Annotated in this window: 41 protein-coding genes, 1 tRNA gene and 1 pseudogene (1 of these 43 cut by a window edge); 28 read left to right on the forward strand and 15 right to left on the reverse strand. The window is 64.0% G+C overall.

Annotated elements, in window-relative coordinates; all coding sequences use genetic code 11:
• Nucleotides 1–161: 161 nt before the first annotated feature.
• Nucleotides 162–238: transfer RNA gene (locus E8E91_RS24770), tRNA-Asp, on the forward strand.
• Nucleotides 239–490: 252 nt separating this feature from the next.
• Here E8E91_RS24770 and E8E91_RS24775 read toward each other — a convergent pair.
• A complete protein-coding gene (locus tag E8E91_RS24775; RefSeq protein WP_280379628.1) occupies nt 491–1,528 on the reverse strand; it encodes an AraC family transcriptional regulator in 1,038 nt (345 codons plus the stop codon).
• Entirely contained in the window at nt 1,525–2,457 is a 933-nt protein-coding gene (locus E8E91_RS24780) for a hydrolase (protein WP_280379630.1), read from the reverse strand. Before E8E91_RS24780 ends, E8E91_RS24775 begins: the two co-directional genes overlap by 4 nt.
• 205 nt (nt 2,458–2,662) lie before the next feature.
• Between E8E91_RS24780 and E8E91_RS24785 the strand changes: the two genes are divergently transcribed.
• The 6 genes from E8E91_RS24785 to E8E91_RS24810 all read left to right on the forward strand — a co-directional run bounded on the left by E8E91_RS24785 (nt 2,663) and on the right by E8E91_RS24810 (nt 12,555).
• Nucleotides 2,663–4,699 carry an NADPH-dependent 2,4-dienoyl-CoA reductase gene (locus E8E91_RS24785; RefSeq protein ID WP_280379632.1) on the forward strand — a complete coding sequence of 679 codons (2,037 nt, stop codon included), beginning with the start codon at nt 2,663–2,665 and terminating at the stop codon, nt 4,697–4,699.
• A gap of 259 nt (nt 4,700–4,958) precedes the next feature.
• Nucleotides 4,959–6,329, forward strand: coding sequence for a chromosome partitioning protein ParA (locus tag E8E91_RS24790; RefSeq protein ID WP_280379634.1), 1,371 nt, complete (start codon nt 4,959–4,961; stop codon nt 6,327–6,329).
• A gap of 70 nt (nt 6,330–6,399) precedes the next feature.
• Nucleotides 6,400–7,365 carry a pyridoxal-phosphate dependent enzyme gene (locus E8E91_RS24795; protein ID WP_280379673.1) on the forward strand — a complete coding sequence of 322 codons (966 nt, stop codon included), beginning with the start codon at nt 6,400–6,402 and terminating at the stop codon, nt 7,363–7,365.
• A gap of 4 nt (nt 7,366–7,369) precedes the next feature.
• A complete protein-coding gene (locus tag E8E91_RS24800; protein WP_280379635.1) occupies nt 7,370–8,476 on the forward strand; it encodes a cyclic nucleotide-binding domain-containing protein in 1,107 nt (368 codons plus the stop codon).
• Between the two features lie 486 nt (nt 8,477–8,962).
• Nucleotides 8,963–10,261 (forward strand): hypothetical protein, encoded by a 1,299-nt coding sequence (locus E8E91_RS24805; RefSeq protein WP_280379637.1) that lies wholly within the window; start codon nt 8,963–8,965, stop codon nt 10,259–10,261.
• A gap of 26 nt (nt 10,262–10,287) precedes the next feature.
• Entirely contained in the window at nt 10,288–12,555 is a 2,268-nt protein-coding gene (locus E8E91_RS24810) for an Ig-like domain-containing protein (protein ID WP_280379638.1), read from the forward strand.
• A gap of 87 nt (nt 12,556–12,642) precedes the next feature.
• On the opposite strand, the gene E8E91_RS24815 is transcribed toward E8E91_RS24810, so the two are convergent.
• A complete protein-coding gene (locus E8E91_RS24815; RefSeq protein WP_280379675.1) occupies nt 12,643–13,587 on the reverse strand; it encodes a DUF1853 family protein in 945 nt (314 codons plus the stop codon).
• Between the two features lie 94 nt (nt 13,588–13,681).
• On the opposite strand from E8E91_RS24815, the gene E8E91_RS24820 reads away from it, so the two are divergent.
• The 10 genes from E8E91_RS24820 (at nt 13,682) to E8E91_RS24865 (ending at nt 28,017) form a co-directional block, all read left to right on the forward strand.
• Nucleotides 13,682–14,569: an NAD(+) kinase gene (locus tag E8E91_RS24820; RefSeq protein WP_044875010.1), complete on the forward strand. Its 888-nt coding sequence runs from the start codon at nt 13,682–13,684 to the stop codon at nt 14,567–14,569.
• The gene (locus E8E91_RS24825; RefSeq protein ID WP_280379640.1) at nt 14,569–15,543 is read left to right on the forward strand and encodes a metallophosphoesterase; all 975 of its coding nucleotides are present in this window, start codon (nt 14,569–14,571) and stop codon (nt 15,541–15,543) included. The genes E8E91_RS24820 and E8E91_RS24825 overlap by 1 nt, the downstream gene beginning before the upstream one ends.
• On the forward strand, nt 15,540–16,406 hold the full coding sequence (locus E8E91_RS24830) for a rhomboid family intramembrane serine protease (protein WP_280379642.1): 867 nt from the start codon (nt 15,540–15,542) through the stop codon (nt 16,404–16,406). Before E8E91_RS24825 ends, E8E91_RS24830 begins: the two co-directional genes overlap by 4 nt.
• A gap of 39 nt (nt 16,407–16,445) precedes the next feature.
• Nucleotides 16,446–16,706 (forward strand): DUF1315 family protein, encoded by a 261-nt coding sequence (locus tag E8E91_RS24835; protein ID WP_190828545.1) that lies wholly within the window; start codon nt 16,446–16,448, stop codon nt 16,704–16,706.
• Nucleotides 16,706–17,536, forward strand: coding sequence for a DUF2797 domain-containing protein (locus E8E91_RS24840; protein ID WP_280379644.1), 831 nt, complete (start codon nt 16,706–16,708; stop codon nt 17,534–17,536). The genes E8E91_RS24835 and E8E91_RS24840 overlap by 1 nt, the downstream gene beginning before the upstream one ends.
• Before the next feature lie 155 nt (nt 17,537–17,691).
• Nucleotides 17,692–20,349: an aminopeptidase N gene (gene pepN, locus E8E91_RS24845; RefSeq protein WP_280379645.1), complete on the forward strand. Its 2,658-nt coding sequence runs from the start codon at nt 17,692–17,694 to the stop codon at nt 20,347–20,349.
• 520 nt (nt 20,350–20,869) lie between these two features.
• Nucleotides 20,870–22,903, forward strand: coding sequence for a DUF1302 domain-containing protein (locus E8E91_RS24850; RefSeq protein ID WP_280379647.1), 2,034 nt, complete (start codon nt 20,870–20,872; stop codon nt 22,901–22,903).
• 61 nt (nt 22,904–22,964) lie between these two features.
• Complete coding sequence (locus tag E8E91_RS24855) at nt 22,965–24,332, forward strand: DUF1329 domain-containing protein (RefSeq protein WP_280379649.1); 1,368 nt, start codon at nt 22,965–22,967, stop codon at nt 24,330–24,332.
• Between the two features lie 216 nt (nt 24,333–24,548).
• Nucleotides 24,549–25,622 carry a YCF48-related protein gene (locus E8E91_RS24860; protein ID WP_280379677.1) on the forward strand — a complete coding sequence of 358 codons (1,074 nt, stop codon included), beginning with the start codon at nt 24,549–24,551 and terminating at the stop codon, nt 25,620–25,622.
• 19 nt (nt 25,623–25,641) lie between these two features.
• Complete coding sequence (locus tag E8E91_RS24865; RefSeq protein ID WP_280379650.1) at nt 25,642–28,017, forward strand: RND family transporter; 2,376 nt, start codon at nt 25,642–25,644, stop codon at nt 28,015–28,017.
• Nucleotides 28,018–28,617: 600 nt separating this feature from the next.
• Here E8E91_RS24865 and E8E91_RS24870 read toward each other — a convergent pair.
• The 6 genes from E8E91_RS24870 to E8E91_RS24895 all read right to left on the reverse strand — a co-directional run bounded on the left by E8E91_RS24870 (nt 28,618) and on the right by E8E91_RS24895 (nt 35,442).
• Nucleotides 28,618–30,267 carry a BatD family protein gene (locus E8E91_RS24870; protein WP_280379652.1) on the reverse strand — a complete coding sequence of 550 codons (1,650 nt, stop codon included), beginning with the start codon at nt 30,265–30,267 and terminating at the stop codon, nt 28,618–28,620.
• Nucleotides 30,267–31,988 carry a VWA domain-containing protein gene (locus E8E91_RS24875; protein ID WP_280379654.1) on the reverse strand — a complete coding sequence of 574 codons (1,722 nt, stop codon included), beginning with the start codon at nt 31,986–31,988 and terminating at the stop codon, nt 30,267–30,269. Before E8E91_RS24875 ends, E8E91_RS24870 begins: the two co-directional genes overlap by 1 nt.
• On the reverse strand, nt 31,985–33,004 hold the full coding sequence (locus E8E91_RS24880; protein ID WP_280379656.1) for a VWA domain-containing protein: 1,020 nt from the start codon (nt 33,002–33,004) through the stop codon (nt 31,985–31,987). The genes E8E91_RS24875 and E8E91_RS24880 overlap by 4 nt, the downstream gene beginning before the upstream one ends.
• On the reverse strand, nt 32,997–33,488 hold the full coding sequence (locus E8E91_RS24885) for a DUF4381 domain-containing protein (RefSeq protein ID WP_280379657.1): 492 nt from the start codon (nt 33,486–33,488) through the stop codon (nt 32,997–32,999). Before E8E91_RS24885 ends, E8E91_RS24880 begins: the two co-directional genes overlap by 8 nt.
• Entirely contained in the window at nt 33,485–34,360 is an 876-nt protein-coding gene (locus E8E91_RS24890) for a DUF58 domain-containing protein (RefSeq protein ID WP_280379678.1), read from the reverse strand. The genes E8E91_RS24885 and E8E91_RS24890 overlap by 4 nt, the downstream gene beginning before the upstream one ends.
• A 122-nt stretch (nt 34,361–34,482) precedes the next feature.
• Complete coding sequence (locus E8E91_RS24895; protein WP_280372127.1) at nt 34,483–35,442, reverse strand: MoxR family ATPase; 960 nt, start codon at nt 35,440–35,442, stop codon at nt 34,483–34,485.
• 408 nt (nt 35,443–35,850) lie between these two features.
• Here E8E91_RS24895 and E8E91_RS24900 point away from each other — a divergent pair, with 408 nt between their 5' ends.
• Nucleotides 35,851–40,713 carry an NAD-glutamate dehydrogenase gene (locus E8E91_RS24900; protein ID WP_280379659.1) on the forward strand — a complete coding sequence of 1,621 codons (4,863 nt, stop codon included), beginning with the start codon at nt 35,851–35,853 and terminating at the stop codon, nt 40,711–40,713.
• A gap of 182 nt (nt 40,714–40,895) precedes the next feature.
• Here E8E91_RS24900 and E8E91_RS24905 read toward each other — a convergent pair whose 3' ends face one another.
• Entirely contained in the window at nt 40,896–41,765 is an 870-nt protein-coding gene (locus E8E91_RS24905) for a DUF6685 family protein (protein WP_280379661.1), read from the reverse strand.
• A 147-nt stretch (nt 41,766–41,912) separates the two neighbouring features.
• Between E8E91_RS24905 and E8E91_RS24910 the strand changes: the two genes are divergently transcribed.
• Nucleotides 41,913–42,134: a DUF2835 domain-containing protein gene (locus E8E91_RS24910; RefSeq protein ID WP_280372124.1), complete on the forward strand. Its 222-nt coding sequence runs from the start codon at nt 41,913–41,915 to the stop codon at nt 42,132–42,134.
• Nucleotides 42,135–42,191: 57 nt separating this feature from the next.
• Nucleotides 42,192–43,214: a quinone-dependent dihydroorotate dehydrogenase gene (locus E8E91_RS24915; RefSeq protein WP_280379663.1), complete on the forward strand. Its 1,023-nt coding sequence runs from the start codon at nt 42,192–42,194 to the stop codon at nt 43,212–43,214.
• Nucleotides 43,215–43,313: 99 nt separating this feature from the next.
• Here the strand turns inward: E8E91_RS24915 and E8E91_RS24920 are convergent, their stop codons facing one another.
• Entirely contained in the window at nt 43,314–43,529 is a 216-nt protein-coding gene (locus E8E91_RS24920; protein ID WP_151132935.1) for a ribosome modulation factor, read from the reverse strand.
• 432 nt (nt 43,530–43,961) lie between these two features.
• Here E8E91_RS24920 and rlmKL point away from each other — a divergent pair, with 432 nt between their 5' ends.
• Nucleotides 43,962–46,139 carry a bifunctional 23S rRNA (guanine(2069)-N(7))-methyltransferase RlmK/23S rRNA (guanine(2445)-N(2))-methyltransferase RlmL gene (gene rlmKL, locus E8E91_RS24925; protein WP_280379665.1) on the forward strand — a complete coding sequence of 726 codons (2,178 nt, stop codon included), beginning with the start codon at nt 43,962–43,964 and terminating at the stop codon, nt 46,137–46,139.
• Between the two features lie 173 nt (nt 46,140–46,312).
• Nucleotides 46,313–49,090: a diguanylate cyclase gene (locus tag E8E91_RS24930; protein WP_280379667.1), complete on the forward strand. Its 2,778-nt coding sequence runs from the start codon at nt 46,313–46,315 to the stop codon at nt 49,088–49,090.
• A gap of 33 nt (nt 49,091–49,123) precedes the next feature.
• Here the strand turns inward: E8E91_RS24930 and dacB are convergent, their stop codons facing one another.
• Complete coding sequence (gene dacB, locus E8E91_RS24935) at nt 49,124–50,581, reverse strand: D-alanyl-D-alanine carboxypeptidase/D-alanyl-D-alanine-endopeptidase (RefSeq protein ID WP_280379668.1); 1,458 nt, start codon at nt 50,579–50,581, stop codon at nt 49,124–49,126.
• A 224-nt stretch (nt 50,582–50,805) separates the two neighbouring features.
• Between dacB and E8E91_RS24940 the strand changes: the two are divergent.
• Nucleotides 50,806–50,868: pseudogene (locus E8E91_RS24940) on the forward strand (hypothetical protein); the annotation flags it as partial.
• Between the two features lie 397 nt (nt 50,869–51,265).
• Here E8E91_RS24940 and E8E91_RS24945 read toward each other — a convergent pair.
• The gene (locus E8E91_RS24945) at nt 51,266–51,610 is read right to left on the reverse strand and encodes a YggL family protein (RefSeq protein WP_179057922.1); all 345 of its coding nucleotides are present in this window, start codon (nt 51,608–51,610) and stop codon (nt 51,266–51,268) included.
• A 303-nt stretch (nt 51,611–51,913) separates the two neighbouring features.
• On the opposite strand from E8E91_RS24945, the gene E8E91_RS24950 reads away from it, so the two are divergent.
• From E8E91_RS24950 to E8E91_RS24965, 4 genes are all read left to right on the forward strand, one after another.
• Nucleotides 51,914–52,513, forward strand: coding sequence for a DUF6088 family protein (locus tag E8E91_RS24950; protein WP_179057923.1), 600 nt, complete (start codon nt 51,914–51,916; stop codon nt 52,511–52,513).
• A gap of 840 nt (nt 52,514–53,353) precedes the next feature.
• Nucleotides 53,354–53,560, forward strand: coding sequence for an antitoxin Xre/MbcA/ParS toxin-binding domain-containing protein (locus tag E8E91_RS24955; protein ID WP_179057924.1), 207 nt, complete (start codon nt 53,354–53,356; stop codon nt 53,558–53,560).
• 81 nt (nt 53,561–53,641) lie between these two features.
• On the forward strand, nt 53,642–54,499 hold the full coding sequence (locus E8E91_RS24960) for an inositol monophosphatase family protein (RefSeq protein WP_179057925.1): 858 nt from the start codon (nt 53,642–53,644) through the stop codon (nt 54,497–54,499).
• Between the two features lie 179 nt (nt 54,500–54,678).
• On the forward strand, nt 54,679–54,993 hold the full coding sequence (locus E8E91_RS24965) for a hypothetical protein (protein WP_179057926.1): 315 nt from the start codon (nt 54,679–54,681) through the stop codon (nt 54,991–54,993).
• 231 nt (nt 54,994–55,224) lie between these two features.
• Here the strand turns inward: E8E91_RS24965 and E8E91_RS24970 are convergent, their stop codons facing one another.
• Nucleotides 55,225–55,581 (reverse strand): histone-like nucleoid-structuring protein, MvaT/MvaU family, encoded by a 357-nt coding sequence (locus E8E91_RS24970; protein WP_179057927.1) that lies wholly within the window; start codon nt 55,579–55,581, stop codon nt 55,225–55,227.
• Nucleotides 55,582–55,779: 198 nt separating this feature from the next.
• Nucleotides 55,780–56,676 (reverse strand): LysR family transcriptional regulator, encoded by an 897-nt coding sequence (locus E8E91_RS24975; protein WP_179057928.1) that lies wholly within the window; start codon nt 56,674–56,676, stop codon nt 55,780–55,782.
• A 672-nt stretch (nt 56,677–57,348) separates the two neighbouring features.
• Here E8E91_RS24975 and E8E91_RS24980 point away from each other — a divergent pair.
• Nucleotides 57,349–57,671, forward strand: partial view of a DUF1302 domain-containing protein gene (locus E8E91_RS24980; RefSeq protein ID WP_348530032.1) — the 5' portion only. It continues 1,321 nt past the right edge of the window; 323 of the gene's 1,644 nt are visible here — the first part of the coding sequence; the start codon lies at nt 57,349–57,351; the stop codon falls past the right edge of the window.

Genomic DNA, 57,671 nt, shown 5'->3' on the forward strand with positions numbered 1-57,671 from the left:
GTTAGAATACCGGCCTGTCACGCCGGGGGTCGCGGGTTCGAGTCCCGTCCGCTGCGCCATATTTCCCATGTTCGAGTTGCTCGGGCATGAGGTGGCAAGGTCCACAGGGCCAGGTCGCCAGACGATGCAAAGGTTTCATCGGACGCAAGTCCAACCGACACGCAGCGGTAGTTCAGTCGGTTAGAATACCGGCCTGTCACGCCGGGGGTCGCGGGTTCGAGTCCCGTCCGCTGCGCCATATAGAGAAGCCCTCAGGTAGCAATACCTGGGGGCTTTTTCTTTTCTCGCTTCCACATTTTTCGATTCTGCTCCGCAGGGGTAATTTTCCGGTCACCTGCAATCGTTACATTCCTGGCACGGGTTTTGTTTCCATGACCTCTGTCGAAACCAGGAGGAGCACGTGATGGACGACTACCAGGAAGAGATTCTCGACTTTCACGCTGGCGAGCAGGACCCGGTAGAACCGGCGGACGACGCCACCGAAATGTGATCAGCCTGCCTGGCGCTGGGCGCGGCGGAACTCGCCTGGAGTGCTGCCGCTCCAGCGCTTGAACGCGCGCTGGAAGGCTTCCGCCGAGGCGAAGCCGAGCAGGTAGGCGATTTCGCCGAAGGCCAGTTCGGTGTCGCGGATGTAGGCCATGGCCAGGTCGCGGCGGGTTTCATTGAGGATGGCACGGTATTGGGTGCCTTCCTCCGCCAGCTTGCGGCGCAAGGTCCAGCTGGGCATCTGCAGGCGCGCCGCCACTTCTTCCAGATCCGGTTCCCGTCCGTGCAGCAGCGGCCCCAGCAACTGGGTGATGCGCTCGCGCAGGCTGCGGGTGCGGGTCAGCTGCAGCAGCTCCCTCTCGCAGATATCCAGCAATTGCCGCCAGGTGCTCGGGCAGTGTTCGCTGCCGCGCAGCGCCAGGGTGTCCTGGGACAGTCGCAGCTGGTTGGCGCTGGCCTCGAACTCCACCGGGCAGCCGAAATGTTCGCTATAGCGCTCGGCGTAGTCAGGTGCCGGGAACTCGATCTCCACCTTCTCGATGCGGATCCCCGCTCCTGCCAGTTGGCTCAGGTGGCTTTGCCAGCCCGCCAATACCGAATCCACGACGAAGCGGTTGTAGGCGTTGTAGGGGCTGATGGAATAGAAGCGCAGCCACGCGCCCTTGGCGTCCTCGTGGAAGCTCGACTGCCCGCGATAGTTACTGGCGTAGAGCAGTTCGTAACGGGCCAGGGCGCGGGCTGCTTCCCGCAGGTTGGGGGCCTGTTCGGCGCAGACGCCCGCGAGCCCGAGCTGGCTGAGGCGGCTGAGGCGGCCCATGGCCAGGCCGAGTGCGGGGTCGCCACAAAGCTGGATGGCGGCATGGCCGAGGCGCATGAAGCGTGGGATCGACAAGCGCCCATGGGGCTCGGCGAAGCGCGCGGCATCCAGACCGAAGCGCTCCAGCAGGTCCGTCGCGCAGTGACCGGCCTGTTCAAGCGCCGCTGCCATGCTGAGTACGGAACTCACGGAGAGGTCGCCCAGCTTCACCCGTTGCGTTTTCACCGGGCACCCAGCCAGGCATTCAGCAGGTGGCTACCCGGCGCCTTGCTGGCCTGCGGGGCGCCGATGGGGGTCAGCACACTGCCGGCCGGTGCATCGTGCAGGGGCCAGAGCCGGCCGCGGAGGAAGAGTGCTTCGCTGGCGCTGGTCTGGCCGTCGCTGAGGGTGACCTCGCTCTGCGGATAGCCCGAAGCCCAACTGCGCGTAATGGTCACCTGGCCGCTGACGGTCTGCAGTTGCTGGCGTGATTCGTTGCGAGTGCTCTCTCGCCAGGGCTGGCTGAAGGGTTCGCCGAGCAGGTCGCCGTCCGGGGAGAAGGCCAGGGCCAGGTTGTAGAGGTCGCCATGGCCGCTGCGCAACTTGCCTTCCTTGAGGTAGGGCGAGGGCAGGAGGATGGAGCCGGCGAGGACGGTGACCCGGTATTCGCCAGCCAGGCGGCTGAACAGCTTCTGGTAATCCCGTGCCATGCGCCGGGCCTTGGCGCGCAGCAGGGCTTCCTCCAGGTCCTGGCCCTGGAGGTACAGGCGGCCCAGCAGGGTCGGGTGACTGAGGGTGAGCAGGCGGCTGCCCTCGGTGAAGGTGCGGGCCTGGTAGAGGTTGTGTTTCTCGTCCCGCAGCAGCAGCCAGGTCCCGATGTGGTCGGGCAGGGCAACCACGGTCCTTTCATTGAGCAGGCCCTGGGCGCGGGCCTGGTCGAGGGCCGCCACGAGCTTCATGCGCAGCAGGTCGGGGTCGCGGTAGTCGCTGGGGTAGAGCTCCGGGCGGATCGCCAGCAGGTTGCCGCTCGCGCTGGCCGCTCCGACGTCGCTGGCCAGGCTTGCGCGCAGATCGGACAGGTAGTGGACGCGCGGGCGTTCGCCGGTCCATACCGCATAGGCGGTCAGGCAGCTCACCAGGATGGCGGCGATCAGGGGCGTCAGCAGTTTGCGCATGGAATGTCCGGGGCTGGGGAATGCCGATCAGGGTAGGGGACGCGCTGCCGGTTGCCAAGGGTCGCTGTCATTTTCGATCAGTAACTTGTCAGTTCCGATCATTGAGCGGGCAGTGGCGGCTCTTTATCGTCTGCCCCACAACCGACTCCGGCCCTCCGAGGCCAGGGGCACTTTCGTGAATAGCACCGCCTGTTGTGGAGGAACCATGACCGCCACCCGTTACCCGCATCTGCTCGCCCCCCTGGACCTGGGCTTCACCACCCTGCGCAACCGCACCCTGATGGGCTCCATGCACACCGGCCTGGAAGAAAAGCCCCATGGCTTCGAGCGCATGGCTGCCTACTTCGCCGAGCGCGCCCGTGGTGGCGTCGGCTTGATGGTGACCGGCGGCATCGGTCCGAACGCTGAAGGTGGCGTCTATGCCGGCGCGGCCAAGCTGACCACCGAGGAAGAGGCCGAGAAGCACAAGATCGTCACCCGCGCGGTGCACGAGGCGGGCGGCAAGATCTGCATGCAGATCCTCCACGCTGGCCGTTACGCCTATAACCCCAAGCAGGTCGCGCCGTCGGCCATCCAGGCGCCGATCAACCCCTTCAAGCCGAACGAGCTGGATGAAGCGGGCATCGAGAAGCAGATCCAGGATTTCGTCACCTGCTCCGTGCTGGCGCAGAAGGCCGAGTACGACGGCGTCGAGATCATGGGTTCCGAGGGTTACTTCATCAATCAGTTCCTCGCCGCTCACACCAATCAGCGTACCGACCGCTGGGGTGGCAGCTACGAGAACCGCATGCGCCTGGCGGTAGAGATCGTCCGCCGCGTGCGTGAGGCCGTTGGCCCGAACTTCATCATCATCTTCCGCCTGTCCATGCTCGACCTGGTGGAAGGCGGCAGCACCTGGGACGAGATCGTCACCCTGGCCAAGGCCATCGAAGCCGCGGGCGCGACCATCATCAACACCGGCATCGGCTGGCACGAAGCGCGCATCCCGACCATCGCCACCAAGGTTCCGCGTGCGGCCTTCACCAAGGTCACCGCCAAGCTCAAGGGCGCGGTGAAGATTCCGCTGATCACTACCAACCGCATCAATACCCCGGAAGTGGCCGAGCAGGTCCTGGCTGAAGGCGACGCCGACATGGTGTCCATGGCCCGTCCGTTCCTCGCCGACCCGGACTTCGTCAACAAGGCTGCTGAAGGCCGCGCCGACGAGATCAACACCTGCATCGGTTGCAACCAGGCCTGCCTGGACCACACCTTCGGCGGCAAGTTGACCAGCTGCCTGGTCAACCCGCGCGCCTGCCATGAAACCGAGCTGAACTACATTCCGGTCACCCAGGCGAAGAAGATCGCCGTGGTCGGCGCTGGCCCGGCCGGCCTGTCCGCTGCCACCGTCGCTGCCGAGCGTGGCCACAGCGTGACCCTTTTCGACGCGGCCGGCGAAATCGGTGGCCAGTTCAACGTGGCCAAGCGCGTGCCGGGCAAGGAAGAGTTCTTCGAAACCCTGCGCTACTTCAAGCGCAAGCTGGAAACCACCGGCGTCGACCTGCGTCTGAACACCCGTGTCTCGGTCGATGACCTGGCCCAGGGCGGCTTCGACGAAATCATCCTCGCCACCGGTATCAGCCCGCGCACTCCGGAAATCCCCGGCATCGAGCATTCGAAGGTGATCAGCTACCTGGACGCCATCCTCGAGCGCAAGCCGGTCGGGCAGAAGGTGGCGGTGATCGGTGCCGGCGGTATCGGCTTCGACGTATCCGAATTCATCACCCACAAGGGTGAATCCACCAGCCTGAGCCGCGAAGCCTTCTGGAAGGAGTGGGGCATCGACGGCGCCCTGGAAGCCCGTGGCGGTATCGCCGGGATCAAGGCCCAGCCCCATGCGCCGGCACGTCAGGTGTTCCTGCTGCAGCGCAAGAAGAGCAAGGTGGGCGACGGCCTCGGCAAGACCACCGGCTGGATCCATCGCACCGGCCTGAAGAACAAGCAGGTGCAGATGCTCAATGCGGTGGAGTACCTCAAGGTAGACGACGCCGGCCTGCACATCCGCGTGGCCGAGGGTGAAGCCCAGGTGCTGCCGGTGGACACCGTGATCGTCTGCGCCGGCCAGGACCCGCTGCGCGAGCTGCACGAAGGCCTGGTGGCAGCCGGCCAGAGCGTGCACCTGATCGGTGGCGCCGATGTGGCCGCCGAACTGGACGCCAAGCGTGCCATCAACCAAGGCTCGCGCCTCGCCGCAGAGCTCTGAGTCGCGCCTCCGGCCCCCAGCCGCCCGGCTTTTTGCCGGGCGGTTTCATTTCCAGTTCCAACCACGTCACACTTTTGCTTTGCCGCTGGTCCGACAGGTTGCGGCGGTAGGGCTCTGCCAACCCAGTCACATTGCTCGACGACTAATATCCCCTAGACTTTTCTAAAGTCCGGATCAGTGTGTGCGGACGAAAGAACCGTGCCACCAAGCCCCCATCAATGTCCGCCGTGATTCACCGCGCAGAGCCAGAGGTAGAGCGATGAGCATGCTGAAGAAACCGCAAACGGTGGAAGCCGTCGTGTTCTTCAACGACCGCGGCATCTGCAAGCAGATGCTCTACTCGGAATTCGAAGCCATCCTCGACGGGGTGGTCGGCCTGCCGGAGTTCGCCGACTGCCAGATGCAACTGGCCTACCTGATGATCAGCCCGCGCCTGCAGGTTCGGGCGGCGGTCTTCTTCTACCTCGACTTCGACGAAGAGGGTCGTGCCGATACCGGCTGGAACCTGCCGCTGCGGCAATTGGCCGAGCGCGCTGGCCGTGGTCCTGATCTTGGCGCCGGTCCCATTCGCCTGGCCTGCCGCAGCCAGTGTCCGGTGTCCTGGCAGCAGATGCACCTGTGGGACCCGAGCCTGAATGCCGATCGCAACGACCTGGCGCTGCTGCGCGACGCCATCAAGCTCAATAACCTCGGTGTGCTGGTGGAAGAAGAGCTGCCCAAGGTGCTGGATGCCGAGAAGCTCCAGGTGGCACCGGAAGACAGCTGGTACGCCCCGCCGGAAATCACCAAGGAGATGGCCGAGCAACTGGCGGAGAAAATGGAAAAGGAGCACCGCCTGAAGACCGCCCAGTTGGTCCGCCAGCAGCGTCTTCGCCTCAGCTCCCTCAGCCAGCAGAACGAAGAAGCCATTGCCCGCGTGCGCCACGACGCCGACCAGAGCCATTCGGCGCTGCAGGAGCAGATCCGCGCGCTGCAGCATGCCTTGCGTGAGCAGGAAGAGGCCAATGCCCGCCTGCGTGCCGAGCTCGACAGCGAGTCGGAGCGCCATCAGGCCAGCCGTGAGGAAATGAACCTGCAATTGCGTGCCCTGGAGCGCCACGGGCGCACCGAGGCCGACATCCTTCGCGCCCAGTTCGAAAGCGAACTGCAAACACGGGTCGCCGCTGCCGTATCCGAGTATCGCGAGCAGCTGGCCATCCGCGATGTCGAGCTGGCCTATCGCGACCAGTTGGACGCCCAGCTCCAGGTCGAGCTCAATCGTCTGCGCCAGGATTGCGAGGCACTGGAGTCCCAATCCGGGCAGCAGATGCTGGAGCGTCTGGCCCAGTTGGGCGTTGTGTTCGTGGTCTACCACCCCGGCGCCGGCCACCTGACCATTCCGCTGGCCGATATCGCCCGATACCAGGACAACCCCCAGGCCTACGCCGCCGCCAAGTGCTTCGTCTCCGAGAACCAGTACCGCCAATGGTTGGCCCACTACCAGCAGCCCACCTGTGAGGCGAGCCTGCCCAGCGGCGAGCGCTGCAGCATGCCGATCGACCGCATCGAAGCTCCCAGTCGCTTCGTCGCCGGCGAATCCAACTGCTGCCCCCGGCATCGCTCGGGAGGGCGCTTGCGCACCGCCGGTTGAGCGGAATCGCACCTGCGCCTGATTTATCCTTGCGCCCCCTCCCTGGACGCCAACGGACTCGACCTTGCCCCTGATCCTGCCTGACTGGAATCCCCGAGCCGCACTCGAGCCCTTGCGCCTGCCCTGGCTGGACGCCGTCGGGCTGGAGCTGGCCGTGCTGCGCCTGGATGCACTGGACCCGCTGGTTTCCGGCAACAAGTGGTTCAAGCTGGCGCCCTGGTTGGCCAGGGCTGGAAATGACGGTGCCGAGGGCGTGATCAGCCTGGGCGGCGCCCACTCCAACCATTTGCACGCGCTGGCCGCCGCTGGTGCGCGTTTCGGTTTTCCCACCGTCGGATTGCTGCGTGGCGAACCCCAGGACACGCCGACCGTGCAGGATCTCCGCCGTTTCGGCATGGAGTTGCACTGGTTGGGCTACGGCGGTTATCGGGCGCGCCACCAGGCTGGTTTCTGGGAACCCTGGCGGCAGCGCTACCCGCGCTACCAGCCAGTGCCCGAAGGCGGGGGCGGCCTGCCGGGCGCCCAGGGCTGCGCCGCTCTGGTGGCGATGATCCGCGAGCAGCTTCCCGCCCTGGGTTGGGAGGATTACCACAGCCTGTGGACCGCTGCCGGCACCGGCACCACCCTGGCCGGGCTGGTGCTGGGCGAGGCGGGCGCCCATCCGGTGATCGGCGCCCTGGCGGTACCGGCGGACCACGGTGTGGCCGAGCAGGTGAGCGCCATCCTCGCCGAGGCCGGCTGCGCCGATGCGGGCTACCGATTGATCGACGCCAGCCGCGGCGGCTTCGCCCGACTGGATGCCGAGCTTGCGCGCTTCCTGCTGGACTGCGAGAGCGACGGCGGAATCGACCTGGAACCCCTCTATACCGCCAAGGCCCTGCTGGCCATCCACGACGAAGCACGCGCCGGCCGAATCCCCTCGGGCAGTCGCCTGGTGCTGCTCCACACCGGCGGCCTGCAAGGGCGCAGGGCCCTGCACGACGAATTGCTGCGACTGGCCGGCTACACTGACCGGGCAGTGGAAGCACAAGGATGACTCCATGAGCGAACCCCTGATTCCCCAGCAACTGCGCAGCCTCATTCCCCTCAATGCCCTGTCCGACCAGCAGTGGCGCGAATTGCGCTCGCAGCTCGTGCCCCAGCCCTTGCTGGCCGGGCAACTGCTGTTCCGGCGTGAAGACCATGCGCGCGTGACCTGGTACTTGCTGTCCGGCGAACTGCTCCTGCGGGACGCCGATGGCGTCGAGACGCGGCTGGAAGCGGGCAGCGAAGCCAGTTGCCATCCCATTTCCCCGACCCTGCCGCGTCTGCACGAAGCCCTGGCGCTTCGCGACTGCTCCCTGCTTGCCATCGACAGCGCCATGCTGGCGCGCCAGCTCACCTGGGGCTCGACCCACCAGGACCTGATGCTGGAACTCAGCCAGGCTGGCGACAGCGAGTGGCTGGAAACCCTGCTCGCCAGCCCATTGCTGGCCAGGGTGCCGCCCGCCAACGTGCGCAGCATGCTGGAGCGCCTGCGGCGGGTGGAGCTGCCAGCAGGCAGTCAGGTAATGGGGGAAGGGGAGACCGGGGACTGTTGCTACTTCCTGCAGTCCGGCCGCGCCGAAGTCATTCGTGGTGCCGGCAGCGAGCAGCAGTTGCTGGCCGAGCTCGAAGTGGGCGCCTGTTTCGGCGAGGAAGCGCTGCTGGGAGACTGCCCGCGCAACGCCAGTGTCACCCTGCTGGAAGACAGTGTGCTGCAAAGGCTGGACCGGGAGGACTTCCTCGAACTGCTCAAGGCTCCGGTAGTGGATGAGGTCAGCTTCGGCGAAGCGGTGCGCATGCTGGGTAGCGGCGGCCAATGGCTGGACGTGCGCCTGCAAGAGGAATACGAGCGCGCCCATGCGCCCCAGGCCCTGAACATGCCCCTGCATCTATTGCGCCTGAAGGCGCGGCTGCTGAACGGCGGCGGGACCTATCTCTGCTATTGCGACAGCGGCAAGCGCAGCGCCAGTGCGGTGTTCATGCTTTCCCAACTGGGCTTTCGCGCCTACGCGCTGCGGGACGGTCTGGACGCCTTGCCGGCCTTGCAGCGGGATGCGCTGATCAGCGAGACCGGCTCTGGCTACCTGGCCCGTTCCGGCGGCCGGATCGAACGCAGCCGCTGATCCCCTTGCGTCGAATAGACAGGTTCATTTCCCACCCCACAACTGGGGATATCCAAGTTCACTGGTGAAGTTTTCCACCGCTAACCTGAAGTTCGCGAAAGTTGATGCCGTCGCCTGGGGCGGCAGTTTCTCCGAAGTTGCGCTGGAAGTTTGCAGCGCATATCCGGCGCCCACTTTCGGGTGACCAGTTTCGGTCTAACTTTCCGACTATCGACTTGATACTGTTGCGCGCCCCCAGCCCCTCTACGACGCTGATGACGCGGATGCCCCATTCCTGCCGGAGTGGCTGGTTTCCGTCGGTGCGGCGCCATCGCCGGGGCCATGGCAGTGCCTTCCGGTAACAGGCCGGAAACTGCAATCCCAATTCTTGTCGCCGCGTTTCCCACTACTTCGTCCGCACTTGGGCAACTTCCCGAGGGGGTCTCCTCGTGGCCGGCGCCCAGGCATTTCTACGGCTGAAACTCACCAGCATAGAAGGGCAATGTCATGCGCATAACAGCCACAAGAGTCGCAGTTTCGCTAATCCTGGGCGTTGGTCTGCAGCCGGTCCGGGCAGCGCTCTACGCGGTGGACCAGAACGCTCCCACCAGTGCCAACGGCTTCTTCGCCGCCTGGTACCAGGACACCCATGGCCGGACCCTGGACCTTTGTCTGTCCAGGGCGAAGAGCTCCAGGGTGCCGGGCAACAACATGTGCACCCTGATTCCCAGCTCCGGCGTGTTCGACGACACCCGGCCCATCAGTTTCCCCGGCAATTTTCCCGACGAGGCCTTCTGGTTCACCGGGGAAACCCTCATCAGTGATGCCGCCAGTGGCATCGACCTGCTCTATGTCTCGGCCCTGGAGGCGGCCTTCAATGGCGAGTTGCCGGCCGAAGGCGACCAGATCAGCTTCGCCCGCATTCGTATCCGCGTGACGGTGCCCAGCTCCGGCACCTATACCGTGACCCACCCATACGGTGTTGACGTGTTTCAGGTGGATGCGCCCGGAACCCGTGCCATCAACATGACCCGTGATATCGGCATCGGCGCGCCTGGGGACTTCAAGGGTGCTCTCAAGGGCGATGTCGGCCCCTTCCTGCGCAGCGTCAATGGCCCCTATCAGGAAGCCAACCCGGATACCGGGCTGGTGGAAACCTTCGTCGGCGACCCGAGCCTGAGCGAGGCGGTAACCGGCAGCCCCTTCGGCACCAACTTCGTGCGTATCGAGGGACCGAACGGGCTGCGGCTGGAAACCCAGCTGTTCAACGTGTCGGGCAAGCTCTCCGGCGTTGAGCTGCCTACGCCCCTGGAGGTGTCGCGCAGCACCTATTCCCGCGGCGAGAACGGGGCAGGGCAGGCGCAACAGGATGTCTTCGTCCTGGCGCCGCCACCCACCGCCACTGCCAGCTTCACCGATGCCGGCGGTACCCCCTCCGCCATGAAAGGCACTGCCCTGGGAGCCTGGTATGGCCAGTCGCCCCGAGATCCCGGCGGTCCTGGCAGCGTGAATGTCACCGCCGACAACTCGGTCGTGGTGCCCGGCAGCCTGGCCACCACCAAGAGCAGCGCACTGGTGGACGTGGTGACCATCAGCCGTGCCGAGTACAGCCTGGCCAGCAACACCCTGACTGTCGAAGCCGCCTCCAGCGACCGCACCGGTCAGCCGGGCCTGGCGGTCGAGGGCGTCGGCGCGCTGGCAGGCGGGCGCCTGCAGCAGGTGGTCATGCCTATTCCCCCGGCACGGGTCACGGTGGTGTCCGCCAACGGCGGTCGTGACACCGAAGAAGTGCGGATCCTTCCCTGAGCGCCAACCCCTGATTGGAGACTGTCATGCACAAGTGGCCAATAGTTCTTGCGATGGTTTTGGGGTTTGGCGCCACGGGCGCGCAGGCCCAGCTCGCTGCTGTCGACCCCGGTCCCTACACCGCGGCGACCGGCGGCTTTCCCCTCTGGTACCAGGATCGGGCCGACTCGGACGCGGCGAAGCTGAAACTGGAGCTGTGCCTGTCCAAGGCAATGAGTTCAAGGGCACCAGGCAGCTACATGTGTACGCTGCTGCCCAACCCCGGCATCTTCGACGACACCAAGCCCATCGCCTTCCCCGGCAACTTCCCGGATGAAAGCTTCTGGATGCTCGCCGAGGCGGAAATCGACGATCCGGGCAACGGCATCGAGCTGGAAACCTATGTCGCCGGTGTCGAGGCGGCCTTCGCCGGAGAGATTCCGCGCCAGGGCGACCAGCAGAGCTTCGCGCGCATCCGGATTCGCGTGACTGCGCCCGTGACGGGGACCTACCGGGTCATCCACCCTTACGGCGTGGAAACTTTCAACGTCACCACAACCGGCCGCCGCGCGATCAATATGACCCGCGACATCGGCATCGGTGCTCCGGGTGACTTTCGTGGCGCCCTGGCCGGCAACGTCGGACCGTACCTGGTGAGCCGCAACGGCCCGTACCGGGAAACCGATCCTCAGACCGGCGTGGTGGAAACCTTCATCGGCGACCCCAACCTCACCGAGCAGGTCACCGGCAGCCCATTCGGCACCAACTACGTACGCATCGAAGGCCCCGGCGGCCGGGTGGCCCAGACCAGCCTGTTCAGCCTGTCCGGCAAGGTCCTGAGCAGCCGCACGGGCACCGCGCTGGAGGTCCCGCGTGCCAGCTACAGCCGCAGCGCCGGGCGCACCTGGATCTCGGTGTTCGGCAATTCCACCGCCGGCGCCAGCCTGTGCTTCCGCGAGTCCATCGACCTGGTGGGCGATCCGCCGTCGCCTTGCCAGTTCCAGATGGCCGGCAGCGGCAGCGGCACCTTCTTCGGCCTGGACAGCAATCCGGCCAGCCTGCCGCCGCAGGTGGTGGTGACCGCCACCGACAGCAGCGGGGTGACCGCGGCCACCACCCTGAGCCAGCCGCTGACGGACCAGGTGGCGATCAGCAGTGCGCGCTATTCAGCGGCCGATCGCACCCTGACCATCGACGCGAGCTCCAGCGATGAGGTGCAGGTGCCTGTGCTGGTTGCAGCGGGATTCGGCGCCCTGACCCGGATCGCCGGCAGCCAGCAGCGCTTGGTCGTGAGCGAGGTGGCCCAGCCGCCGGCCTACGTGACGGTGAAATCCGCTGCGGGGGGTGTCGATACCGAGCCCGTGGTGGTGGTCGGCGCTCCCAGCGGCTCCGCCAACCAGGCCCCGATTGCCGTGGCCGATTCCGCCGGTACCGCCCTGGGCACGCCGGTCAGCATCAATGTGCTGGCCAATGACAGCGATCCCGACGGCAACATGCCCCTGGCTATCGCCAACCTGACCCAGCCGGCATCGGGCAATGGCAGCGTGAGCGCCAATGGCGCTGTGGTGACCTACACGCCGCCGGCCGGGCTGACCAGTCCGCTGACCGCCACCTTCAGCTATCAGGCGCGGGACAGCCTGGGCGCGCTTTCCGCTCCGGCAACCGTGACCGTGACGGTGGCCGGCAACCAGCCGCCCGTGGTGGTAGACGATTCAGCCAGCACTACCGCGCCGAACCCGGTGACCATCAATGTGCTGGCCAACGACAGCGATCCGGAAGGCAGCGCGCTGACCGTCGCCAGTCTGGCCCAGCCGCCAGTCGGGCAGGGCAGCGTCACCAGCAACGGCACCAGCGTTAGCTATACACCGCCGTCTGCCCTGGCCAGCCCACTCAGCACGACCTTCACCTACCGCGCACGTGACAGCCTGGGCAATCTCTCCGGGGTGGCTACCGTCAGTGTGCTGGTGGCGCCGGTGCAGGTGCCGGCGGAAACCCTTGGGATCACCTCGGCCACGGTGCGTGCCACAGGCGGTCTGGGCGGGCTGCTCACGGGCGTCGTCGGCATCCTGATGCCGTCGGTACGGCGTTATGACTGGGACATCAGTGGCACCACGTCGCGACCAGCCGGCAATAGCATCCGTGTGGAAGTGACCAGCAACTCCGGCGTCACCCTGCTGGGAACCGCCACGCCGGCGGCCAACGGCACCTGGCGGGTGACGGTGAGCAACTCCAGCATTGCGCCCGGCAACAATCCCAGTGCGACGGCCCGTTCGGCCTTCGGCACCGTGCGGACCGGTCCGGTGGTTTCGCAGTAGGGGGATCGAACCAGCGCCCGCGGCCTTTCCGGCTGCGGGCGCTGTGCTTTTCGGGGAACGCTTTGCCTGGGGCTGGCCGCTGGCACCCTACAGCGGTGCCAGCGGCCAGCGATCGCTGACCACGAAGGCGCGCTCCGCTTCCTTCCAGCGTCCATCCCCATCAGGTACCAGTCGCACCAGCAGGCGCGCGGGGCTGTCCGCCTCCAACTGTTCGCGCCAGTGTTGGAAGCGCTCCGGGCTCCAGCGATCCTCGGCTTCGCTGACGGCGGGCGCCAGCCAGGATTGCCGGGGCAGGGGCTGCCAGTTGCCGTCTGTTGTCTGCGCGAGAAAATCGTCCAGCTCGTTCTGGCGCAACCATTGCCCGCGCAGGTGGCCAGGGTTGGCGCCTTGTGGTGCCGTGCAGTTCCCCGGCCAGGGGTAGAAGAGATAGCCGCCCAGCCAGAGTTCGGCGCTGGCCGGCTGGGCATCCAGCCGGTCGAGTACCTGGCGGCTTTCCGGGTTGGACGAGAGCGGCAACTGGTGCTGGCTGAGGTGCTCCAGTTTGAGATCGAGACGGTCGTGGCTGCCTGGCCCGAGCCACTCGGAGGCGTTGCTGCCGTCGCCATGGCGCGGTCCCAGGTAGAGCTTGATCGCCAGTTCCAGATGGTGCACGCCCTCGGCGTCACGCAGCAGCAGGTCGAGCTCGCCGAGGGTCTGGCCGGCGATGCGAATCGGCAGGTTGGCCGCCAGCAGCTCCACATCGGGGGCCTGGTTCAGGGCGAATTGCCAGAGACGCTCGTAGTAAAGGCCGAGGCGCCGGCTCGGAGCCTGCGCCAGCCATTGGTCGAGGACGGCGGGTTGCCGGTCGAGGCCGCACAGCCAGTCGGCGAGGCGATCGGGGTGGCTGAACCAGCCGCTGGCGCTGAGGGGATGGCGCTGGCGCCAGGGCGGCTGGCTGAGCAGCGGCGGAGAGAGCAGGGCCCACGCCAGGTCGCGTACACCGCAATGGTGCAGTTGTCGGGGCAGGTCGGTCAGCGATTCGAAGGCGTGCATGCTGCGAGCATAGCCGACGGCGGTTTGCCGCTGTCCGCTGCTATCCCCCATAATTTCGCCATTCCTCACCTTGCCAATGCCGTTCTGGAGTCCCATGGAGCAATTCCGCAATATCGGCATCATCGGTCGCCTGGGTAGTTCCCACGTGCTCGACACCATTCGCCGGCTGAAAAAATTCCTGCTGGACCGCCATCTCCACGTGATTCTCGAAGACACCATCGCCGAAGTGCTGCCAGGTCACGGCCTGCAGACGTCTTCGCGGAAGATCCTTGGTGAGGTGTGCGACCTGGTGATCGTCGTCGGCGGTGACGGCAGCATGCTTGGCGCCGCCCGCGCCCTGGCGCGGCACAACGTGCCGGTGCTGGGGATCAACCGCGGCAGCCTGGGTTTCCTCACCGACATTCGTCCCGACGAATTGGAAGTGAAGGTGGCCGAGGTGCTGGACGGCCGCTACAGCGTCGAGACGCGCTTCCTGCTGGAAGCCGAAGTCCGCCGCCACGGCGAGGCCATCGGCCAGGGCGACGCACTGAACGACGTGGTGCTGCACCCCGGCAAGTCGACGCGGATGATCGAGTTCGAACTGCACATCGACGGCCAGTTCGTCTGCAGCCAGAAGGCCGACGGCCTGATCATCGCCACGCCCACCGGCTCCACCGCCTACGCGCTGTCCGCCGGTGGTCCGATCATGCATCCCAAGCTCGACGCCATCGTGGTCGTGCCCATGTATCCGCACACCCTTTCCAGCCGGCCCATAGTGGTCGACAGCACCAGTGAGCTGAAGATCGTGGTTTCGCCCAATCTGCAGATCTACCCCCTGGTGTCCTGCGACGGCCAGAACCACTTCACCTGCGCCCCGGGCGACACCATCACGGTGGCCAAGAAGCCGCAGAAGCTGCGCCTGATCCACCCGCTGGATCACAACTACTACGAGGTCTGCCGGACCAAGCTGGGCTGGGGCAGCCGACTGGGTGGAGGCGACTGATGAGCCTCGATCCCGCCCGTGGCTATGACCTGATCGGCGACGTCCACGGTTGCGCCCATACCCTGGAGCGTCTGCTTGATCGCCTGGGGTATCGCAAGCAGGGCGACGTCTGGCGGCACCCGCAGCGGATGGCGCTGTTCCTCGGCGACATCATCGACCGCGGCCCGCGCATCCGCGAGGCGTTGCACACGGTTCACGCCATGGTGGAGGCCGGGCAGGCCCTGTGCATCATGGGCAACCATGAATACAACGCACTCGGCTGGAGCACCCCCGCGCCACCGGGCAGCGGCCGGCATTTCGTCCGTGAACACACGCCGCGCCATACCCGGCTGATCAAGGAAACCCTGGAGCAGTTCGAAGGCCACCCGGCGGACTGGCGGGACTTCCTCGGCTGGTTCTACGAATTGCCGCTGTTCCTCGATGGCGGCCGTTTCCGAATGGTCCATGCCTGTTGGGACAGCGCAATGATCGCCGCCCTGCGGGACATGCATCCGGACGGGCGGATCAACGAAGCCTTCGTCAAGGCCGCTACCGACTCCTCCAGCTTCGCCGGCCGCGTGTTCGATCGCCTGCTGCGCGGTACCGACCTGCCGCTGCCCGGTGGCATGACCCTGACCGGCAGCGACGGCTTCACCCGTTCCGTGTTCCGTACCAAGTTCTGGGCGGAGGACCCGCAAACCTACGGCGACGTGGTGTTCCAGCCCGACGCCTTGCCGGATCAGGTCGCCAGCCAGCCCCTGTCCCAGGCGCACAAGTCGCGCCTGCTCAGTTACGGACCGCAGGAGCCCATGCTGTTCGTCGGCCATTACTGGCGACGTGGCCGCCCGGCGCCCATTCGCGGCAACCTGGCCTGCCTGGACTACAGCGCGGTGATGTACGGCAAGCTGGTGGCCTATCGGCTCGACCAGGAAAGCCGGCTGGACCCGGACAAGTTCGTTTGGGTGGAAGTGGAGCGTCCCGAGGTGCCCCAATGAGTGCGGTGGAAGTATTGCGGTTGCCCCTGACGGTCGACCTTTCCGGCTTCATAACCCTGTTGCAACGCCTGGAAGTGCCTTACCGCGTCAGCGAGGAATCCGGCGAGCAGGTGCTCTGGGTGCCTGGAGATCAACTGGCGGAGCAGGTGCGCGGACTCTATGCGCGCTTCCCCGACGGCGATCCGCATTTCCAGCTGCAAGCGGAGGCGCCGAAGGCACCTGAACGGGCAGGATTCTTCGCCCAGCTCATGCATAGCCGCATCACCAGCCTGGTGCTGCTGGTCACCCTGGTAGTTGCTGCGCTGACCAACCTGGGGGACAACTTCTCGGTCATTCGCTGGCTGAGCTTCCAGGACTTCCAGATCGAGGGCGAATACGTCTACTTCTCGCCGCTGGCCGAGGGCCTGGAAGCGGGGCAGTGGTGGCGCCTGGTTTCGCCGATGCTGATCCACTTCGGCATTCTCCATCTGGCGATGAACGGCATGTGGTTCTGGGAGCTGGGCCGGCGCATCGAATCGCGCCAGGGCGGCTTCATGCTGCTGGTGCTGACTCTGGGCTTCAGCCTGGTATCGGACTTCGCCCAGTACTTCAGCAGCGGCGCGACCCTGTTCGGCGGATTGTCCGGCGTGCTCTACGGTCTGCTTGGCCATTGCTGGGTGTTCCAGCGCCTGGCGCCGTGCCCGGCCTACCGGTTGCCGCCGGGTGTGATGGCAATGATGCTGGTCTGGCTGCTGATCTGCCTGTCCGGCCTGATCACCGCCCTGGGCTTTGGCGCCATTGCCAACGGTGCCCATGTCGGTGGCCTGGTTGCCGGCTGCGCCACCGGGCTGCTTGGCGGTGCATTGGCGCGCCTGCGCCGGTAGAATGCGCGCTCCGTCCCACTCCCAGGACCCGAATCGCCCATGTCGTCTTTTGCCCATCTGATCAGCAACATCACCCAGGATGTCTACGAAAGCCTCAAGCTGGCCGTGGAAATCGGCAAGTGGCCGGACGGCCGCAAGCTGACCCAGGAGCAGAAGGAGCTGTCGCTGCAGGCGGTGATCGCCTGGGAGCTGAAGAACCTGCCTGAGGAAGAGCGCACCGGCTACATGGGCCCGCAGGAGTGCAGCTCCAAGTCCGAAACCATCCCCAATATCCTGTTCAAGTCGAATTCGGTTCACTGATGCTGGAATTAGGACGTGGCGCACTCAGCAAGATGTCGGTGCGCCTTGAAACACCCGTGCAATACGGCTTCCGCCTCGGCGAGGCGGATATTGCGGCGAACCCGCTGATCGGCAAGCAGCTGCGCCTCGAGTTCCTCGGGGCCATTCATTGCATCCACTGCGGGCGCAAGACGAAGAAGAGCTTCAGCCAAGGTTACTGCTACCCCTGCTTTACCAAGCTGGCGCAGTGCGACAGCTGCATCGTCAGCCCGGAGAAGTGCCACTATGACCAGGGCACTTGCCGCGAGCCGGAGTGGGGCGAGCGCTTCTGCATGACCGACCATGTGGTCTATCTGGCCAACTCCTCGGGCGTCAAGGTGGGCATTACCCGTGCCAACCAGGTGCCGACCCGCTGGATCGACCAGGGCGCCAGTCAGGCCCTGCCGATCATGCGCGTGGCCACACGTCAGCAGTCCGGCTTCGTCGAAGACCTGCTGCGCAGCCAGGTGGCCGACCGCACCAACTGGCGCGCCATGCTCAAGGGCGAAGCGCCGCCGCTGGATCTCCAGAGCATTCGTGACGAGCTGTTCGACCATTGCGCGGAAGGCATCCGCGCGCTCCAGGACCGTTTCGGCCTCCAGGCCATCCAGCCGGTCGGCGATATCCAGCCCATCGAGATCAGCTATCCGGTGGATGCCTATCCGACCAAGGTCGTCAGCTTCGATCTGGACAAGACGCCGGTGGTGGAGGGTACGCTGCGGGGGATCAAGGGCCAGTACCTGATCCTCGACACCGGCGTGATCAACCTGCGCAAGTTCACGGCCTACCAGTTGGCCATCAGCGCCGCATAACTCCGGGTCCCGGGCGAAGAACGCCTTCGCCCGACGACTGTTCGTGCAGGCCCTTGTCATCAGGTCGGTGGGGTAATAGGCCATACTCCGACCTTGACCCATTCATCCAGAGCGGCCCAGGGTTTCGGGGCCGCCTCGCATTCAAAGAGACGACCATGCGCACCGAGCAACCGAAAGTCATCTACCTCAAGGATTATCAGGCCCCCGAGTACCTGATCGACGAGACCAACCTGACCTTCGAGCTGTACGAGGACCACACCCTGGTCCACGCCCAGTTGGTGATGCGCCGCAACCCCGAACGGGGTGAGGGCCTGCCGCCGCTGGTGCTCGATGGCCAGCAACTGGAGCTGCTGTCCCTGTCCATGGATGATCGCGAGCTGGGCTCCGCCGATTACCAGCTGGAAGACAGTCACCTGACACTGCAACCGGTGGCCGCCAGCTTCACCCTCGACAGCACCGTACGTATCCACCCGGAAACCAACACCGCGCTGGAAGGCCTGTACAAGTCCGGCAAGATGTTCTGCACCCAGTGCGAGGCCGAAGGTTTCCGCAAGATCACCTATTACCTCGACCGCCCGGACGTGATGAGCAAGTTCACCACCACCGTCAGCGCGGAACAGCATCGCTACCCGGTACTGCTGTCCAACGGCAACCCGGTGGCCAGCGGCGCGGAGGAGGGCGGTCGGCACTGGGCGACCTGGGAAGACCCCTTCAAGAAACCCGCTTACCTGTTCGCCCTGGTGGCGGGCGATCTCTGGTGCGTGGAAGACAGCTTCACCACCATGACCCAGCGTGACGTGGCGCTGCGCATCTATGTCGAGCCGGAAAACATCGACAAGGTCCAGCACGCCATGGACAGCCTGAAGAAGTCCATGCGTTGGGACGAGGAAGTCTATGGCCGCGAGTACGACCTGGATATCTTCATGATCGTCGCGGTGAACGACTTCAACATGGGCGCCATGGAGAACAAGGGGCTCAACATCTTCAACTCCAGCTGCGTGCTGGCCAAGGCGGAAACCGCAACCGACGCCGCGCACCAGCGGGTCGAAGCGGTGGTGGCACACGAGTACTTCCACAACTGGTCCGGCAACCGCGTGACCTGCCGCGACTGGTTCCAGCTGTCGCTGAAGGAAGGCTTCACCGTGTTCCGTGATGCGGAATTCTCCGCCGACATGAACTCGCGCACCGTCAAGCGCATCGAGGATGTGGCCTTCCTGCGCACCAACCAGTTCGCCGAGGACGCCGGCCCCATGGCCCACCCGGTGCGTCCGGACTCCTTCATCGAGATTTCCAACTTCTACACCCTGACCGTCTACGAGAAAGGCTCGGAAGTGGTGCGGATGATCCACACCCTGCTGGGCGCCGAGGGCTTCCGCAAAGGCACCGATCTCTACTTCGAACGCCACGACGGTCAGGCCGTGACCTGCGACGACTTCATCAAGGCCATGGAAGATGCCAATGGCGTCGACCTGGCCCAGTTCAAACGCTGGTACAGCCAGTCCGGCACTCCGCGCCTGCAGGTGGAAGACAGCTACGACGCGGCGGCGAAGACCTACAGCCTGACCTTCCGCCAGAGCTGCCCGGCCACTCCGGGCCAGAAGGACAAGCAACCCTTCGTCATTCCCGTGGAGCTGGGCCTGCTGGATGCTGCCGGCAATGACCTGCCGCTGCGCCTCTCAGGCGAAGCCAAGGCGATGGGCGGCAATCGCGTGTTGTCGGTCACCGAGGCCGAGCAGACGTTCACCTTCGTCGATATCGCGGAGCGTCCGCTGCCGTCGCTGCTACGCGGCTTCTCGGCGCCGGTGAAGCTCGCCTTCCCCTACGACCGCGACCAACTGATGTTCCTCATGCAGCACGATTCCGACGGCTTCAATCGCTGGGAAGCCGCGCAGCAGCTGTCGGTGCAGGTGCTGCAGGAGCTGATCGGCCAGCATCAGCGCGGCGAGAAGCTGGTGCTGGACCCGCGCCTGATCACTGCCTTCCGTACCCTGCTGGAAGATGAATCCCTCGATCAGGCGATGGTGGCCGAGATGCTCTCGCTGCCGAGCGAGGCCTATCTCACCGAAATCAGCGAAGTGGCCGATGTGGATGCCATCCACGCCGCCCGCGAGTTTGCTCGCCAGTCCATCGGTGAGGCCCTGTTCCAGCCGTTGCTGGCCCGTTTCCAGGCCAATCGTGCGATCTCCCGTGATACCGGCTACGTGGCGGAGGCCGCTCATATCGCCCGCCGGACCCTGCAGAACATCGCCCTGTCCTACCTGATGCAGAGCGGCAAGGCCGAGGTGCTGGAAGCCTGCCTGGAGCAGTTCAACGGCTGCGACAACATGACCGAACGCCTCTCGGCCCTGGCCGTGCTGGTGAATTCCGGCTTCGAGCAGGAAAAGGCCGATGCGCTGGCGCGTTTCGCCGACTACTTCAAGGACGATCCGCTGGTGATGGATCAGTGGTTCAGCGTCCAGGCCGGTTGCGGCCTGCCGGGCGGCCTGGAGCGCGTCCAGGCGTTGATGGCGCATCCCGCCTTCACCCTGAAGAACCCGAACAAGGTGCGAGCCCTGATCGGCGCCTTCGCCAACCAGAACCTGGTGAACTTCCACCGGGCCGACGGTGCCGGCTACCGATTCCTTGCCGACCATGTGATCACGCTGAACGCGCTCAACCCGCAGATCGCTTCCCGCCAGCTGGCGCCGCTCACGCGCTGGCGCAAGTACGACGCCAGTCGCCAGCAGCTGATGAAGGCTGAGCTGGAGCGCATCCTCGCTTCCGGCGAGCTGTCCAGCGACGTCTTCGAAGTGGTCAGCAAGAGCCTCGCCTGACGCGCTTCCGACAGCCCGTGAAAGCGGGCTGTCATCCTCCTGAAATTCTCCCTTCCTGAAGTGTTACCGGTTAGCTCCGGTAACACTTTTTTGTTACTCAAGGAAATAATTCAGGGCGCGTTTATGCGCAAGCAGTCTGAAAAGGCCATAAATAGCTTGACCAGACAGCTTTTGGTATGAGCGTACATGCCCTGCAAGTGTGATCTTGAGTGACAAATCGAGCCAGATCGTCCGACAAGATCGGACAGAAAAAATGAAATTGATCAATGGATGATCAGTCACTTGTTTGACAGAAATTTGTCGCTTGTCTTGTGGAAGTTTTCTGACGCGCATTTGCGACTTGGCACCATGGTTGCAGAGCCGCTGATGATTCAGCCCTGTTTCGGTGCGTTCCGAGCGGGGTGTGCTCTGCGCTGGGGATTTCCTGCCGAAGCAAGACAAGGCCGCGAAGCGGCTGGACAAACAAGCCCGCCTGACGGGCTGCCAATAACAAAGTGATCAGTCCACGGAGTAAGACTCGATGGAGCTCAAGTCCCGCAAGCCCATGTTGCGTTTCGCACCGGCCAAGGCAGGTTTCGCCTTTGCCGGTATCCTGCCCCTGCTAGTAGCCGCCCAGGCCCAGGCAGTGGAGTTCAGCTTCGCCAACGACGAAATTTCCGGCTCTCTGGATACCACCGTTTCCTACGGCCAGCTGTGGCGCGTACAGGGTCGCGACAAGAACAACGACGACATCAACACCAACGACGGTAACCGCAACTTCGATACCGGCCTGGTCTCCGAGGTCTACAAGATCACTTCCGACCTGGAAGCGACCTACAAGAACTACGGCATGTTCGTTCGTGGCACTGCTTTCTATGACACCCAGATCATGGACAAGCGCAACGACTACCTGGACAACAACAACCCGGTCCAGCCGAGCCAGAACTTCCCGAACGACGACAGCTTCACTTATGAAACCCGCCACAAGGCCGGCCGTGATGCGCAGATCCTCGACGCCTACCTCTATGGCAACTGGGACGTGGCCGACATGCCGGTCACCGGCCGTATCGGCAAGCAGGTGTTCAACTGGGGTGAGGGCATCTTCTACCGCGGTGGCGTAAACACCACCAACCCGGTGGACGCCGCCAAGTTCCGCCTGCCGGGCTCCGAACTGAAAGAAGTGCTGGTGCCGGTGGAAGCCCTGAGCTTCAACGTCGGCCTGACCGAAAACCTGTCGATGGAAACCTTCTACCAGTGGAACTGGAAAGAATCGGCCATCGACCCGGTGGGCACCTACTACTCCGAGACCGACCTGTTCGCTGACGGCGGCAACACTGCCTATTCGACTCAACCGCGTCTGCAGCCCCTGGCCGGTACTTATTCCGCGCTCAGCGGCCTGGGCGTAGGCGGCCTGCAAGGCGGCCGTACCGTCGATGCCAATGGCAATATCAAAGTGGCCTCCATCCGTCCGGACATCAACGCCAAGAACGACGGTCAGTTCGGCGTGGCCCTGCGCTACATCGCCGAAGAACTGAACTCCACCGAATTTGGTTTCTACTTCGTCAACTACCACGCCAAGGAACCGACAATCCAGGCTGACCTGGGCGACTACGAGGGCCTGAATCTGACCCAGATCGCCGGTGCCGTGACCCCTGGAATCCGCAATCAGGTAGCCGCAGCATTCGCCCAGCAACTGGGCTTCCCGGATGGCAACTCCTTCCTCGCCGCTTTGCCGGCTCTGCCGCCTCAGGTGCAGAATCTGTTCGCGCAGACCGTGACCACCAACGTGCAGAATGCTGCGGGCGGTCTGGCCACCATCGACGTGGCCAACCAGGTCAACGCCCGTCGTGAGTACGCCGAAGACATCCGCATGTACGGCTTCAGCTTCAACACCACCGTGGGCGATGCCTCGGTATTCGGTGAACTGGCCTACCGTCCGAACCTGCCGATCGGTATCGCCACCACCAACGACCTGCTGGGCGACCTGTTGCTCCAGGCGCCGCAACTGGCGTCCGGCAGCACCGTCAACATTGGCGGTCAGGACGTGCAACTGGGCGACTCGATTCACAACTCCGAACGCGTAGAAGCCTTCAACACCTCTCTGGGCACCATCTACAACTTCGGTCCGTCGCTGTCCTTCGACTCCCTGATCGGCGTGGCAGAACTGGCGTCCGAGCACCTGCGCGGCAGCGACCTGCAGTACACCGCGTTCAACGGCCAGAAGCGCTACTACTCCGGCCGCGGCAACAACTCCTACGTATCCGGTGGCGATCGCGACGACCAGGTCAACAAGAACGCCTACGGCTACACCCTGCTGGTGTCCGGTACCTGGAACGACGTCTATGCCGGCGTGAACATCTCCCCCTACGCCGTCTACAAGGACGACTTCGAGGGCAACTCCTACCAGACCGGCAGCTTCATCGAAGGTCGCAAGGCCTACACCCTCGGCGTCAAGGCGACCTACCTGAACAGCCTGGAAGCCGAACTGCAGTACACCGAGTTCTACGGCGGCGGCCAGAACAACTCGGTACGCGACCGCGACAACATCGGCTTCAACGTCAAGTACTCCTTCTAAGCACAAGAACAATACGGGCGCCCTGGCGGCGCCCGATACAGACTCATCACGGAGAACCCACATGCTGAAAAAGCTTTCGCTGATTAGCGCCGCGGTTGCCCTGGCGCTCTCCGCCAGCGCCGCCCTGGCCTCGGTTTCGGCCCAGGACGCCGCCAAGCTTGGCGCCAGCCTGACCCCCTTCGGTGCCGAGAAGGCCGGCAACGCCGCTGGCACCATCCCGGCCTGGACCGGTGGCATCACCCAGGCTCCGGCAGGCTACAAGTCCGGCCAGCACCATCCGGACCCGTTCCCGGAAGACAAGCCGCTGTTCACCATCACCAAGGCGAACCTGGACCAGTACAAGGCCAACCTGACCCCGGGTCAGATCGCCCTGTTCAACGCCTACCCGAACAGCTTCCAGATGCCGGTGTACCAGACCCGCCGCTCCGGCTCCGCGCCGCAGTGGGTGTATGACAACACCGTCAAGAACGCCACCACCGCCAAACTGCTGGACGGCGGCAACGGCTTCTCCGATGCCTACGGCGGCATCCCGTTCCCGATCCCGCAGAACGGCGTCGAGGCCCTGTGGAACCACATCACCCGTTATCGCGGCAGCTACATCGTGCGCCGCGCCTCGGAAGTGGCCGTGCAGCGCAATGGCGACTACTCGCTGGTGACGTCGCAGCAGGAAGCCCGGTTCAAGTACTACAACCCGCAAGGTACTTACGCCGACCTGAACAACATCCTGTTCTACTACCTGTCCTTCACCAAGAGCCCGGCTCGCCTGGCGGGTGGTGCGACCCTGGTCCACGAGACCCTTGACCAGGTGAAGGAACCGCGCCAGGCCTGGGGCTACAACGCCGGCCAGCGTCGCGTGCGCCGTGCACCGAACCTTGCCTATGACACTCCGATCGCTGCTGCCGACGGCCTGCGTACCGCCGACGACACCGACATGTTCAACGGCGCTCCGGACCGTTACGACTGGAAGCTGGTGGGCAAGAAGGAAATCTACATCCCGTACAACAACTACAAGGTTTCCAGCCCTGAAGTTAAGTACAAGGACCTGCTGCAGCCTGGCCACCTGAACCCGGCCTTTACCCGCAACGAACTGCACCGCGTGTGGGTCGTGGAAGGCACCCTGAAGTCCGGCGCCCGCCACATCTACTCCAAGCGCACCCTGTTCCTCGACGAGGACAGCTGGCAAGCCGCTGTGGTCGACCAGTACGACGGCCGTGGTGAACTGTGGCGCGTATCGGTGGCCTACCTGAAGAACTACTACGACCTGCCGACCACCTGGTCCGCACTCGACGTGTTCCACGACCTGCAGGCCCGCCGCTACCACGTGCAGAACCTGGACAACGAAGAGCCGACCACCATCGACTTCACCCAGGCCACGCCGGACGATGGCTACTTCAAGCCGTCCGCCCTGCGTCGTCGCGGTACTCGCTGATCCCGCAGTGCTCCATGAAAAAGGCCGCTACTCGTAGCGGCCTTTTTCTTTTGGGGAACGGGAATGCCGTGTTACAGAGCGCCACCTGCGCTTAACAAAACATAACGTCCCGCTGATTGTGCGCGCTTTCCAAAGCTGGCTAGGATTAGTGCGCTGCCTGCCCTGGGCAGCGTCCACCTATAACAAAAAGGGGAAAGGTGTATGAGTGAGCCCGTCATGCGGCGCACCCCGTCCGGCCTCTGTGTGGATAGCCTCCACAAGCCGACGTTCCGCTACCACTCGCCGCTGGCCAAAGCGCTCTCGCTGTTCAGTGTGCTCTCTGTCCTTGCTGTAGCCGCTGCGCCCATTACCGCATCCGCGCTGGCCGCTGATGCACCCGTCCTCTCCATCGAATCGCCCAAGGCCGTAAGCAGCCTGCTGCTCGATGTCGCCCACGCGGGCAAGCGCCTGGTGGCTGTTGGCGACCGTGGCCACATTCTCTATTCCGACGACAACGGCAAGTCCTGGACCCAGGCCAAGGTGCCTACCCGCCAGATGCTCACCGCTGTCTTCTTCATCGATGACAAGAAAGGCTGGGCTGTCGGCCACGACGCGCAGATCCTCGCGAGCGAGGATGGCGGCGCGACCTGGACCCAACAGTTCGAAGACCTGCAACGGGAAGCCCCGCTGCTGGACGTCTGGTTCAAGGATGCCAGCACCGGCTTCGCCGTGGGCGCCTATGGCGCGCTGCTGGCCACCCGCGACGGTGGCAAGAACTGGGAAGACGTCAGCGACCGCCTCGACAACGAAGACCAGTACCACCTCAATGCCATCGCCGCCGTGAAGGACTCCGGTCTGTTCGTGGTAGGCGAGGCCGGCAGCATGTTCCGTTCCGCCGACTGGGGCGAGACCTGGGAGCGCCTCGAAGGCCCCTACGAGGGCTCGCTGTTCGGTGCCCTCGGGACCGCCGAGCCGGGCGTCGTGATCGCCTACGGTCTGCGTGGCCACCTGTTCCGTTCCGCGGACTTCGGCAACACCTGGGAAACCGTGCCGCTGAAAGCCGGCAATGGTGAACTGGAGTTCGGCCTGTCCGGCGGCGCCTTGCTGCCCGATGGCAGCCTGGTGGTCGTCGGCCACGGCGGCAGTGTGCTGAAGAGCACCGACAGTGGCCGCAGCTTCACCGTGGTGAACCGCAGCGATCGACTGTCGCTGGCCAGTGTCATCGCCGACGAGAAAGGCAACCTGATCCTGGTGGGACAGGGCGGTGTACGCGTAGCGTCCCCGACCGGCGCCGAGCTGGGCCAACTATAAGAAAAGGCGGAGAGTTTCGATGAGTACCCATCACCAGGACAAGGCGACCTTCCTGGAGCGCCTGATCTTCAACAACCGGCCGGCGGTGATCGTCATCTGCCTGCTGGTCAGTGTCTTCCTCTTCTGGCAGGCCATGCACGTACGGCCGTCCACCAGTTTCGAGAAGATGATCCCGCTGCATCATCCGTACATCCAGAAGATGCTCGAACACCGCAATGACCTGGCCAACCTGGGCAACACCGTGCGTATCTCGGTGGAAGCGGTCAACGGCGACATCTTCAGCAAGGAGTACATGGAGACCCTGCGTCAGATCCACGACGAGGTCTTCTACATCCCTGGCGTCGACCGTTCCGGCCTGAAGTCCCTGTGGAGCCCGAGCGTTCGCTGGACTGAAGTGACCGAGGAAGGCTTCGCCGGCGGCGAGGTCATCCCGCAGACCTACGACGGCTCCGCGGCGAGCCTGGAAGAGCTGCGCAACAACGTGCTCAAGTCCGGCCAGATCGGCCGCCTGGTAGCCAACAACTTCAAGTCCAGCATCGTCGACGTGCCCCTGCTCGAGTCCTACCCGGACCCGAACGACCAGGGCAAGCTGATGAAGCTCGACTACCGCCAGTTCTCCCACGAGCTGGAAGAGAAGATCCGCGACAAGTACCAGGCGCAGAACCCCAACGTGAAAGTCCACGTGGTGGGCTTCGCCAAGAAGGTGGGCGACCTGATCGATGGTTTGATCATGGTGGTGATGTTCTTCGGCATCGCCTTCCTCATCACCCTGGTGCTGCTCTACTGGTTCACCTGGTGTATCCGCAGCACCATCGCCGTGCTCTCCACCACCTTGGTGGCGGTGATCTGGCAGCTGGGCCTGATGCACACCGTCGGCTTCGGTCTCGACCCCTACTCGATGCTGGTGCCCTTCCTGATCTTCGCCATCGGTATTTCTCACGGCGTGCAGAAGATCAACGGTATCGCCCTGCAATCCAGTGATGCCGACAACGCCCTGACGGCGGCCCGGCGCACCTTCCGCCAGCTGTTCCTGCCCGGCATGATCGCTATCCTGGCGGACGCCGTGGGCTTCATCACCCTGCTGATCATCGACATCGGCGTGATCCGCGAGCTGGCCATCGGCGCCTCCATCGGTGTGGCGGTGATCGTCTTCACCAACCTGATCCTGCTGCCGGTTGCCATTTCCTACGTAGGCATCAGCAGTAAGGCCATCGAGCGCAGCAAGAAGGACGCCAAGCGCGACCATCCGTTCTGGCGCCTGCTGTCCAACTTCGCCCACCCGGTGGTTGCGCCGATTTCCGTGGTCATCGCTCTGATCGGCTTCGGTGGTGGTCTGTGGTACGGCCAGAACCTGAAGATCGGCGACCTCGACCAGGGCGCTCCGGAACTGCGTCCGGACTCGCGCTACAACCAGGACAACAACTTCATCATCAACAACTACTCCACCAGCTCTGACGTATTGGTGGTCATGGTCAAGACCGGCCCCGAGGGCTGCTCCACCCATGAGGCCCTGGCGCCGGTGGATGAGCTGATGTGGAAGATGGAGAACACGCCGGGCGTGCAGTCCGCCATCTCCATGGTCACCGTCTCCAAGCAGGTGATCAAAGGGATGAACGAAGGCAACCTGAAGTGGGAAACCCTGTCCCGCAACCAGGACGTGCTGAACAACTCCATCAGCCGCGCTGAAGGCCTGTACAACTCCGACTGCTCGCTGGCACCGGTGCTGGTGTTCCTCAACGATCACAAGGCCGAGACCCTGTCCCGCGCCGTGGCCGTCGTGGAAGAGTTCGCCAAGGAACACGACAAGGACGGCCTGCAGTTCCTCCTGGCCGCCGGTAACGCCGGCATTGAAGCGGCCACCAACGAGGTGATCGCCCAGGCTGAACTGACCATCCTGATCCTGGTGTACATCTGCGTTGCCGTGATGTGCCTGATCACCTTCCGCTCCATTGCCGCGACCCTGTGCATCGTGCTGCCGCTGATCCTCACCTCGGTGCTGGGCAACGCGCTGATGGCCTGGCTGGGTATCGGCGTGAAAGTGGCGACCCTGCCGGTGATCGCGCTGGGTGTGGGTATCGGTGTCGACTACGGCATCTACATCTACAGCCGCCTGGAAAGCTTCCTGCGTGCCGGCCTGCCGCTGCAAGAGGCCTACTACGAGACCCTGAAGTCCACCGGCAAGGCCGTGCTCTTCACCGGCCTCTGCCTGGCCATCGGCGTCGCCACCTGGATCTTCTCGGCCATCAAGTTCCAGGCCGACATGGGTCTGATGCTGACCTTCATGCTCCTCTGGAACATGTTCGGTGCCCTGTGGCTGCTGCCTGCCCTGGCGCGCTTCCTGATCAAGCCCGAGAAACTCGCGGGCAAGGTCGGTGGTTCGCTGCTGGCCCACTGAGCCTGATCGCTTGAAAAAGAACCGCGGCCCTGGCCGCGGTTTTTTTATGCGCGTGGATTGTTGTTGCTACGCATAACGCTGGGCCTCGCGCTGCTCGGACCAACCTACGGCAGGCCTGCGGCCTGCTTGGCGAATGAATTCGCCCCTACAAGGAAGCACCCGTAGGTTGCGGCTGAGCACAGCGAAGCCCAACGATCATAGTCACGTCCGCGCGTTGGACTTCGTTCCTCTGCCCAGCCTACGGCAGGCCTGCGGCCTGCTTGGCGAATGAATTCGTCCCCACAAGGAAACACCCGTAGGTTGCGGCTGAGCACAGCGAAGCCCAACGATCATGGTCACGTCCGCGCGTTGGGCTTCGTTCCTCTGCCCAACCTACGGCAGGCCTGCGGCCTGCTTGGCGAATGAATTCGCCCCTACAGGGAAAGTGAGAAGACCGACCTCTTGCACGGACCAACCCCCTCTCCCTCTGGGAGAGGGCGGGGGTGAGGGAGATCCGGGCTGGCTGGGACTTCGGAGGGGAGGCCGGCGGCCTCCTTCGCGCATGACTTCGCCCCCCCGCAGGGACGTGCAAAGCTCAGGCTAACCCTGGAGTGGAGAGGGTCAGCGCGGATAAAGCGGCGGCAGCTGGCTCGGCTCGCCCGTGGTTTGCTGTTCCACCTGGGGAGCGGGGAGGGCGCGGATGGCTTTCCACAGGTCTTCACCCTGCCAATGCTGGCCGGCTTCGCTGTAGAGGGCGCCGTTGAGCCCGTCCATGGCATCGGACAGCGGTACGAAGCGGGCGGCCATGTCGGCGAGGGTTTCCGGCTGCTGGCGGGCCCAGTTGTCGAGGGCCTGGCGAGTGGCGTGGGAATCGTTGGACTGGCAGGCGCGGCGCAGTTCGTCCAGCAGGGTGCGCGGACTCGGGCCGGTCTGGACCGTAGGCAGGATCGCCGGCTGGCGACGTGCGCGCCACCACAGGCCGAAGCCCAGCAGGGTGGTGCAGGCGAGCAGGGCGCAGGCGAGTTGCCAGGGCCAGAGCCGCGCCAGGACAACCGCATTGCCGACCGCTGTTCCCGCGCTCTGCGCCGGGTTGGCCTCCAGCTCGGGGTTGATGGCGACCTCCAGGGTCCGCGCAGCGATCTCGCTGCGCTCCAGGCGGTTATCCCGGGTGTTCCACCAGGTGATGCTGACCGCCGGCAATTCCAGGCGGCCGTTGGTGGTGGGCACCAGCGCTTCGCGCTCTTCGCGGCTGCCAATGAGCCCGCGCTCGTCGATCTTGTTGCCCAGTTGCGGCTGGTCGGGATAGCGCCGCAGGCCCTGGGCCTGGGTGGCTGGCAGGGGAGGGATCTGCGCGCTGGAAAGGCCTTCGACGTTCAGCATCAGGCTGCGGGTCAGCGAGTCGCCAGTCTGTACGCTGCCGGGGTCCGGGCTCCAGGACTCGGTCAGGACCAGGTTGCGTGCAGGCAGCCACGGCACGTCGGCCGGGTAGTCGGCGGGTTTGGGTAGCACGGTGAGCGGGATGCGCGGCGAGTTCACCCGGGTCTGCTTGCCGGGGCGGGGGCCGAAGGGCTGGTAGCCGGTTTCGCTGGCAGGGTCCACCAGAGTGGCGCTGAACACCTGCGGAGGGATGTTCAGCACACCACTTTTCTGCGGGAAGACGGCATAACGCACCTCGATCACGCCGTGGCGCACGCCGTTGATTTCTTTCTCGTAGGTGCGCGGATCGCCCAGTTGTTCGACGCGGGCGTCGTCCATCTGCAGGGGACTCAGGCTGCTGTCGTCGTAGAGGGAAACCGAGTGGTAGATGCGCAGGGTGAGGATGGCCTGGGCCTGTACGTAGACGCTTTCCTGGTCGAGGCTGGCGTCGATGAACACCGGGGCGAGGTTGCTGCTGCCGGATTTCTCGGACTTCTCGGCCTTCGCCACCTGCAGGGTGATCGGCGCGCTGTGGACATCGCCCAGCTTCAGCGCCGGAATGGTGACGAAGCCGGTTTGTTTCGGCTGCAGGGTAATGATCCAGCGGGTGGCGCGGTCGTTCTTGCCGTTGAGGGTGCTGAGCTGGTTGATCTGACGGGTGCCGAGCACCTCGAAGGTGGCGTCCAGCGGCGCCAGGTCAGGCTTGCCGAACAGGGTCGGGTCGGAGGATTCGAGGGTCAGCTCGACGGTCTCGCCCTCACTCAGCCGCGTCCGGTCGACGTTGGCGGAAAAGCCGGCGGCCTGGACGGCCAACGCCACCAGGCTGAGGAGGAGGGTGCATAGCAGGCGCGTCATCACTGTTCTTCCTGGCGCTGTTGCTGTTCATACCAGAACTTGCGGCGCAGCAGTTCGGCGGGGTCGTCCGGAATCTGCCGCAGCCATTGTTCGAGGGCTTGGCGACGCTCTTCGCCCAGGGGTTCGGCACTGGCGGTCTGGGCCTGGGTGGCATCCGTAGGTGTAGCTTCTTCGGCGGTGCCGCCGGTGGCGGAACGAGTCTGGCCCCCCGGCTGGGTTTCGCCGTTGCCTTGCTGCGGGGCCTTGTTGTCCGCGTCCTGCTCACCGGACTGGGTTTGCGCCGTGTTCTGCTCGCCGGCTTGGCCGGCCTGTTGTTGCTCACTGCCTTGCTGGTCAGGGGCGTTGCTACTGGCTTCGGCCTCGCGCTGCCGCAACAGTTCCTCCACCAGCGCCTTGTTCTTCTTTGCCGCAGCCAGGTCGGGCTGGCGTTGCAGCGCGGAATCGTAGGCGTCGATCGCCGCTTCCAGCTCCCCGGCCTGGGCCAGGGCATTGCCGCGGTTGTAGTGGTCCGCCGCGTTGTCGCCCTGGGCGAAGCGAGCGGCGGCCTCGGCGTAATCGCCGGCCTGGTAGAGCGCCATGCCTTGCCAGCGTGGATCGTTGAAATGCAGCGCCGCCTCGGCAGGCTGCTGGGCCTGCAACAGGCGCTGGCCCTGCTGGTCCGGGCGTAGCCAGAGGTCCTCGAAATCCATGGCCAGGCTGGGGCGCGGCAGTACCAGCAACAGCGGCAGGCAGAACAACCAGCCTCGGCGCCCGGCGCAGGCTGCGATCAGCAACAGGGGAAGCAGCAGCCAGTGGCCCTGGTCGGCCCAGGCCGCCAGGCGGGCAATTTCGCCGGTGTCGCGCAGGCTACCGGGACCATCGAGCAAGCCCAGATTGCGCAGGTCGTCTTCATCGAGCTGGACACTGCTGTAGCGGCCACCCAGCTCGGCGGCGAATCGGCGCAGCTGGCCACTGTCGAGCTTGGGCAGGAGGATGGCGCCGTGGTCGTCCTTGAGGAAGCCGCCATCCTCCTGGGCGATGGGGGCGCCCGCCGCCGTGCCGATACCGAGGACGGCCAGACGCTCCGAGCGGGACCCGAGGGCCTTGCGGATACTGGTCTGTTCCTGTTCGTCGAGGCCACTGGTAATCAGCAGCAGGCGGCCCTGACCCTGGGCACCCTGTTCCAGCAACTTGAGGGCCCTGGCAACGGCCAGGTCGGCGCGGTGACCCTTCTCCGGCATGATCGAGGGCTTCAGGGCGTCGATCAGGTTGAGGCTGGTCATCAGGTCGTCGGACAGCGGCACCAGGCTGTGGGCGCTGCCGGCGTAGACGATGATTGCTGTCTGCGCGTCGCGACGGGCGTCCAGCAAGTCGCGCAGCTTGCGCTTGGCCTGCTCCAGGCGGCTCGGTGCGATATCGGTGGCAAGCATCGATGGCGTCAGCTCCAGCATCACCACCAACGGGTCGGCACGTTTCTGCGTGCTTTGTTCCATCAGTTGCCAGCTGGGCCCCAGCAGCGCCACCAGACACAGCATCCAGGCCAGGCCGAGGGCCAGCCAGGGCAAGCGGTTGTTGCCCAGGCGGCCGCCGCTGAGCAGCCAGGGCTGGAAGGCCCGGGGCAGCAGTTGCTCCCAGCGCCCGCTGCGGCGTTCACGGTGCCAGAGTTGCCAGAGCAGCCAGCCCAACAGGGGCAGCAGAAGCAGCCAGACAGGGCGCAGCCAGTGGGGCCAGAGCTCCATCATGTGCGCCTCCGCAGCCACTGCGGCCGCTGCTGCAGGGCGTGGGGCCAGAGCACGCGGCAGACCAGCGCGATGCTCAGCAGCAGGGCACCGGCCAGGGGCCAGCTGTAGAGCGAGTAGGCCGGGCGTGCCTGACTGGCGCGTTGGGTCACCGGTTCAAGGTGGTCGAGGCTTTGCTCGATCTGTTCCAGTTCCTGGCTGCTGCGCGCGCGGAAGTACTGGCCGCCCGTCTGTTCGGCGATGGCGGTCAGGGTGGGTTCGTCGAGGTCCATGCTCGGGTTGAGGCCGAGGATGCCGAGCACGTCGCTCTGCTCCGGATCGGCGCCGATACCGATGGTGTAGATCTTCACCTGCTCCTCGGCCGCCAGGCGCGCGGCGGTCAGCGGGTCGATCTCGCCGCCGGTATTGGCGCCGTCGGTGATCAGGACCAGTACGCGGCTGTTGGCGGGGCGCTGGCGCAGGCGTTTCACTGCCAGGCCGATGGCGTCGCCGATGGCGGTGTTCTTGCCGGCGATGCCGATCAGGGCTTCATCCAGCCAGGTGCGCACGGTTTCGCGGTCGAATGTCAGCGGCGCCTGCACGTAGGCCTGGCTGCCGAACAGGATGAGGCCGATGCGATCGCCGCGGCGACCGTCGATGAACTCGCCCATCAAGTGCTTCACCAGCGTCAGCCGGCTGACGTCTTCTTCTTCCCACTTCATGTCGGCGTAGTCCATGGAACCGGACACATCCACCGCCAGCAGCAGGTCGCGACCGCTGATGGGCATCGGCTGCGGCTCGCCGACCCATTCCGGGCGGGCGGCAGCGCAGAGCAGCAATAGCCAGAGCAGGACGAAGGGGGCCTGCTGGCGCCACGCTGGCAGGTTGGCGCGGGCGCGCCGGCCGATCAGGCCTTCGAGGTCGGCGAGGAAGCTTACCTTGAGCGCCGCGTCGCCGCTGTCCGCCGGCGGCAGCAGCACGCGCAGCACCCAGGGCAGTGGGGCGAGGATGAAGATCCAGGGCCAGGCGAACTCAAACATGCTTGCGGATCCAGGTCTCGACGGACTGGTAGAGGCCGGCGATGGCCTTGTCATCCAGTTTGCACTGCGGGCGATAGGCGCCTTCGACCAGGATCATCCAGCGGGTCAGGCCGGCGGCCGGGCAGCGGTTGTCGAGGTAGGCCAGCCAGGCTCGGCCGCTCAGGGTGTGGCTGTGATCTCCGGGGTAATGCATGCGGCAAAGACGCTTGAGCAGTCCGTTGAGCTCCTGCAACCAGGGGCCGGCCGGCGCACCGTCATAGGGTTTGGACAGGCGCGACAGTTCATCCAGAGCAGCCTGGCGCGCCGGGTCCAGCGGCTGCTCGGTTTGCACGGCATCCTGCCGCACTTGCCGCTGCCACCAGTGCCACAGGCCCCAGCCCAGCAACCCGAGCAGCGGTGGCAGGCACCACCAGCCGGGAGCGGGGGGCCACCACGATATGGCGGCCGGGGCGATGAGCGGCTCCAGCCCATCCAGCGGGTTCATCGCGCACCCCGGTGCTGCAGGTAGTCGCGCAGTTGCTCGATCATGCCTTCCTGGGTCGACAGCGGCAGCAGCAGGACGCCGAGGCGCTGGGCCAGGCGTTCCCAGCGTGCGACGCGGGCTTCGCCCTGTTCGCGGTAGGCCTGGCGCAGGTCCGCCGCGTGGGTATCCAGTTCCAGTTGGGCGCCTTGCTCGGCGAAGCGCAACAGGCCGGCAGCAGGCAGGGCGTGGTCCAGTGGGTCGGAAACCGGCATGAGGATCAGGTCGGTGTGGCGGGCGAGCAGGGCGATCTGTTGTTCGGCGGTATCGGACAGCGCGCGTTCGTCGCAGAGAATCACCACCAGGCTGCCCGGACGCAGCACCTCGCGGGCGCGGCGCAGGGCCAGGCTGAAGCCCTCGCGCTGTGAGCTGCCCGGGCTGCCGAGGGCCTGATTGGCGCGGGCCAGGCGGCTGAGCAGTTGCAGCAGGCTTTGCTTGCTGCGCCGCGGCTTGATTTCGTGATGGTCATGGTCGCTGAACACCAGGCCGCCGACCCGGTCGTTGTGGGCCAGCGCCGCCCAGCCCATGAGGCTGGCGGCTTGGGCGGCGAGCACCGACTTGAATACCAGCCCGGTGCCGAAGAACAGACGCTGGGTCTGTTCGACCATGATGAACACCGGCCGCTCACGTTCTTCGTGGAACAGCTTGGTATGGGGTTCCTGGGTACGTGCGGTGACACGCCAGTCGATGGTGCGGACATCGTCGCCGGCCTGGTAGATACGCACCTGGTCGAAGTCCACGCCACGGCCACGCAGCTTGGAGTGGTGGAGGCCGATCAGCGGGCTGCGGCGCGCGGGGCTGGAGAATAATTGCACTTCCCGGACCCGGTGGCGCATGTCGATCAGCTCGGCCAGGTCCACATGCACGCCTTCCGCGCTGGCGGCCGGCGGGGCATCGCCGGGCGTCGCCGGGCGGCGCTTCCTGACCCGGAACTTCCAGGCCGCCGCTTTCAGGCGCATCAGGCCACCGCTACCACATCCAGGATGCGCTGGATCACCCGGTCCTGGTCGATACCGGCGGCTTCTGCTTCGAACGAGAGAATAATGCGATGGCGTAGCACGTCGAAGAGCACCGCCTGGATGTCTTCCGGGCTGACGAAGTCGCGACCGGCCATCCAGGCATGGGCGCGGGCGCAGCGGTCGAGGGCGATGGAACCACGCGGGCTGGCGCCCCAGGCCAGCCACTCGGCCAGCTCAGGGTCGAACTTGGCCGGGGTGCGGGTGGCCATGACCAGGTGCACCAGGTACTCCTCCACCGCGTCGGCCATGTAGAGCCCGAGGATTTCCTTGCGCGCGGCGAAGATCGCCTGCTGGCTGACCTGATGCTCGGCCTTGGTTTCGCCGTGCAGCGCTTCGCCCCGGGCCTGCTGGAGGATCTTGCGTTCCACCGAGGCATCCGGGAAACCGATGCGCACGTGCATCAGGAAACGGTCGAGCTGGGCTTCAGGCAGGGGGTAGGTGCCTTCCTGTTCGATGGGGTTCTGGGTCGCCATCACCAGGAACAGCGGCGGCAGGTCGTAGGTCGAGCGGCCGATGGACACCTGGCGCTCGGCCATGGCCTCCAGCAGCGCCGACTGCACCTTCGCCGGTGCGCGGTTGATCTCGTCGGCCAGCACCAGGTTGTGGAAGATCGGTCCCTGCTGGAAGACGAAACTGCCGTTCTCCGGGCGGTAGATCTCGGTGCCGGTGATGTCCGCCGGCAGCAGGTCCGGGGTGAACTGGATGCGATGGAACTCGGCTTCCACGCCGTCTGCCAGGTCCTTGATGGCCTTGGTCTTGGCCAGGCCGGGCGCGCCCTCCACCAGCAGGTGACCGTCGGCTAGCAGCGCGATCAGCAGGCGATCGATGAGTTTTTCCTGGCCGAGAATCTGGGTGGAAAGGAAGTTACGCAGGGCGACTAGCGCTTCACGGTGTTCCATCGATGGGCTCGTTGAACTGGGGAAAAGAGAGCTGTAAGCCCTCAGGTGATGACGCATAACTTTAATCCAGACCAGGGGAGGCGGCCTAGAAGAGCCTGAATTCAGGCGATGGTTCCGTGACGCGGACGAATATTCGTGGGCGTTGCGCGGCCCATTCCTACACCTTCGGGTCGAGAGTACGGCATTGGTAAAAGCGGACTCTGATTGAACGAATATGTCGCAGCGCCGTAAGCGTCCCGCATTACTCCCTCGTTAAGCTTTCGCGGCAATGGTGACCGCCGGGTCGCAGTTGTCCCCCGGCGTTCTCCCGGAGCAGGGTCACACTGCCCGGATCGACCTGTGGCCCTTCCTCCGCACGTAGGCGTTCTACGCTTAATTCCAACGAAACGAGCCCAGCGGAGCACAACCATGACGTCCTTCACCGCAGCCAGCAAAGCCGACTTCCAGCACCAACTGCAAGCGGCCCTGGCGCAGCACGTCAGCGAAAAGGCGTTGCCACAAGTAGCCCTGTTCGCCGAGCAATTCTTCGGCATCATCGCGCTCGACGAACTGACCCAGCGCCGGCTGTCCGACCTTGTCGGCTGCACCCTCTCGTCCTGGCGCCTGCTGGAGCGCTTCGACCCCGCCAACCCTGAAGTGCGGGTGTTCAACCCCGACTACGAGAAGCACGGTTGGCAATCCACCCACACCGCCGTGGAAGTGCTGCACCCGGACATCCCGTTCCTCGTCGACTCGGTTCGCATGGAGCTGAACCGCCGCGGCTACAGCATCCACACCCTGCAGAACAACGTCATCAGCGTGCGCCGCAATGCCAAGGGCGACCTGGTGGAAGTCCTGCCCAAGGGCACCCAGGGCAAGGACGTGCGCCAGGAATCGATGATGTTCCTGGAGATCGACCGCTGCGCCAACAACGGCGCCATGAAGACCCTGGAAAAGGCCCTGCTGGAAGTGTTGGGCGATGTCCGCGTGGCCGTGGCCGATTTCAAGCCGATGAAGGCCAAGGCCCAGGAACTGCTGGCCTGGCTGGACAAGGCCAAGCTCAAGGTCGATGGCGAAGAGCTGGCCGAAGTGAAGGTGTTCATGGACTGGTTGCTGGACGACCACTTCACCTTCCTGGGTTATGAAGAATTCACCGTGGCCGACGAGAAGAGCGGCGGCCACCTGGTCTATGACGAGAAATCCCTGCTGGGTGTCTCCAGGCTGCGTCGCGCTGGCCTGAAGAAGGAAGAGCTGCATATCGAGACCGAGGCTCTGGAGTATCTGCGCGGGCCGATGCTGCTGTCCTTCGCCAAGGCTGCCGAGCCAAGCCGTGTGCACCGTCCGGCCTACCCGGACTTCGTGTCCATCCGTGAACTGGATGCCAAGGGCAAGGTGATCAAGGAGTGCCGCTTCATGGGCCTCTACACCTCGGCCGTGTACGCCGAAAGCGTCGGCCGCATCCCCTACATCCGCCGCAAGGTGGCCGAGATCCAGCGCCGCTCCGGCTTCGATGCCAAGGCCCACCTGGGCAAGGAACTGGCCCAGGTACTGGAAGTGCTGCCGCGCGACGACCTGTTCCAGACCCCGGTGGACGATCTGTTCACCACCGCCATGTCCATCGTGCAGATGCAGGAACGCAACAAGATCCGCCTGTTCCTGCGCCGCGATCCCTATGGCCGCTTCGCTTACGCCCTGGCTTATGTCCCGCGTGACGTCTACTCCACCGAGACCCGCCTGAAGATCCAGCAGATCCTGATGGAGCGCCTGCAGGCCAGCGATTGCGAGTTCTGGACCTTCTTCTCCGAATCCGTGCTGGCGCGGGTGCAGTTCATCCTGCGCCTCGATCCGAAGAACAAGCTGCACGTCGATACGGCGATGCTGGAGAAGGAAGTCATCCAGGCCTGCCGTTCCTGGAAGGACGACTATGCCAGCCTGATCAACGAAAGCTTCGGCGAAGGGCAGGGCACCCGCGTGCTGGCCGACTTCCCGAAAGGCTTCCCGGCCGGCTATCGCGAGCGCTTCGCCCCGCACTCGGCGGTGGTGGACATGCAGCACCTGTACAGCCTGTCCGACGAGCGCCCGCTGGTGATGAGCTTCTACCAGCCGCTGGCCCAGGGTGAGCAGCAGCTGCATTGCAAGCTGTACCACGCTGACAACCCGCTGGCGCTGTCCGATGTGCTGCCGATCCTGGAGAACCTCGGCCTGCGCGTGCTGGGCGAGTTCCCCTACCGCCTGGTGCGCCAGGACGGTCGCCAGTACTGGATCCACGACTTCGCCTTCACCAGCGCCCTGGGCGATGAAGTCGATCTCCAGGAACTCAACGACACCCTGCAGGACGCCTTCGTGCATATCGTTGGTGGCCATGCCGAGAACGATGCCTTCAACCGCCTGGTGCTGACCGCCGCCATGCCCTGGCGCGATGTGGCCCTGCTGCGTGCCTATGCGCGCTACCTGAAGCAGATCCGCCTGGGCTTCGACCTGTCCTACATCGCCAGCACCCTGCTGAACCACGCCAACATCGCCAAGGAACTGGTGCGCCTGTTCAAGACCCGCTTCTACCTGGCGCGCAAGCTGGCGGCTGATGACCTGGACGACAAGCAGCAGAAGCTGGAGCAGGCCATCCTCGGTGAGCTGGACAATGTCGCGGTGCTCAACGAAGACCGCATCCTGCGTCGCTACCTGGACCTGATCAAGGCGACCCTGCGCACCAACTTCTATCAGCCCGACGCGGCTGGCCAGAACAAGTCCTACTTCAGCTTCAAACTGAGCCCGCGCCTGATTCCCGAAATCCCGCGTCCGGTGCCCAAGTTCGAGATCTTCGTCTACTCGCCGCGGGTTGAAGGCGTGCACCTGCGCTTCGGCGACGTGGCGCGCGGCGGCCTGCGCTGGTCCGACCGTGAAGAAGACTTCCGTACCGAAGTGCTGGGCCTGGTGAAGGCGCAGCAGGTGAAGAACGCCGTGATCGTGCCCATGGGCGCCAAGGGCGGCTTCATTCCGCGTCGCCTGCCGGTGGGCGGCAGCCGTGACGATATCCAGGCCGAGGCCATTGCCTGCTATCGCATCTTCATTTCCGGCCTGCTGGATGTCACCGACAACCTCAAGGAAGGCAAGGTGGTGCCGCCGGCCAACGTGGTGCGCCATGACGTCGATGACCCCTATCTGGTAGTGGCGGCCGACAAGGGCACCGCGACCTTCTCCGACATCGCCAACGGAATTGCCCAGGAATATGGCTTCTGGCTGGGCGACGCCTTCGCCTCCGGCGGTTCGGCCGGCTACGACCACAAGGGCATGGGCATCACTGCCAAGGGCGGCTGGGTATCGGTGCAGCGTCACTTCCGTGAGCGCGGCATCGATGTGCAGAAGGACAACTTCACCGTGATCGGCATCGGCGACATGGCCGGCGACGTGTTCGGCAACGGCCTGCTGCTGTCGGACAAGCTGCAACTGGTGGCTGCCTTCAACCACATGCACATCTTCATCGACCCGAACCCGGACGCGGCTTCCAGCTTCGTCGAGCGCCAGCGCATGTTCGAGCTGCCGCGTTCTTCCTGGGCCGACTACGACACCAAGCTGATCTCCGAAGGCGGCGGCATCTTCCTGCGCAGTGCCAAGAGCATCGCCATCAGCCCGCAGATGCAGCAGCGCTTCGAGATCGAAGCCGACAAGCTGACCCCCACCGAACTGCTGAATGCGCTGCTGAAGGCGCCGGTCGACCTGCTCTGGAACGGCGGTATCGGCACCTACGTCAAGGCCAGCAGCGAAAGCCACGCGGACGTGGGCGACAAGGCCAACGACGCCTTGCGCGTAGACGGCCGCGAACTGCGCGCCAAGGTGGTGGGCGAGGGCGGCAACCTGGGCATGACCCAGCTGGGCCGCGTCGAGTACGGCCTCAACGGTGGCGCCAGCAACACCGACTTCATCGACAACGCCGGCGGCGTGGACTGCTCGGACCATGAGGTCAACATCAAGATCCTGCTCAACGAGATCGTGGCCAATGGCGACATGACCGGCAAACAGCGCAACAAGCTGCTGGCCGAGATGACCGATGACGTGGGCAACCTGGTGCTGGGCAACAACTACAAGCAGACCCAGGCGCTCTCCCTGGCACAGCGCCGCGCTCGCGAGAAGATCGGCGAGTACAAGCGCCTGATGACCGCTCTGGAAGCGGCCGGCAAGCTGGACCGTGGCCTGGAGTTCCTGCCCGCAGACGAAGAGCTGAACGAGCGCATCGCCAATGGCCAGGGCCTGACCCGTCCCGAGCTGTCGGTGCTGATCTCCTACAGCAAGATCGACCTCAAGGAGTCGCTGCTCAAATCCCTGGTGCCGGACGACGACTACCTGGCCCAGGAAATGGAAACCGCCTTCCCGGCACGTCTGGCCGAGACCTTCGGCGAGTCCATGCGTCGCCACCGCCTGAAGCGCGAAATCATCAGCACCCAGATCGCCAACGACCTGGTCAACCACATGGGCATCACCTTCGTGCAGCGCCTGAAGGAGTCCACCGGCATGAGTGCGGCCAACGTGGCGGGCGCCTATGTGGTGGTGCGCGATGTGTTCCGCCTGCCGCACTGGTGGAAGCAGATCGAGGCCCTGGACTACAAGGTGCCGGCCGAGCTGCAGCTGACCCTGATGGACGAGCTGATGCGCCTGGGCCGCCGTGCTACTCGCTGGTTCCTGCGTAGCCGTCGCGAAGACCAGAACGCCGCCCGTGACGTGAACCACTTCCTCCCGCGCGTGGAGGCCCTGGCCGGCCGCCTGGACGAGCTGCTGGAAGGCCCGTCCCGCGAGCAGTGGCTGGCGCGCTACCAGTCCTACGTCGAGGCAGGCGCCCCCGAGGACCTGGCTCGCGTCGTGGCTGGCACCAGCCACCTGTACACGCTGCTGCCGATCATCGAGGCGTCGGACGTCACCGGCAAGGACACCGCCGAAGTCGCCACTGCCTACTTCGCCGTCGGCGGCGCGCTGGACCTGTCCTGGTACCTGCAGCAGATCACCAGCCTGCCGGTGGAAAGCAACTGGCAAGCGCTGGCGCGGGAAGCCTTCCGCGACGACCTGGACTGGCAGCAGCGGGCGATTACCGTCTCCGTCCTGCAAATGAACGAAGGTCCGGCGGACGTCGAGGAGCGCGTAGCGCTGTGGCTGGACCAGCACCGTGCCCTGGTGGACCGCTGGAAGGTCATGCTGGTCGAACTGCGCGCCTCCACCGCCACTGACTATGCCATGTACGCAGTGGCCAACCGCGAGCTCATGGACCTGGCCCAGAGCGGCCAGCACGGCGTATGCATTCCCTGATGCCCGTGATGTCGTAAGTTTTTAGTGCTCTAGCCCCGCTCCGGCGGGGCTTTTTTTGGCCTGGAGAATGGGGCATCAGGTTTGTGCATCGGAATCGGTGCGCGCAGCGCACCCTACGGTCGACCAGGTGCGGTAGGGTGCGCCGTGCGCACCGGCTCTATAGCGAGGGGGTCGTGGAGGACCTAGCCCAGCGCTCGCAGGTACTTCACCACATCCGCTGCCCCGGCCAGCCGCAAGCCTTCACCCAGCGCTGTGGCTTCGGCGTGCTTCTTGGGCAGCAGGATGAACTCCGGGGTGCCGGAGTTGCGCAGGATGGTCAGGCGCGAATAGGGGATGCCACCGTCCAACAGCAGACCCATGAAGGCCGGATCGCTCCAGGCCTGCGCTGGCATCGCCAGGACGTGGTAGCGCTCGTCCAGCACGGCCAGGCCGTCGGGATCGAGGCTGTAGTCGGTGATCTCGGCGGGGAGGGTGGCTTCCAGTGCGCGCAGTCGGGCATAGGCAATGGAGGCGGCGAACGCCTCGACGTGCTGCTCGCCGCTCCAGAACACGCGATAGCCGTACCAATCGGCCCGGAGCAGGCTGATGGGCTCGCCGGTGAGGAAGCGTGGCAGGGGGAGGCTGATGGCCTTGACGAAGTCCTTGTAGCTGATGATTCGCACCTTGCGGCTGTCCAGGCCGGCCAGGTAGTCCTCGAAGCTGGGGGAGGGAGTTGGTTCGTGGTCGTTGCCGCAAAGTCCGTCGATCTGGCGCAGGTCGAAGCTGGGAAGGCGTTGTTCGCTGCGCTTGACCACCCCAACCAGAACGGCATGGGCTTCAGCCTTGTCGTCCTGGACCGGACCGGACAGCGCTCCGCGTGGTAACTCCACCAGCCGCTGCAATGGTGGGCCGGACTGCCACCAGATGGTGTCCTCGGGCAGGTGCAGTTGCTGGAAGGGCAGGCGCAACTGGCTGGCTCGCTCGAACACCTTGCGAGGCGAATTACCGAAGCCGAAACGCTGGGCGATTGCAGCCAGGCGGGCGCTCAAAGGTGTTGGCTGCATCTCACTCATGGCCTGAATACTCCCCGGTCACGGGTGGCAGTGTGGCAGAGGCTTGCTGGCTGTGCGAACCGGGTGTCGGGCAATTCTGCCTGGCGAGGAGCGAGAGCGAACGGAGGGTGTGGCAGAATCCAGCTCTTCATTGTCGAGGATGCCTCCATGCCCAGCCTGGTGCTGGATATTTCCCTGACTGCGGACGAATTCCTCGCAGTCTATCAAGGTCGGGCCAACCGTGTGCTGTTGCGCAGCCGTGACGGCCGCAAGGTCAGCCTGCCGGCACGGCATCTGCGCCCGCACCTGGGGCACGGGGGAGTGAGCGGTACCTTCGAGCTGGATTTTTCCGCTGACGGCAAGCTCCTCAGCCTGCGCCGCCTCGCGTGACGGGGGCTGCGCAGCTATAATCGCCGGCCCATATCGCCGATCGATGCCCGACCGACCATGTACAAACTGGCCCGCGAGCTGCTCTTCTCCCTGTCCCCGGAAACTTCCCACGAACTGTCCATCGACCTAATCGGTGCCGGTGGCCGTCTTGGTCTCAACCGCCTGCTGACCAAGGCGCCGGCGAGCCTGCCGGTGAAGGTGATGGGGCTGGAGTTTCCCAACCCGGTAGGCCTGGCCGCCGGCCTGGACAAGAACGGCGACGCCATCGACGGCTTCGCCCAACTGGGCTTCGGCTTTGTCGAGATCGGTACCGTGACTCCGCGTCCGCAGCCGGGCAACCCCAAGCCGCGGCTGTTCCGCCTGCCCCAGGCCGAAGCCATCATCAACCGCATGGGCTTCAACAACCTGGGTGTCGACCACCTGCTGGCGCGCGTGCGTGCGGCCAAGTACGACGGCGTGCTGGGCATCAATATCGGCAAGAACTTCGACACGCCTGTCGAGCGTGCGGTGGATGACTACCTGATCTGCCTGGACAAGGTGTACGCCCACGCCAGCTACGTGACGGTGAACGTCAGCTCGCCGAACACCCCCGGCCTGCGCAGCCTGCAGTTCGGTGATTCGCTGAAGCAGCTGCTGCAAGCGCTGCGCAGCCGCCAGGAAAGCCTGGCCGCCCAGCACGGCAGGCACGTGCCGCTGGCCATCAAGATCGCGCCGGACATGAGCGACGAAGAAACCGCGATGGTTGCCCAGGCACTGCTGGAATCGGGCATGGACGCGGTGATCGCCACCAACACCACCCTCGGTCGTGAAGGCGTCGAAGGCCTGCCCTATGGCGAAGAGGCCGGCGGCCTTTCTGGCGCGCCGGTGCGCGACAAGAGCACCAATACCGTGAAAGTGCTGGCCGGCGAGCTGGGTGGCCGTCTGCCGATCATCGCGGTCGGTGGCATCACCGAAGGCCATCATGCCGCGGAGAAGATCGCTGCTGGCGCGAGCCTGGTGCAGATTTACTCGGGCTTCATCTACAAGGGACCGGCGCTGATTCGCGAGGCGGTGGATGCCATCGCCGGTCTGCAGAAGTAAATATCGAGCACAAATAAAAAGGGCTCCCGCTTGGGAGCCCCTGGGCTTGCGCCCGCCGCCCGGATGGGGCGTGCTTGGTGAAGTCGGTGTGATCCAGTGTCAGCCGACGGCGTGGAGTTCGTTCAGACGATGAATACCGGCGGCGCCGGTGTAGCCATCCCAGTTATCGCCACGGCCCTCGCGCCAACCGTTGATCCAGGCTTGCCGTGTGGTGGGATGGGTGAAAGGACAAAGATCGCGGGATTTGCCATTGATGCCGTGCTGATAGCCGCGCAAGAATGCTCGTTCCATCGGATCACGCTTAAGTCTTCTCATAGGGTGTAGCCCTCATTTGTTGACTGTTATGTCCATTGGTTCCACAGGTGGAACCTGGCAGAAAGTGCTCTGCCCCGAAGGTGCGTTGCCGGCGTGACGCCCCTTCATCCACTGCCATTGCGGCGGCGGGTTAAGCTGATTTCTAACCAATGCCCCCAGGCATGTGAATGATCGTTTTGTCATAAGGACGTAACTTGTAGGTGGCAACGGCCATAAGCTGACGGAAGCATTTTTTGCCACTTTTCGGTCTAAGCCCCGTAGCGTCGGGGCTGGCCGGATCAATGATGTCGCTGTGCCATTTCGTCTGGCGCACGAATCTGATGACTTTTCATTCCGACGAAGGGCCGTTCTGCGACCTTACGTCACATATTTTGTTACCGCACAGCTCAGGTTCTGTGCCGCTGATCGCCTCGAATGGGCCCTGGAATTCCAATGTCGGACCGCTACGAACTTTTCCTCACCTGCCCGAAGAGCCTGGAGGGCCTGCTGGCCGAAGAGGCCGCGCAACTCGGACTGCAGGAGGTGCGCGAGCAGGTTGCCGCCGTGCGTGGCCAGGGTGACCTGGAAACCGCGTACCGCCTTTGCCTCTGGTCCCGCCTGGCGAACCGGGTGCTGCTGGTGCTGGGACGCTTCCCGGTGCAGAACGCCGAGGACCTCTACCAGGGCGTGCTGGCGGTGGACTGGCATGACCACCTGATGCCCAGCGGCAGCCTGGCGGTGGAGTTCAGCGGCCACGGCTCGGGTATCGACAACACCCACTTCGGTGCGCTCAAGGTCAAGGACGCGGTGGTGGACAAGCTGCGCAGTGCCGACGGCGTGCGCCCCTCCGTGGACAAGGTGAACCCCGACCTGCGCATTCACCTGCGCCTGGACAAGGGCGAGGCGATCCTTTCCATCGACCTGGCCGGCCACAGCCTGCACCAACGTGGCTACCGCCTGCAGCAGGGCGCCGCACCGCTGAAGGAGAACCTGGCTGCGGCCATCCTGATCCGCGCCGGCTGGCCGCGCATCGCTGCCGAGGGCGGTGCCCTGGCCGACCCCATGTGTGGTGTCGGTACCTTCCTGGTCGAGGCCGCGATGATGGCCGCCGACATGGCGCCCAACCTCAAGCGCGAGCGCTGGGGTTTCTCCAACTGGCTGGGCCACGTACCGGCGCTGTGGAAGAAGCTTCACGAAGAAGCCCAGGTTCGTGCCGATGCGGGTCTGGCCAAGCCGCCGCTGTGGATTCGTGGCTATGAAGCGGACCCGCGCCTGATCCAGCCGGGTCGCAACAACATCGAGCGCGCCGGCCTCGGCGACTGGGTGAAGATCTATCAGGGCGAGCTGGCGACCTTCGAGCCGCGTCCGGACCAGAACCAGAAGGGCCTGGTCATCAGCAACCCGCCCTATGGCGAACGACTGGGCGACGAAGCCAGCCTGCTCTATCTCTACCAGAACCTCGGCGAGCGCCTGCGCCAGGCCTGCATGGGCTGGGAAGCGGCGGTATTCACCGGCGCGCCGGAACTGGGCAAGCGCATGGGTATCCGCAGCCACAAGCAGTACGCCTTCTGGAACGGCGCCCTGGCGTGCAAGCTGCTGCTGCTCAAGGTACTGCCGGAGCAGTTCGTGACCGGCGAACGCCGTGCGGCCGGTGAGGGCGACCGTGCCACTCCGCGCGCCGAGCCCGCGCGTCTCTCCGAGGGCGGGCAGATGTTCGCCAACCGCCTGCAGAAGAACCTCAAGCAACTGGGCAAGTGGGCGCGCAAGGACGGTATCCAGTGCTATCGCCTGTATGACGCCGACATGCCCGAATACGCCCTGGCCGTCGACCTCTATGGCGACTGGGTGCACGTGCAGGAATACGCGCCGCCCCGTTCCATCGACCCGGAAAAGGCCCAGGCACGCCTGCTCGACGCCTTGGCGGCGATTCCCCAGGCGCTGGATGTGGACCCGGCCCGCGTGGTGGTCAAGCGTCGCGAGCGCCAGAGCGGTACCCGCCAGTACGAGCGCCAGGGCAGCGAAGGGCGTTTCACGGAAGTGAGCGAGGGCGGCGTGAAGCTGCTGGTGAACCTCACCGATTACCTGGACACCGGCCTGTTCCTCGACCACCGCCCGATCCGCCTGCGCATCCAGCGCGAGGCGGCCGGGAAGCGCTTCCTCAACCTCTTCTGCTACACGGCCACCGCCAGCGTGCACGCGGCCAAGGGTGGCGCGCGCACCACCACCAGCGTCGACCTGTCCAAGACTTACCTGGACTGGGCACGGCGCAACCTGTCGCTGAATGGTTTCTCCGACAAGCACAGGTTGCAGCAGGGTGACGTGATGGCCTGGCTCGCGGAGGACCGTGGCGAGTACGACCTGATCTTCATCGACCCGCCGACCTTCTCCAACTCCAAGCGCATGGAGGGGGTGTTCGACGTGCAGCGCGACCACGTCCAGCTGCTGGACCTGGCCATGGCGCGCCTGGCGCCCGGTGGCGTCCTGTACTTCTCCAACAACTTCCGCAAATTCCAGCTGGATGAGGGGTTGGAGTCGCGCTACGCGGTTACCGAAATCAGCGCCGAGACCCTGGACCCGGACTTCGCACGCAATGCGAAGATCCACCGCGCCTGGCGCCTGACCACCCGCTGAGGCGCCTGCGCGCCTCGCTGCCAGCTTTCCGATGGACCCGCCGGGGTTCCGGCCGTCCGGCGTTTGCCTGGGACGGTCGGCTGCCCATGCGCGCGCCTAGGCAAAGTGCCACTACCTAGCTATGTTGATGCTCACAGGGACGGTATTTCCACACCCAGATTCGAGATGTGAGCATGCAGTCGCTTGCGCCGGAAAAACTGACCCTGTCGGCATTGCTGTCCGGCCGCCCGCTGGTGTGGCTGGTTTGCCTGTTGGTCGTCTTCGGCGGTGCGGCGCTTACCCTCCTGCTCAGCCAGGCGGTGCGCAGCGTCGAAGAGAACCAGTTGCGCGCGCGTTTCAATCTGGCCGCTGGCGAGCGCATCAGCCGCATCCAGGAGCGTTTGGACGGGCAGCTCAAGGAACTGGATGCCGTCCAGCGCTTCTTCAACAATTCCCATGAAGTCACCCTTGGCGAATTCCAGGGATTCGTCGGCCCCCTGCTGGGCGACACCCTGGTCTATTCGTGGGTGCCGCGCATCGCCGGAAACGAGCGGGAGCAGTTCGAGGCCCGTGCCCGTGAAGAGGGAATGGCGGGCTTTGCCATCCGTGATCTGAAGGGCGACAGCCTGGTGACCAGTCCGCTTCGGCCGGAGTATTTCCCGGTCTACTACAGCGTGACCTCGCGCATCGACCAGGTGCCGCTGGGGATGGACCTGAACTCCAGCCCGCAGCGCCGTGCCGCCATCGCCAAGGCGCGGAGCAGCCATGGCGTCACCGTTACCGAGCGGGTGCGGGTGATCGGTGTGGTGGAGCGTGAGGCCAGCGGCGTGGTCATGCTGGCGCCGGTCTACGACGGCACTCCGCCAAGCGATGAGCGCCTGCGCGGTTTTGTGGTGTCGGTGCTCAGCCTCAACCTGGAGATGGAAGCGGCCATTGCGCCGGACAACCTGGCAAGCCTGGTGATGCGGGTCAGCGATGTCAGCGAGGATGGCCACGAGACGCTGATCTACCAGAGCGCCGAGGCTCCGGAGAGCGATCTGCTGCAGCGCCGGGTGGTGCCCTTCGGCGACCGCCAGTACCTGCTGGAGGTGGTCCCCAGCGCGGACTTCCTCGCGGAAGACACATTGTCCACGGCCGATCTGGTGGCGCTCAGCGGCCTGGTATTCACGCTGCTGCTGGCGGGCTACCTGCTGCTGATGGTCAACCAGCGGCAGAACGCCTTGGCGCTGGTGGCCGAGCGCACCGAAGCCTTGCGTGAGCGCGAGGTCGAGCTGCAGCTCAGCGAGGAACGCTGGAGCTTTGCCCTGGATGGCGCCGGTCACGGCGTCTGGGACTGGGAGCCGCAATCCGGGCGCGTCTTTCTCTCCCGTGGCTGGAAAACCATGCTCGGCTATGGGGAGCATGAGGTGGATGACAGCTTGGAGGCGCGCGGGCGGCTGATCCATCCCCAGGACCAGCCACTGGCACGGGCGGAGCTGGAACGCCACCTGCGCGGTGCCAGCGCGGTCTACCAGAGCCAGCACCGCATGCTGCACAAGGACGGCCGCTGGATCTGGGTGCTGGATCGCGGAAAGGTGGTGGAGCGGGGGGCCGATGGCTTGCCCCAGCGAATGATCGGCACCCAGACCGACATCAGCTCCAACAAGGCGGTGGAACTGCAACTGGCCATGGCGCACGGCCAGCTCCGCGGCCTGCTGAATGCCGCGACCCAGGTGGCGATCGTCAGCACTGACCTGCGTGGCGCCATCCTTCAGTTCAACGTCGGCGCCGAGCGCATGTTTGGCTACCGGGCCGTGGAAATGATCGGCCGCCATCCGGTGGTGCTGCATCTGGAGAGCGAGGTGGCGGAGCGCTGCCGGGCGCTCGGGCAGCGTTTGGGCAAGCTGGTTCCGGATTTCCAGGCCTATGTAGAGGAGGTCACGGCGGGGGATCGCTTCGACGAGCAGGAGTGGACCTTCCAGCGCAGTGACGGCAGTCGTCTTATCGGGAGCCTGATCCTCACCGGTGTGCGTGACGAGCGCGAAGTGCTGGTGGGCTACCTGGGGGTGGCGATCGATATCACCGAGCGCAAGCACGTGCAGCAGGCCCTGGAAGCCCGCGATCGTCTGCTGGAGAAGCTCAGCGCGCGGGTGCCCGGCGTGCTTTACCAGTTCCGCATGGAACCGAACGAGCACTTCAGCTTCCCCTACACCAGCGCCGGCATCCTTGAAGTCTTCGAAGTGGACCCGGAAACGGTACGGGACGACGCGATGGGCCTGCTGGAGCGCGTCCATCCCGATGACCTGGAGCGGGTGCAGAGTTCGATCCGCCGCTCCGCCGAATTGCTCACACCCTGGCGCGAGGATTTCCGCGTGCTGCTGCCGCGCCAGGGCCTGCGCTGGCTACGCGGGGAATCGGTACCCGAACGCGGGGAGGATGGCGCCGTGCTCTGGCATGGCTACATCACCGACATCACCGGGCTCAAGCTGGTGGAGCAGGAGTTGCGTGCGCTCTCGATCACCGACGCCCTGACCGGCGTCTACAACCGGCGCTATTTCCAGGAGCGCCTGGACCTGGAGATCGCTCGCGCCGAGCGTCGCGAAGGCCCGCTGGCGCTGGTGATGCTGGATGTCGACCACTTCAAGCAGATCAACGACTGCCATGGCCACGAGGCCGGGGACCGGGTGCTCAAGGCGCTGTGCATGCGGGTCGGCGAGCGCCTGAGGCGCATCGATGTGCTGTGCCGGCTGGGTGGCGAAGAGTTCGTCGTGCTTTGCCCGGACACCAATGTCGAACAGGCATTCCAGGTCGCCCAGGCGCTATGGCAGGCGCTGGCGAAGGAGAACGTGCCGGGGGTAGGGCAGGTGACCGCCAGCTTCGGCTGCGCCGCCTGGCGTGAGGGGGAAGATGCCGATGATCTGCTGCGACGCGTGGATACGGCCGTCTATGCAGCGAAGCAGGCAGGGCGCAATCAGATCCGTATCGCCGAGTGAGAGATGGCCGCCCGCACCGGGCGGCCATCGGGGTCAGTTGGCGCCGGCCACGCTCTTGGGCTGGCGATACAGGTCCACCAGTACCTGGTCGAGGATCGCCGACGCGCCCCAGGGGCGTGAATCGTTGAGGATCGCCACCACAGCCCAGGTATTGCCATTGCTGTCGCGGCTGAAACCGGCGATGGCACGGACCGTGTTCAGAGTGCCGGTCTTGATGTGGGCTTCACCTTCCAGGGCCGTGCGGCGCAAGCGTTTGCGCATGGTGCCGTCCATCGCTACCAGCGGCAGCGAGGAGATGAACTCGGCAGCGTAGGGGCTCTGCCAGGCGGCCTGGAGGATGGTGGCCATCTCGCGGGCGCTGACCCGTTCGTTGCGCGACAGGCCCGAACCGTTCTCCATCACCAGGTGCGGCGCGGTGATGCCTTTCTTCGCCAGCCAGTTGCGAATCACCCGTTGCGCGGCCTTGGCGTCATCGCCATCGGCATCGGTGCGGTAGCGCGCGCCGATGCTGAGGAACAGCTGCTGGGCCATGGTGTTGTTGCTGTACTTGTTGATGTCGCGGATGACTTCAACCAGGTCCGGGGAGAAGGAGCGGGCCAGCAGCTTGGCGTCCTTGGGCACATCGCCCGCGCGGTCCTTGCCATTGATGGTGCCGCCCAGCTCTTTCCAGAACGCGCGCACGGCGCCGGCGGCGTAGCCCGGATGGTCGAGCAGGGACATGTAGGTCTGGGCGCTGCAGCCTTCCGGCAGCTTGCCGCTGGCGATCAGGGTGGTGCCGTCGAACTGGGTCACCGGGTTGTAGCGCACGTCGGGCCAGGAGGGGCACTTGGCGGCCTTGCTCACCTGCAGCTTGTTTTCGATGCGGATGTTCTCAAGCGGCGGCTCCATGGCCAGGCTGGCCTTGCCGCCCTCGGCGCGGGCGATCAGGCGCACGGCCTTGAGGTTGACCAGCAGCGAGTCCGGGCCGACCAGGAAGGGCTTGTTGTCGTCGCCGCCGTCGTCGTTGAAGGACGGCAGCTGCGGGTGGTTGAAGTAGCTGCGATCCAGCACCAGGTCGCCGGTGACCTCGCGCACGCCGTTGGCGCGCAGGTCACGCATCATCAGCCAGAGCTTTTCCATGTTCAGCTTGGGATCGCCGCCACCCTTGAGGTAGAGGTTGCCGTTGAGCACGCCATTCTTCAGCGGGCCGTCGGCATAGAACTCGGTTTTCCACTGGTAGGTGGGGCCGAGCAGCTCAAGGGCGGCGTAGGTGGTGATCAGCTTCATGGTGGACGCCGGGTTCACCGACACATCGGCGTTGACCAGCGTCTGGGCGCCCGGGCCGGTGAGCGGCAGGGTCACCAGGGACAGCGAGTTGGCGGAAATCTTGTTCGCGGTCAGGGCCTTCTGCACCTTGGCGGGAAGGCTGGTGTTGACCTGGGCGGCGGACAGCGGCAGGGCAACGGGGAGAATCAGGGCAGCAAGGGTAAGGGTACGAATGGACTTGAACATCAAAGCTTGCCCTCCTGGCGAGGGCGGGTGACGAAAGAAGATGGCATGGCGACAGTTCCCACGAGGGTTCGGGAAATCGGCGCATTATGCCGTAACCCCGTCCTAACGGTATGGGTTCGCGACTCATTTCGTCTGCCAGTGCAACCTCGGGTGCACCGCGAACGGGCAAGTTGCAACGGAAGCTGCTAGAGTGCCGCCCGTCATTTATGCCGAGGAACTGCCATATGGCCACCAATCGCTCCCGCCGCCTGCGCAAGAAGCTTTGCGTCGATGAATTCCAGGTTTTGCTAATTAGCAAAAAATAATCAGGATTTTGTCAAAAACGTCTCACCCCTTCCGCCCAGAATCCCTGCTGCTCCCCTCGCAATTATCCGCCCGCCTTTCGCCGCTGACGCCCCCGGGGTATGTCACGGAAGTCCAGTCTCAGCCATTCCCTCGTGAACGCCTGACGCGCGCTTTTCAAACGCAAGGCAAACCCCACGTGTGGGTCGCCAGTCATTCTTTGATCGAGTCTGTCCCAGGCTTCATTTCAGCAGTTCGCTACTTACGTTCGCGGTCTCCTGTGGGCTGACGTGCGCCCCAAGGCAGACATATTGCGTAGCCGCTCACTGAGTAACACGAGGGGCTGATACAAACGAAAAGGCCACCCTTTCGGATGGCCTAATGCTCGCAGATGCTCTGGTTTCAAACAGCCGGATTAATCGGCTTCTCTGGGTACCAGGCGTCCTGCAATGGGCTGACCTCAATCTTGGTCAGTTCGCTACGGCCTTTCAGCCAGGCTTCAACAGCCGCGCGTTGCTCCTCACTCACCGAGCCACGCTTAGCCAGGCAGACCAAGCCGAACTCTTCGCCGCCTACGTAGTCCAGGCCGTTAGCGGCCATGGCATCGTCCAGGAAGGCGTTCAGGAAGGCATCGATGGCTTCATCCGAAAGGTCTTGCTTGAAATCCAGATTGAGCTCAAACCCCAATTCCTGAAACTCGTCAACACAGAGCTTCTTGCGCAGACGGCGGGAACGGTTAGTAGCCATGAAAAAATCCTCTAGGTAAATTTGGCGCGCAGTCTATCAGCTAAGGAGTTGGAATGCCTGGGAGATGCGTCTCGAGGGCCTGTCCTAGGATCAGTAGGCCGCAACATAACTGGCGAATTGACTCTGCGTGGGCTGGGTGTAGTGTGCGCTTGCAGGATCCCGGACTAACGTGCCCGATCGGACATAGCGCTTACCTGACCCCGACTCTGTTCACGAGGCCACGGCCCGTCTCAGGGTGGGTGCATTGTCCGTCGAGGCTAAAAGTCTCCTTGCCTGTCAAAAGCGTGACTCTTAGTGACTGTCATGTCCGTTGCGAAAGCCATCTCAGCGCGAATTAAGTTCATGCGGAAGGGTAAACCCTTTTCCCGCACGGTTTTCGCGCAGCTTGGCTCTCGCGCATCGGTTGACAAGGCACTCTCCAGGCTGGTGCAGTCAGGCCGGCTAGAACGCGTTGTTCGCGGCGTCTACATGCGTCCGAAGTTCAACCAGTACGTCGGCAAGAACGTCCGCCCCAGCCCAACTACCGTGATGCGCGTCATCGCGAAGTCGAACGGTGAAACGATCCAGATTCACGGTGCTGAGGCAGTCCGTAGGCTCGGTCTCAGCACCCAGATGCAGATGCTGCCGACGTTCTACACCAGTGGCTCGACTCGAGAACTCAAAATTGGCAATGCGGTCGTTCGCCTTCAGCATGTCTCCAGGGACCGCTTGCAGCATGCTGGAACGAACGTGGGACTGGCGCTTACCGCTCTCCACTATGTCGGGAAGGAGGGGCTGTCCACCCAGGTGGCTTCGACAGTCGTCAACGCGCTGAGCAGTGAAGAACTGTCGAAACTCCGAGCGTGCATTATGCCGGAATGGATGCGGATGGCATTAAGCCTTGCGACTCAGAAAGTCGAGTAGGTTTTTTCAGTCTCACAGCACTATGTCTGCTGGTGAGATGCGAAGTCGGGGGGCGTGGTCGCTAAGCCGCAGACAGGGGCTACTTGTCCGACCTGCGCCCGCTGCAGCCCGCTGCGCTAGGAGAAGTTCAAGGAGAGCCGGGTAGGGCAGCGACTTGCTAGCGGTCTAACTCAGTAGCCTGCAGAACCTGGCGGGCTTGGGTTTCCTCAGAACCGGGCTTCTCCGTAACCCCGAGATACTCATCATCGACCGCCCGTTGGAAAACGGAATGTTTTCTGCCGGCGAGTAGGGCCCGGATGCGAGGTCTTATCTCCGCAGAACTGGCGATTGGATCTAATGCGTTCTGGTTAATGTGCATTGACATTTGCCCTACTCGATCACCTGACGCCCACATGGAAACGTTTGTGTTCTGTGAAGGCCTATCTTGACTGGATCGCGGTTTCGGGATTGCGCCAAGGCCCGGAGTTTCGTGCGGTGGGCCGTTGGGGCAACCTGGCAGAGCACGGACTGCATCTCGTGCATCCTCCGTCGCGCGATGGTGCACAGTGGCTTGGAGGGAGAGCGCTTCAGCCGTCATTCATTGCGCCGTGGCTTTGCCACCTGAGCCAGTCGTAACCAGTGGAGCGCCAAGGCTCTGATGAGTTACGTCGGCTGGCGCTATGCCAAGGCTGCCTTGCGCTATGTTGAGTCGGAGAGGCCGCTTGGCGAGCTGCGCCGCTCGTAGTGACCGGACCTGGCCCCCATGCACGGCCTCACCAGCGCATCGGCATAGGAGGCAGGGAGCTTAGGCTTGGCTAACTGGGACCGGGCCTCTGCATGGCTCGGTGAGGAGCGTCTACCATGACTGAGATTTTTGCTGTGCGGTATGCCGAGACGCTGGTACGCGCCACGCAGATCTTCGGCAGTCGAGAGAAGGCTGAGCGCTGGATGGTGACGCCGGCGCAGGGGCTCGAGCGGCGTCGTCCGATCGACATGCTCGCGAGTGCAGAGGATCTGGAAGTGCTCGAGACTTTTCTCGGGCGCATCGAGTATGGGGTCTATCACTGACCCTATGTTTTAGGGCCGCCGTTAACGACCGGGCGTGACTGCCAGCCAGCCCCTTCGCTAACCGACTTCGAGGGTTTCGGCATGCGTGAACGATCTGTCCCGTTGTCACCGAGGGCATTAACTCGCCAGGACATCGATCGCGCTCTGCTTGATGCGGTGATTGCGCTGGTACGGGAGGCGGGGTGCCTGATCGCTGCTGAGCTGGTTCGACCCGGTGGTCCGAGAGGCGCTGGGGACAAGGCCGAAGTTGATGGCGAGGTCGAGGTCATGTTGCGCCAGGGACTGACGAAGCTGCTCCCCTGCGATTTTGTCGGTGAGGAAACCGGTGTGCAGCTGACGGGGCATCACTACTGCTGGGTTGTGGATCCCAATGATGGCACCCGCGACTTCCTGCAAGGGCATCTGGGCTCGGCGATTTCCGTAGGATTGCTGCGAGAGTGTGTACCGGTGCTGGGAGTCGTCTATGCGCCGATGACGGAACGCGGGGCGGACTGTATTGCTTGGGCTGAGGGGATGCCACACTTGCTCCGTAATGGCGCGTTGATCGTGCCGAATGTCGCGAAAGGCGGACTGGCGGAAGGTGCCCAAGTCTTCGTCAGCCTCACCGCGCGTGCCCGGCCCATCGAGAATGCCGAGCTGTGTGCGCCCGCCACCTACCATCCGATGCCAAGCATTGCCTATCGGCTTGCCCGGGTGGCGGTGGGGGATGGGATCGCTGCAGTCTCCTTGTACGCGGTGTCGCCCCACGATGTGGTGGCGGGTCACGCGTTGCTGCGGGCAGGTGGCGGTGGCCTCTGGAACGAACGGGGACAGGCCTTGGGTTACGCGACAGCGGCGACATTCAATCAGCCAGTTGGGTATTGCTTCGGCGGTGGGGAAATAGCCTGTCAGGAATTGGTGAGGCGCCCGTGGCAGGTTGTTCTCGCAAACAGAGCATAGGTGTGTGGCGAGCCTAGAAGAGGGCCGTCTCCCTAGACTATGTAAAAACCACTGCTGAGTTCTGCTGCGGGTGCGGAGCACCGTCAGGGGAGCACGTCATCCCACCGAGCAACGCTCCTGCAGGAGTATCGTGTGCCAGATAAACGAAAGCGTACATGTACCTTGGTAGGAGGTTCTCGATGAAGATCGCCGCTCTGGAACAGGCCGAATCGGTCAGTGATGTCCTGTGCGACGTTTGTGGCGATAGCACGCGTCTTGAAGGGGCTGGATTGCAATTTGGCACGCTTCGCGCCAGTTGGGGCTGTGGCTCGGCCCATGAAGGCGAACGCTATGAAGTCCATCTGTGCGAAACCTGTTTTTTTAGGACGCTTTCAGGTCTCAGACGTGACCGCATGGTGAACTTCATGTTCAGTGAGGAGGATCAAGACCTCAGCAATTTTGGGCGCGTTGCTCGTGATGATCTGTTCAATGGCGGCAGCAACTCGGCCAGCTGATCTCCCTGTTGGGACAGCATCCCAAGTCTAGCCGGCATTTCCCCTAGAATTGCTAGATCAACACCAGCGGGGGCGGCGTATGAAACGCTTTATCCAGGGAGAGCATCGATGCCAAAGCACTGGGCGTTTAGCTGGCCCGACTGCCTGAAAACTTGCTACGGCAGCAGCTTGCTCACGTCATCAGTGGCATTGGCTGAAGGCCGGACATTGCCGACCTTAAGCTGGGTGGTCTCACTGGACCCAAGATTTTACTGCTGCGGCACCATATTCGGCCTTCCAAGCGTTCAGCACTTTGTTGTTGCCGCCTTTCGTCTCGACGACTTCATTGGTGTGCGGATTCTTGTAAACCTTGACGGTGCGCTCGCGCCGCTGGCCTTTTTGAGCAAGCAGCGGAGTGCGCGTGCGACCTGGATCAAGGATATTCATTACGGCCTTTAGCCCAAGGCCATATTCATCCAGCAGCGCTTTGAGTTTGGATTCAAACTCAATTTCGCGCTTGAGCTCCGTATCGTTCCTCAGGCTGTCCAGCGCAGCGAGTTGTTCTGCCAGCTGTGCTTCCAGGCGTTTAAATTCAGCCAGTTTGCTCATTGCGTTCTCCTTAGCGTGATGCAATTACACACCGCAGTTGACCGATTGGTCTGTCCCGGTCTTAGTGAATGGACCATTAAGCTTTTCCTCTGCATAGCGTTCTTCTCCGCCCCCTCTCGCATTTTTGACGGCGAGGGCATCCGGCCTCGGTGCATACATCCTTCGAAGTTTCCGGTGCATACATCCTTCGAAGTTTTCTTAGGCCTGTTCTTTGCGAAACTCCCGAATGATTCGCAGGAATTCGCCAAGCGTCGGAGAGTCGTCTTCCTGCCGATAGATGCATCCCAGGTCGAACCGGGCATTTTCCGGCAGGCCACTCAGAGGTCTGTAGGTCAGACCTGGCAGTTTGAGCACCTCCGTAGACTCCGATACAAGACTCGCCCCTAGGCCTCGGGCAGCCAAGGCAACCGCGGTTATGGTGTCACCCACCTCCTGAGCAATCTGTGGTTCGAAGCCTGCTTGGTGGCAGAGGCTAAGTACCTTATCCAGGAAGCTGGGGCGACTTCCCGTGGGGAAGAGGATCAACGGATGCTCGGCGAGGCTCCGGAAAGGCACCGTGGTTTCTCGAGCCAGAGGGTGACCTTCATTGATTGCGAGCAGGAGTGATTCAGATGAGACGGTCTCGCAGGAAAGATCTGGCAATGGCGATAGCATCCGACTGAAGCCAATGCTGATCCGCTTCTGGCGCAATGCTTCGACCTGCTCATGCTTACTCATGCTGTGCAGTACCAGCTTGACGTCTGGGTTGCTTTCGCGAAAGCGCTCCAGCAGCCGTGGGATGGTATCCAGGATTCCCGAACCGAAAATGCCTATATCTAAACGACCGAGCTTGCCTTGACCGGCACGTTGAGTCCGTTCGGTCGCTTGCTCGACCAGCGCGCGAATGTTGCGTGCCTCTTCCAATAGGAGTTCCCCGGCAGGAGTCAATTCCATACCTCTAGGGGTGCGATTGAACAGCTGCACGCCGATTTCTGCTTCGAGTTGCTGGATCTGTCTGGTCAGCGGTGGCTGGGAAATGTGCAGTCGAGCTGCCGCACGGCCAATGTTCTGCTCCTCGGCCACGGCGATGAAGTAACGGAGATGTCGGAAATCCATGGGCGCTCCCGCTGATGATGGGCCTTTGCGCTATCTCGATACCTTTTAGGTAATGCTCGGCCGTTTTTATAGTATTGGACGGATTGGCATGCGGCCAATAGTTTTGAGTCAAAGGCTGCAGGAGGACGCTCTGGTAGCCGCTGGATCTACATAGTAAGCACATTGAACGAAGGACATTAGTCTGTGATCAGTGTTGCCAAGTGTCGATAGGATGAACCTGCACAGTATACGAAAGTGGTGTCTCAGTTAAGTTAATCGCTGTTTTTGAGTCGTAAATTTGTGAGGTGGGCTGGGATAGGTCCGTAGGTCTGTTGAAGTAGATCAACCTCCTCGTGAAATTTTCCCTAATTAATTTTTATTGGGATGCGGGTAGGTTGTCGTTCAAGAATATTTGGTCAGTTCTAGGTTTTTGTGCGGTCTCAGCGGTTCCGTCTTGCTAGTGCCAAATTTCTGTTTCTCCTAAGTTGTAATAAATGATTTGGTCAATCTGTTCTCGGATGCCTGGCGGGAGGGGATGACTTTATTCAAAAAAAGATGTTGGTGCTGATCTCTTTTGCCGGCGTGAAGAAGAGGGCGCTCTGGTTGAAGCTGAAAGTGTCGCAAAAAGCTGAGGTTATGGCCTGAAGGCCGCTCAGCTACCCATGATTCAAAATAAAAACAATGAGGGTTGAAATGAAGAGCAATAAAGCAGTTCGGCCATTCAAGGTCGCGGTTCTTGCTGCCGCAATTGGCGCAGTTTTTCCCGGATCGAGTGCTCTGGCAATGGAGATCGATACTGGGGATTCGGACTGGAAAGTGCGCTGGGACAATACGCTGAAGTACAGTGTTGCCTACCGCCTGCAGAGTCAGGATTCCGAACTGACTGAATCGCCAACCCTTGGCGGTCTTTACCCGGATGTCCAAAGCCAAGGTGATCGTAACTTTGACCGCGGCTTGGTCTCAAATCGTCTAGATGTGCTTTCCGAACTGGATATCAGTCATAACAACATTGGTGC

It is taken from the genome of Pseudomonas sp. BN515 (assembly GCF_029873155.1).
Taxonomy (GTDB): domain Bacteria; phylum Pseudomonadota; class Gammaproteobacteria; order Pseudomonadales; family Pseudomonadaceae; genus Metapseudomonas.

Coding starts and splice junctions, on each gene's coding strand:
- E8E91_RS24860 (WP_280379677.1), top strand. CDS start 24,549: ATGCGGCGCACCCCGTCCGGCCTCTGTGTGGATAGCCTCCACAAGCCG.
- E8E91_RS24970 (WP_179057927.1), bottom strand. CDS start 55,581: ATGAGCAAACTGGCTGAATTTAAACGCCTGGAAGCACAGCTGGCAGAA.
- E8E91_RS24880 (WP_280379656.1), bottom strand. CDS start 33,004: ATGTTTGAGTTCGCCTGGCCCTGGATCTTCATCCTCGCCCCACTGCCC.
- E8E91_RS24915 (WP_280379663.1), top strand. CDS start 42,192: ATGTACAAACTGGCCCGCGAGCTGCTCTTCTCCCTGTCCCCGGAAACT.
- E8E91_RS24885 (WP_280379657.1), bottom strand. CDS start 33,488: ATGAACCCGCTGGATGGGCTGGAGCCGCTCATCGCCCCGGCCGCCATA.
- E8E91_RS24945 (WP_179057922.1), bottom strand. CDS start 51,610: ATGGCTACTAACCGTTCCCGCCGTCTGCGCAAGAAGCTCTGTGTTGAC.
- E8E91_RS24830 (WP_280379642.1), top strand. CDS start 15,540: ATGAGTGCGGTGGAAGTATTGCGGTTGCCCCTGACGGTCGACCTTTCC.
- E8E91_RS24905 (WP_280379661.1), bottom strand. CDS start 41,765: ATGAGTGAGATGCAGCCAACACCTTTGAGCGCCCGCCTGGCTGCAATC.
- E8E91_RS24815 (WP_280379675.1), bottom strand. CDS start 13,587: ATGCACGCCTTCGAATCGCTGACCGACCTGCCCCGACAACTGCACCAT.
- E8E91_RS24890 (WP_280379678.1), bottom strand. CDS start 34,360: ATGCGCCACCGGGTCCGGGAAGTGCAATTATTCTCCAGCCCCGCGCGC.
- E8E91_RS24835 (WP_190828545.1), top strand. CDS start 16,446: ATGTCGTCTTTTGCCCATCTGATCAGCAACATCACCCAGGATGTCTAC.
- dacB (WP_280379668.1), bottom strand. CDS start 50,581: ATGTTCAAGTCCATTCGTACCCTTACCCTTGCTGCCCTGATTCTCCCC.
- E8E91_RS24975 (WP_179057928.1), bottom strand. CDS start 56,676: ATGGATTTCCGACATCTCCGTTACTTCATCGCCGTGGCCGAGGAGCAG.
- E8E91_RS24850 (WP_280379647.1), top strand. CDS start 20,870: ATGGAGCTCAAGTCCCGCAAGCCCATGTTGCGTTTCGCACCGGCCAAG.
- E8E91_RS24840 (WP_280379644.1), top strand. CDS start 16,706: ATGCTGGAATTAGGACGTGGCGCACTCAGCAAGATGTCGGTGCGCCTT.
- rlmKL (WP_280379665.1), top strand. CDS start 43,962: ATGTCGGACCGCTACGAACTTTTCCTCACCTGCCCGAAGAGCCTGGAG.
- E8E91_RS24865 (WP_280379650.1), top strand. CDS start 25,642: ATGAGTACCCATCACCAGGACAAGGCGACCTTCCTGGAGCGCCTGATC.
- E8E91_RS24790 (WP_280379634.1), top strand. CDS start 4,959: ATGAGCATGCTGAAGAAACCGCAAACGGTGGAAGCCGTCGTGTTCTTC.
- E8E91_RS24800 (WP_280379635.1), top strand. CDS start 7,370: ATGAGCGAACCCCTGATTCCCCAGCAACTGCGCAGCCTCATTCCCCTC.
- E8E91_RS24965 (WP_179057926.1), top strand. CDS start 54,679: ATGAAGATCGCCGCTCTGGAACAGGCCGAATCGGTCAGTGATGTCCTG.
- E8E91_RS24870 (WP_280379652.1), bottom strand. CDS start 30,267: ATGACGCGCCTGCTATGCACCCTCCTCCTCAGCCTGGTGGCGTTGGCC.
- pepN (WP_280379645.1), top strand. CDS start 17,692: ATGCGCACCGAGCAACCGAAAGTCATCTACCTCAAGGATTATCAGGCC.
- E8E91_RS24895 (WP_280372127.1), bottom strand. CDS start 35,442: ATGGAACACCGTGAAGCGCTAGTCGCCCTGCGTAACTTCCTTTCCACC.
- E8E91_RS24900 (WP_280379659.1), top strand. CDS start 35,851: ATGACGTCCTTCACCGCAGCCAGCAAAGCCGACTTCCAGCACCAACTG.
- E8E91_RS24825 (WP_280379640.1), top strand. CDS start 14,569: ATGAGCCTCGATCCCGCCCGTGGCTATGACCTGATCGGCGACGTCCAC.
- E8E91_RS24805 (WP_280379637.1), top strand. CDS start 8,963: ATGCGCATAACAGCCACAAGAGTCGCAGTTTCGCTAATCCTGGGCGTT.
- E8E91_RS24960 (WP_179057925.1), top strand. CDS start 53,642: ATGCGTGAACGATCTGTCCCGTTGTCACCGAGGGCATTAACTCGCCAG.
- E8E91_RS24785 (WP_280379632.1), top strand. CDS start 2,663: ATGACCGCCACCCGTTACCCGCATCTGCTCGCCCCCCTGGACCTGGGC.
- E8E91_RS24910 (WP_280372124.1), top strand. CDS start 41,913: ATGCCCAGCCTGGTGCTGGATATTTCCCTGACTGCGGACGAATTCCTC.
- E8E91_RS24810 (WP_280379638.1), top strand. CDS start 10,288: ATGCACAAGTGGCCAATAGTTCTTGCGATGGTTTTGGGGTTTGGCGCC.
- E8E91_RS24920 (WP_151132935.1), bottom strand. CDS start 43,529: ATGAGAAGACTTAAGCGTGATCCGATGGAACGAGCATTCTTGCGCGGC.
- E8E91_RS24955 (WP_179057924.1), top strand. CDS start 53,354: ATGACTGAGATTTTTGCTGTGCGGTATGCCGAGACGCTGGTACGCGCC.
- E8E91_RS24950 (WP_179057923.1), top strand. CDS start 51,914: ATGTCCGTTGCGAAAGCCATCTCAGCGCGAATTAAGTTCATGCGGAAG.
- E8E91_RS24780 (WP_280379630.1), bottom strand. CDS start 2,457: ATGCGCAAACTGCTGACGCCCCTGATCGCCGCCATCCTGGTGAGCTGC.
- E8E91_RS24875 (WP_280379654.1), bottom strand. CDS start 31,988: ATGATGGAGCTCTGGCCCCACTGGCTGCGCCCTGTCTGGCTGCTTCTG.
- E8E91_RS24820 (WP_044875010.1), top strand. CDS start 13,682: ATGGAGCAATTCCGCAATATCGGCATCATCGGTCGCCTGGGTAGTTCC.
- E8E91_RS24855 (WP_280379649.1), top strand. CDS start 22,965: ATGCTGAAAAAGCTTTCGCTGATTAGCGCCGCGGTTGCCCTGGCGCTC.
- E8E91_RS24930 (WP_280379667.1), top strand. CDS start 46,313: ATGCAGTCGCTTGCGCCGGAAAAACTGACCCTGTCGGCATTGCTGTCC.